General features: G+C 62.0%; 43 protein-coding genes and 3 pseudogenes (2 of these 46 cut by a window edge). 21 read left to right on the forward strand and 25 right to left on the reverse strand.

What is annotated here, in order from left to right; genetic code table 11:
- Positions 1-559, forward strand: partial view of a carboxy terminal-processing peptidase gene (locus CO667_RS25605; protein ID WP_097621089.1) — the final stretch only. 1,538 nt of this gene lie to the left of the window's left edge; the window shows 559 of its 2,097 coding nt (coding positions 1,539-2,097); its start codon lies off the left edge, out of view; its stop codon occupies positions 557-559.
- Positions 560-1,041: 482 nt separating this feature from the next.
- Here CO667_RS25605 and CO667_RS25610 read toward each other — a convergent pair whose 3' ends face one another.
- Positions 1,042-1,326, reverse strand: a complete 285-nt coding sequence (locus tag CO667_RS25610) for a GIY-YIG nuclease family protein (protein ID WP_097621090.1) — start codon at positions 1,324-1,326, stop codon at positions 1,042-1,044.
- A gap of 403 nt (positions 1,327-1,729) precedes the next feature.
- Between CO667_RS25610 and CO667_RS35980 the strand changes: the two genes are divergently transcribed.
- From CO667_RS35980 to CO667_RS25630, 4 genes and pseudogenes are all read left to right on the forward strand, one after another.
- On the forward strand, positions 1,730-2,803 hold the full coding sequence (locus CO667_RS35980) for a hypothetical protein (protein ID WP_245433279.1): 1,074 nt from the start codon (positions 1,730-1,732) through the stop codon (positions 2,801-2,803).
- A 14-nt stretch (positions 2,804-2,817) separates the two neighbouring features.
- Complete coding sequence (locus tag CO667_RS25620; protein WP_097621091.1) at positions 2,818-3,228, forward strand: hypothetical protein; 411 nt, start codon at positions 2,818-2,820, stop codon at positions 3,226-3,228.
- A 489-nt stretch (positions 3,229-3,717) separates the two neighbouring features.
- A pseudogene (locus CO667_RS25625) lies at positions 3,718-3,921 on the forward strand (hypothetical protein); the annotation flags it as partial.
- A 131-nt stretch (positions 3,922-4,052) separates the two neighbouring features.
- Positions 4,053-5,336 (forward strand): serine hydrolase, encoded by a 1,284-nt coding sequence (locus tag CO667_RS25630; RefSeq protein ID WP_097621092.1) that lies wholly within the window; start codon positions 4,053-4,055, stop codon positions 5,334-5,336.
- 89 nt (positions 5,337-5,425) lie between these two features.
- Here CO667_RS25630 and CO667_RS25635 read toward each other — a convergent pair whose 3' ends face one another.
- The 15 genes and pseudogenes from CO667_RS25635 to CO667_RS25705 form a co-directional block, all read right to left on the reverse strand.
- Positions 5,426-7,717 (reverse strand): transglycosylase domain-containing protein, encoded by a 2,292-nt coding sequence (locus tag CO667_RS25635; protein ID WP_097621093.1) that lies wholly within the window; start codon positions 7,715-7,717, stop codon positions 5,426-5,428.
- Between the two features lie 79 nt (positions 7,718-7,796).
- Positions 7,797-13,736: an MG2 domain-containing protein gene (locus CO667_RS25640; RefSeq protein ID WP_097621094.1), complete on the reverse strand. Its 5,940-nt coding sequence runs from the start codon at positions 13,734-13,736 to the stop codon at positions 7,797-7,799.
- Positions 13,737-13,743: 7 nt separating this feature from the next.
- Positions 13,744-19,296 carry a lysozyme inhibitor LprI family protein gene (locus CO667_RS25645; protein WP_097621095.1) on the reverse strand — a complete coding sequence of 1,851 codons (5,553 nt, stop codon included), beginning with the start codon at positions 19,294-19,296 and terminating at the stop codon, positions 13,744-13,746.
- 193 nt (positions 19,297-19,489) lie between these two features.
- Positions 19,490-20,896, reverse strand: a complete 1,407-nt coding sequence (locus CO667_RS25650) for an adenylate/guanylate cyclase domain-containing protein (RefSeq protein WP_097621096.1) — start codon at positions 20,894-20,896, stop codon at positions 19,490-19,492.
- 346 nt (positions 20,897-21,242) lie between these two features.
- On the reverse strand, positions 21,243-21,869 hold the full coding sequence (locus CO667_RS25655) for a class I SAM-dependent methyltransferase (protein ID WP_097621097.1): 627 nt from the start codon (positions 21,867-21,869) through the stop codon (positions 21,243-21,245).
- 188 nt (positions 21,870-22,057) lie between these two features.
- The gene (locus CO667_RS25660) at positions 22,058-23,167 is read right to left on the reverse strand and encodes a sulfite oxidase (protein ID WP_097621138.1); all 1,110 of its coding nucleotides are present in this window, start codon (positions 23,165-23,167) and stop codon (positions 22,058-22,060) included.
- A 208-nt stretch (positions 23,168-23,375) separates the two neighbouring features.
- Entirely contained in the window at positions 23,376-24,047 is a 672-nt protein-coding gene (locus CO667_RS25665; RefSeq protein ID WP_097621098.1) for a DUF938 domain-containing protein, read from the reverse strand.
- Positions 24,048-24,382: 335 nt separating this feature from the next.
- Positions 24,383-24,886: an SRPBCC family protein gene (locus CO667_RS25670; RefSeq protein WP_097621099.1), complete on the reverse strand. Its 504-nt coding sequence runs from the start codon at positions 24,884-24,886 to the stop codon at positions 24,383-24,385.
- Positions 24,870-24,974 (reverse strand): annotated as a pseudogene (locus tag CO667_RS36385) (ArsR family transcriptional regulator); the annotation flags it as partial. The gene CO667_RS25670 and the pseudogene CO667_RS36385, both read right to left, overlap by 17 nt.
- Before the next feature lie 20 nt (positions 24,975-24,994).
- Positions 24,995-25,795 (reverse strand): SMP-30/gluconolactonase/LRE family protein, encoded by an 801-nt coding sequence (locus CO667_RS25680; protein ID WP_097621100.1) that lies wholly within the window; start codon positions 25,793-25,795, stop codon positions 24,995-24,997.
- A 155-nt stretch (positions 25,796-25,950) separates the two neighbouring features.
- The gene (locus CO667_RS25685) at positions 25,951-26,472 is read right to left on the reverse strand and encodes a CDP-alcohol phosphatidyltransferase family protein (RefSeq protein WP_280953247.1); all 522 of its coding nucleotides are present in this window, start codon (positions 26,470-26,472) and stop codon (positions 25,951-25,953) included.
- 201 nt (positions 26,473-26,673) lie between these two features.
- Positions 26,674-27,675: an NADP-dependent oxidoreductase gene (locus CO667_RS25690; RefSeq protein WP_097621101.1), complete on the reverse strand. Its 1,002-nt coding sequence runs from the start codon at positions 27,673-27,675 to the stop codon at positions 26,674-26,676.
- A 147-nt stretch (positions 27,676-27,822) separates the two neighbouring features.
- The gene (locus CO667_RS25695; RefSeq protein ID WP_097621102.1) at positions 27,823-28,404 is read right to left on the reverse strand and encodes a TetR/AcrR family transcriptional regulator; all 582 of its coding nucleotides are present in this window, start codon (positions 28,402-28,404) and stop codon (positions 27,823-27,825) included.
- 202 nt (positions 28,405-28,606) lie between these two features.
- Positions 28,607-29,593: an MDR family oxidoreductase gene (locus tag CO667_RS25700; protein WP_097621103.1), complete on the reverse strand. Its 987-nt coding sequence runs from the start codon at positions 29,591-29,593 to the stop codon at positions 28,607-28,609.
- Between the two features lie 155 nt (positions 29,594-29,748).
- On the reverse strand, positions 29,749-30,564 hold the full coding sequence (locus tag CO667_RS25705; protein WP_097621104.1) for an oxidoreductase: 816 nt from the start codon (positions 30,562-30,564) through the stop codon (positions 29,749-29,751).
- Positions 30,565-30,871: 307 nt separating this feature from the next.
- On the opposite strand from CO667_RS25705, the gene CO667_RS25710 reads away from it, so the two are divergent.
- Both CO667_RS25710 and CO667_RS25715 read left to right on the forward strand, forming a co-directional pair.
- Positions 30,872-31,678, forward strand: a complete 807-nt coding sequence (locus tag CO667_RS25710; protein ID WP_097621105.1) for a class I SAM-dependent methyltransferase — start codon at positions 30,872-30,874, stop codon at positions 31,676-31,678.
- A gap of 245 nt (positions 31,679-31,923) precedes the next feature.
- The gene (locus tag CO667_RS25715) at positions 31,924-32,400 is read left to right on the forward strand and encodes an NUDIX domain-containing protein (RefSeq protein ID WP_097621106.1); all 477 of its coding nucleotides are present in this window, start codon (positions 31,924-31,926) and stop codon (positions 32,398-32,400) included.
- Positions 32,401-32,504: 104 nt separating this feature from the next.
- Here the strand turns inward: CO667_RS25715 and CO667_RS25720 are convergent, their stop codons facing one another.
- On the reverse strand, positions 32,505-32,990 hold the full coding sequence (locus CO667_RS25720) for a MarR family transcriptional regulator (protein ID WP_097621107.1): 486 nt from the start codon (positions 32,988-32,990) through the stop codon (positions 32,505-32,507).
- Between the two features lie 198 nt (positions 32,991-33,188).
- Between CO667_RS25720 and CO667_RS25725 the strand changes: the two genes are divergently transcribed.
- From CO667_RS25725 to CO667_RS25740, 4 genes are read left to right on the forward strand one after another with little or no spacing between them, the layout of a single operon-like run.
- Complete coding sequence (locus CO667_RS25725; protein ID WP_097621108.1) at positions 33,189-34,775, forward strand: AMP-binding protein; 1,587 nt, start codon at positions 33,189-33,191, stop codon at positions 34,773-34,775.
- Between the two features lie 42 nt (positions 34,776-34,817).
- Positions 34,818-35,639, forward strand: a complete 822-nt coding sequence (locus CO667_RS25730; protein WP_097621109.1) for a p-hydroxycinnamoyl CoA hydratase/lyase — start codon at positions 34,818-34,820, stop codon at positions 35,637-35,639.
- 30 nt (positions 35,640-35,669) lie between these two features.
- Complete coding sequence (locus tag CO667_RS25735; protein ID WP_097621110.1) at positions 35,670-36,794, forward strand: NAD(P)-dependent alcohol dehydrogenase; 1,125 nt, start codon at positions 35,670-35,672, stop codon at positions 36,792-36,794.
- A gap of 21 nt (positions 36,795-36,815) precedes the next feature.
- Entirely contained in the window at positions 36,816-38,258 is a 1,443-nt protein-coding gene (locus CO667_RS25740) for a coniferyl aldehyde dehydrogenase (protein ID WP_097621111.1), read from the forward strand.
- Positions 38,259-38,310: 52 nt separating this feature from the next.
- Here the strand turns inward: CO667_RS25740 and ugpC are convergent, their stop codons facing one another.
- A complete protein-coding gene (ugpC, locus tag CO667_RS25745; RefSeq protein WP_097621112.1) occupies positions 38,311-39,378 on the reverse strand; it encodes a sn-glycerol-3-phosphate ABC transporter ATP-binding protein UgpC in 1,068 nt (355 codons plus the stop codon).
- 337 nt (positions 39,379-39,715) lie between these two features.
- Between ugpC and CO667_RS25750 the strand changes: the two genes are divergently transcribed.
- The 10 genes from CO667_RS25750 (at position 39,716) to CO667_RS25795 (ending at position 50,954) form a co-directional block, all read left to right on the forward strand.
- Positions 39,716-41,356, forward strand: a complete 1,641-nt coding sequence (locus CO667_RS25750) for an extracellular solute-binding protein (protein ID WP_097621113.1) — start codon at positions 39,716-39,718, stop codon at positions 41,354-41,356.
- 71 nt (positions 41,357-41,427) lie between these two features.
- A complete protein-coding gene (locus tag CO667_RS25755) occupies positions 41,428-42,546 on the forward strand; it encodes a sugar ABC transporter permease (protein ID WP_097621114.1) in 1,119 nt (372 codons plus the stop codon).
- Positions 42,546-43,457 (forward strand): carbohydrate ABC transporter permease, encoded by a 912-nt coding sequence (locus tag CO667_RS25760; protein WP_097621115.1) that lies wholly within the window; start codon positions 42,546-42,548, stop codon positions 43,455-43,457. Before CO667_RS25755 ends, CO667_RS25760 begins: the two co-directional genes overlap by 1 nt.
- A gap of 17 nt (positions 43,458-43,474) precedes the next feature.
- The gene (locus CO667_RS25765; RefSeq protein WP_097621116.1) at positions 43,475-44,503 is read left to right on the forward strand and encodes a LacI family DNA-binding transcriptional regulator; all 1,029 of its coding nucleotides are present in this window, start codon (positions 43,475-43,477) and stop codon (positions 44,501-44,503) included.
- Positions 44,504-44,545: 42 nt separating this feature from the next.
- Positions 44,546-45,007: an RbsD/FucU domain-containing protein gene (locus CO667_RS25770; RefSeq protein WP_097621117.1), complete on the forward strand. Its 462-nt coding sequence runs from the start codon at positions 44,546-44,548 to the stop codon at positions 45,005-45,007.
- Positions 45,004-45,927 (forward strand): ribokinase, encoded by a 924-nt coding sequence (locus tag CO667_RS25775; protein WP_097621118.1) that lies wholly within the window; start codon positions 45,004-45,006, stop codon positions 45,925-45,927. Before CO667_RS25770 ends, CO667_RS25775 begins: the two co-directional genes overlap by 4 nt.
- A 64-nt stretch (positions 45,928-45,991) precedes the next feature.
- On the forward strand, positions 45,992-46,309 hold the full coding sequence (locus CO667_RS25780; protein ID WP_143540748.1) for a hypothetical protein: 318 nt from the start codon (positions 45,992-45,994) through the stop codon (positions 46,307-46,309).
- 29 nt (positions 46,310-46,338) lie between these two features.
- The gene (locus CO667_RS25785) at positions 46,339-48,267 is read left to right on the forward strand and encodes a diguanylate cyclase (RefSeq protein WP_097621120.1); all 1,929 of its coding nucleotides are present in this window, start codon (positions 46,339-46,341) and stop codon (positions 48,265-48,267) included.
- A 108-nt stretch (positions 48,268-48,375) separates the two neighbouring features.
- Complete coding sequence (locus CO667_RS25790) at positions 48,376-50,673, forward strand: FdhF/YdeP family oxidoreductase (protein ID WP_097621121.1); 2,298 nt, start codon at positions 48,376-48,378, stop codon at positions 50,671-50,673.
- Positions 50,670-50,954: a hypothetical protein gene (locus CO667_RS25795; RefSeq protein WP_097621122.1), complete on the forward strand. Its 285-nt coding sequence runs from the start codon at positions 50,670-50,672 to the stop codon at positions 50,952-50,954. Before CO667_RS25790 ends, CO667_RS25795 begins: the two co-directional genes overlap by 4 nt.
- A 36-nt stretch (positions 50,955-50,990) precedes the next feature.
- Here the strand turns inward: CO667_RS25795 and CO667_RS25800 are convergent, their stop codons facing one another.
- The 7 genes and pseudogenes from CO667_RS25800 to CO667_RS25830 all read right to left on the reverse strand — a co-directional run.
- Positions 50,991-51,989: an AraC family transcriptional regulator gene (locus CO667_RS25800; RefSeq protein WP_097621123.1), complete on the reverse strand. Its 999-nt coding sequence runs from the start codon at positions 51,987-51,989 to the stop codon at positions 50,991-50,993.
- 954 nt (positions 51,990-52,943) lie between these two features.
- Positions 52,944-53,105, reverse strand: a pseudogene (locus CO667_RS25805) (NADH oxidase); the annotation flags it as partial.
- 96 nt (positions 53,106-53,201) lie between these two features.
- Positions 53,202-54,281 carry a glycine betaine/L-proline ABC transporter ATP-binding protein gene (locus CO667_RS25810; protein WP_097621124.1) on the reverse strand — a complete coding sequence of 360 codons (1,080 nt, stop codon included), beginning with the start codon at positions 54,279-54,281 and terminating at the stop codon, positions 53,202-53,204.
- Complete coding sequence (locus tag CO667_RS25815; RefSeq protein WP_097621125.1) at positions 54,274-55,161, reverse strand: proline/glycine betaine ABC transporter permease; 888 nt, start codon at positions 55,159-55,161, stop codon at positions 54,274-54,276. Before CO667_RS25815 ends, CO667_RS25810 begins: the two co-directional genes overlap by 8 nt.
- Before the next feature lie 95 nt (positions 55,162-55,256).
- Positions 55,257-56,258 (reverse strand): ABC transporter substrate-binding protein, encoded by a 1,002-nt coding sequence (locus tag CO667_RS25820; RefSeq protein WP_097621126.1) that lies wholly within the window; start codon positions 56,256-56,258, stop codon positions 55,257-55,259.
- A gap of 67 nt (positions 56,259-56,325) precedes the next feature.
- Positions 56,326-57,120, reverse strand: a complete 795-nt coding sequence (locus CO667_RS25825; RefSeq protein ID WP_097621127.1) for a pyrroline-5-carboxylate reductase dimerization domain-containing protein — start codon at positions 57,118-57,120, stop codon at positions 56,326-56,328.
- A gap of 11 nt (positions 57,121-57,131) precedes the next feature.
- Positions 57,132-57,671 carry the 3' portion of a TetR/AcrR family transcriptional regulator gene (locus CO667_RS25830; protein ID WP_097621128.1) on the reverse strand. It continues 90 nt past the right edge of the window, so the window shows 540 of its 630 coding nt (coding positions 91-630); its start codon lies off the right edge, out of view — the gene reads right to left on this strand; the stop codon is at positions 57,132-57,134.

The following is a 57,671-nucleotide window of genomic DNA, read 5'->3' on the forward strand; positions in this document are numbered from 1 at the left end:
GAAAGTGACGATTTCCCAGTTTTTCCGGGTCAACGGCGGCACGACGCAGCTGCGCGGCGTGACGCCCGATCTGAGCCTGCCGGGACTGTCCGATCCGACTGCTTTCGGCGAGACCAGCTATGACAATGCCCTGCCATGGGCTGAGATCAAGCCGGCGCGCTATACCCCAGACGAGACGATCCAGACGCTGCTGCCGTCATTGCAAAGCCGCCATGATGCCCGCGTCAAGAGCGATCCGGACTTCCAGCGCCTGATCAAAGACATTGCCGACCTGAAGGCGCAGCGCGAAAAGGGCGTTGTGTCCCTCAATGAAGCCGAACGCCGCAAGGAAGCGGCGGCGCGGGAAAGCCGGTTCAAGTCTCGCGCGCAGGCCGGTGATGGCGAAGACCTCGGTGGCGATGATGGCCTGCAGGCGGACGAGCGCAGCCTGAGCGCCGATATTGCCATGGAAAATGCCCGCAAGAATGCAAAAGACGCCTTGCTGGATGAAGCCGCCGCCATTCTTGCCGACGAGGCGGATTTGCAGAAAGGCCCATCACAGGCAGTCACAAAACAATAGAGCAAGCGGCGCCTCGCAGGCTGCACCGGTGCGTTTGGCGAGAACGCCAAACGCACCGGCCCCACTTTTGCCGTCGCTCCATCGCCGCTGCGGAGCCGCAGCTTCATCGCGCCGGCGAGGCTTATGTGTCCAGCCACCACCTCTTCTCCGCCGCCCTTGCCGCCCCACACTCCGTCATCCCAGGGCTTGACCCTGGGATCCATGCGGCTGGCACCGCGTGGATAGAGATTGCGTCCCACTGCAGGCAAGTTATTGAAGCCGTGCGCTTGGTTGTGGATCCCAGGGTCAAGCCCTGGGATGACCGAGAGTGGGGTTGGCGTTCTCGCCAAGCGGAACGGCGTTGCAGTGTGTGAGGCGTCACTTTTGCCGTAGCTACATCGCGCCAGCGAGGCTTGTGTGTCCCGCGGCACTACCTCTCCTCCGTCATCCCAGGGCTTGACCCTGGGATCCACGCGGCTGGCACTGCGTGAGCAGCGATGGCATCACCACAGCGTCAGATAGAGATCGTTCCACCCGGGATTCATGGCTTCGATCAGGTCGATCTTCCATTGCCGGTACCATCGCTTCAATGACTTCTCGCGCTGGATCGCGCTGCCGATATCCCAATGCTCCTCGTACCAGACGAGGCGGGTGCAGCCATATTTCCAGGCAAAGCCCGGCGTCAGCCCTTCACGATGTTCGTAGATGCGACGCTCCAGATCGGATGTCACGCCGATATAGAGCGTGCCGTGTTTCTGGTTGGTGACGATGTAGACATATCCTGCCATTCCGGCAGAGTGCTTGGCTGTGGATCCCAGGGTCAAGCCCTGGGATGACGGAGTATGTGGTTGACGTTCTCGCCAAACGCACCGGCCGCACGGCCTGAGCGGCTCCGCTGCGGCTCCATGGCCGCTGCGGAGCCGCAACTTCATGGCGCCCACGAGGCTTGGGCATCTCGGCACCACCTCTCCTCCGTCAGTGCGAAGCAGACACCAACCGGATTGCACGGAAACGAAGCCCCCTTTCTTTTTCGCATGACAACCATATTTAGGCTGTGAGAAAACGCACGCATAGGGGGAAACTTTTGAGCATCATCGCGGTGACATCAGGCATCGTCCGTCGAGACAGGGCTGCCCTCCCAAACCATCCCTGTTCCCTAAGTCTTCCCCCGACCCAATGAGGATGAACGCCATGTCCCGTTTGCCGTTTGCCGGTGTGGCAGCGTTGTCGCTGATGATGTCTGTTTCGGCGCCCTCTTTGGGATGGACGCAATCCCCATCCGTCCCGGCGGCTATCGAAAACCCGTCTCCGGCGTCACCGCCGAAGATCGCTGCCGGCCGCGCCGGTTTTGACGTGAAGCTGCTCGAGCCGGTCAACGGCATCGACTACCGGACCTATGGCCACATCACCTACGCGATGTTTCTCGATCCGGACGGCGATCATCAGGCGATCTTCAAGACATTCGGAACGGATAAGGCCGCTTACGAGGCCGCCGGCGCCATCTTCGTCGAGCGCATGAAACAGGATCAGACCTTTGCGATGGTCGAGATGTTCGGCGCATATTTTGCCGAGAACGCGCAAGGCACCTACGCGGCGCTCGGCCGCGATGTCGCCCAGTCGGTGCTCAACCAGGCGCCGCTTCGGGAAGCCGAGCCGATGCCTGAGGAAAAATTCCGGGAGATACAGGTCTATTACAGCCGCAAGTCTTCGGTCGCCGGCACTGCCCTGGCGCAGCAGGATGAGGTTCTCAAGCCCTATCACATCACCTTCAACGACTTTAACATCATCGGAGCCTGGTTCTCGCGCCGGCTGGCGCTGCAGACCACCGATCTCCAGATGCCGCAGGGCCGGACGCAGGCGAGCGCCGAAGACATGCCGACGGAGCGGCCGGAATGGGGCGGTCTTTGGCGCTTCACCTGGAACACCCTTCAACGCAGCGATACGGAAATGAAGGTTGTCGAAGCCACGCGCGACATCTGCGTCAAGAGCGACATGACCGCAGACACGCTGCCGCTGATGCCGAAACCCGCCGGCGTCAAATGCGTGCTGGTCGACAAGATCCATTTTTACGACAGCGGTATTCAGATGAACGCCCAATGCGATCACGGCGGCATCGGAACCTCATGGGGGCTTTTTCTCCAACCGGAAAATGACGGCGAAAGCTTCAGCGGCCAGATCTCCTATAACGAGGTCTATGAGGGGGATTCCGATATGCCGCAGCCCACAACCGATGTTCGGGTCAAGCGGATTGGCGAGTGCAAATGAGGAGAGCAAAAACCATGCTGCGATCCGTTCTTGCCGCTGCATTCGCCCTGATTGCCGCCCCCTCCTTCTCTGAGGAGAGCGGCCTTCCCACCGGACTTTGGCAGGTGAGGATCTTCACGCCGGTCCCCACGCCGGAGTTGAAGAACGATGAGCAGGTGTTTCGGATCTGCTACGACCAGGCGGCGGTGAAGAGCCACATGAACCCGGTTCTGCCGAAGGCAGAGGCCGCCAAGTGCAGACTGGATTTCACCGATATGGGTGACGTGGCCTATGACGCGACGTGCAGGGACGGCGATCACCGTCTGCGCATATCCGAAGCTGCGGACGGCTTGTGGCGCGGGACCTACCGTTTCGTCGGAAACAAGGGCGGCGCCATTCTGGAGCCTGCAGTCGAACTGAAGAGGATCGCTGAAACCTGCGATTAGAGCAGGTCGCATCGTGATGCATTGTCCCAGCCGACATCGAGTTTGGCAGAAACAGGTCCCCACTCTCCGTCATCCCAGGGCTTGATGCCCTGGATAACGGAGGAGAGATGGTGCCGAGATGCCTAAGTCCCGCCGGCGCGATGAAGCTGCGGCAAGCGGCGTCTCGCAGGCTGCACCGCCGGTGCGTTTGGCGAGAACGCCAACTCCACACTCCGTCATCCCAGGGCTTGACCCTGGGATCCACAACCAGGCGCACGGCTTCAATAACTTCCCTGCAGTTGGACGCCATCTCTGTTCGCGCAGCGCCAGCCGCATGGATCCCAGGGGCAAGCCCTGGGATGACGGAGTGTGGGGCGGCTTCCGGAGCAAGGACAGCGACGAATATGATTGCGATTGACGTCGGCCTCGCTGGCGCTTTCATCTGGCTTAGAGCAATGCCAGGCAAAGCGCGAAGCGCTTTTGCCGCAGCCTAAAAACAAAAAGTTAGAGCTGATCGCCATCTTTATCCCGCTTGGATTGCCGGTTCTCGTCATGACCCTTGGCGAGCTCCTCAACCGCCGCGGCCACGGCAAAGGTGAGGGACCTCTGATCTCCATCGTCTGGCTCGCCATCTGGAGCTTCTTCGTTCCGCCGATCGCCATCGCATTGATCCAGAACGCGGCGAACAAGAGTTACGACGTGGCCTCGGCTTGAGAGGCGACAAGGCAATCTCAGAGCAGACAGCGATAAGCCTAGTCTTGACATCGGCATGACGGGCTCGCAGCATTGGTTGTTCACTCGAAAGCGCTGGGCCGTAGCTGCAGCGAAGCGAAGAATGAGAGCCCATGCTGGCGCACTCTACAGCACGACGGCGCGCTGCTCATAAGTCGACAGCGATTGCCATCGCGATTTTGTCTGTCGTCGGATCAGAGAAGATTGCATCCGCGCGGGATGCCAGTCCGGTGTTTTCTCCAACCGGCCCAAACGCGTCCGCATATGGAGAAACCCTCGGCTATCCGATTGGACCGCCGCTCAAATTGCAATCGAATATGGTGGGCAATTACAGCCATGCCGACAAGCTCGATCCGACGCACCGCGTGGCCGCCAGTAAGCCTTCGCTGCTGGCCCGTGCGCCGCAGGAGCTGGAGCTAAGCTATACGTTCCGAGGGCAGCCACACACCCTGCAAGATTATCTCGACCGTAATCCCACGACCAGCTTGCTCATCGCTCGGGACGACACCATTCTGTTCGAGCATTACCAATATGGCCGCACAGACCGCGACCGCTTTTATTCGCAGTCCATGGCGAAGACGATTACGGGCATGTTGATCGGCATCGCGATCAACGAAGGTGCCATCCATTCGATAGACGACCTCGCGCAAACCTATGTGCCGGCGCTGACCGGCAAGGTCCTGGGACAGACAACCATCCGGGCGTTGTTGCAGATGAGCTCCGGCATCCAGTTCGGCCAGGACTACGGCGGTTCCGATGACGATGCGAAGCTTAGCCGGCTGCTCTTCAGTCGATCCGATCTTTCGACAAGCCAGGCAGTATCGGAGTTCAACGTCCGAGCCGCTCCGCCTGGAACGCAGTGGCACTACGCCAACATCGATCCCGAAGTGTTGGGCCTCGTCCTGACACAGGCCACGCACATGACGGTGGCTGAGTACCTTCAGAGCCGCATCTGGCAACCGATGGGGGCGGAGGATGACGCAGACTGGGTTGTTGATCGGAGCGGTCAGGAGATCGCTTATTGCTGCTTCAGCGCAACCGCCAGGGACTATGCACGCTTCGCCCTGATGCTCGCACATAATGGCGCTTGGAATGGCAAGCAGATCGTCCCCAAGCAATGGATTCTGGACGCCACGCAGCCGGTGACGGCTGGCTCTCCCCTCGCCATCGACCAAGGGACGCACCCTTGGGGCTATGGTTACCTGGTCTGGCTGATGCCCGCACCGCGCCGGACGTTCGTTATGGAGGGTGTCGAAGGGCAGCGCATTTTTATTGATGCAGCGACCCATCTGGTTCTGGTGCATACGGCCGTTCGGCTGAAGCCGACGCACGATGTCGGAGACTCGGAATTGGTTGCGCTCTGGCGTGCTCTTCTCCAGCAAATGGATGCCAAATAAGCGCTGATGGCGGTGAGCGTGGCTGTCAGCGCCCGCCCTTTTCGACCGCTACCTCACGCGTGGCCGACGACTGCGGCAGCGCGGCGTTCTCATTGCACATACACCGGTACGACTGCAGAGGTTTCGTCGCGGTAGGGCAGGCGGATCTGGAAGCGGTGTTCACCGCTCTGGATGGGCCAGAAGACAGGCTGGTCGGGATCGGTGACGGCGAAGGGCTGGCCATCGACATACCAGACGATTTGCGGCACATGCGGTTGCACATCGGCCTTCAGCGGCAGCCGGTCGAATGCGGCCGGCTGTTCCGGATTGCGCCAGATCTGGCTGTTGCGGGCAGGTGCCGATATGGCGAGATGGATCTTCGTGTTGGAAGCATCGGCAGCGGCGAGCGAATAATTCTGACTGTTCCCCGTTGTTGCACTGATCGGCAAAGACCTGAGGCTGGCGTCCGGACGAAGCGATAGCGCAGCCGCCTTCGGCATCTCGTCGGACTTCAGCCATTCCACCAGCGTCCGGCTGCAGCTGCTGTCGTTCGCCTGCCCGTTGACGACGCAAACCTCGATCGGCTTGCGGTCCGGCGGCGTCGGAAAGCGCGCATCGGCGATGTCTCCCGGCTTGTTGCCATGGACCCGGTCCATGATCGCGTGCACGAGGCGGGCGGCGCTGCCGGCGCCGGTCATCCGGCTCATGGTGCCGTCATCGCCGCGCCCGATCCAGACGCCGACGATGGCCTTTTCCGAATAGGCAATGGCCCAGGCATCCCGGTAACCCTGCGAGGTGCCGGTCTTGATGGCGACGGGGAAGGGATATTCCAGCGTGCCATAGCGGTGGAAGCTCGGCAGCCGGGCCTGCGGATCGGACAGGAAGGAGGTAATCAGCCGGGCCGTATCGAGCGAAATCACCCGGACGGATTGCGGCTGCGGCTGCTCGCGCGCCCAGCGCAGATCCCGCAATTGGCCGTCATTGGCCAGCGCGCCATAGGCCCGCATCAGCCGGTCCAGGCGTGTCGGCAACGAGCCGATCGCCATCGACAGGCCGAAATAATCGGCCGGGGTTTCGAGGTCATGCAGGCCGAGATCACGCAAAAAGCGGAATGTCGTGTCGAGACCGATGCTGCGCAGCAGATTGGTGGCCGGCACATTGCGCGAATTGGCGAGCGCCTGGCGGGGCAGCATGGGGCCGAGGAATTCGCGGTCGGCATCGCCGATGCCCGATGCGCCTTCCGGCAGATCCAGCAGCATGTCCGTCGGCTTCAGCACGCCGCGCTCGAATCCCAGCGCGTAAATGAAAGGTTTGAGTGTCGAGCCGGGCGAGCGCTGTGTCCGCGTATGGTCGAAGGCGCCGGCATGCCGGCCGTAATAATTGCTCGACCCCACCTGGGCGAGGACCTCGCCGGTCTGACGCGACACCACCATGACGCCGACTTGCTGCGCGCCCGCGGAGCGCCAGCCGTCGAGATATTGCCGTGCGAGCGCGGTGACGTCGGCCTGCAGGCCAAGGTCGATCGTCGTGTGGATCAGCGGCATATCAGCGGAAGCGGGCGCGACCAGGCCGTTCTCGATGAGGTCGTGGTAACGCAAGATCAGGTGCAGGGCGTCCGGACGGCGGGGCCGGTCGGGCATCCTGATGTCGGCGAGCTGGCGGTGAGCGATCTCCGCCTCGTCAGCCGGAAGGACCTCCTGTTTCGCCAGTGCGTCGAGAATGTGATGACCGCGCTGAACGGCCCGGCGCAAGCCCTCGGGCCGCAGCGGGTTCATCCGGGTCGGCGACTGCGGGATGGCCGACAGCAGTGCGATCTCGGCCCAGGACAAGTCGGCTACCGGCTTGTCGAAATAGAGCCGCGCCGCATGGGCGATGCCGTGGCTGCCATTGCCGTAAGGCGCCAGCCGCAAATATTGCGCCAGCGTCGCGTCGCGGCCGTAACGCAGGGTCAGCAAGACGCCGGTACCGGCCTCGAGGATCTTGTGCATGAAGGTGCGCGTCTCCGGCTGCTGCATCCGCGCCACTTGCATCGCAATGGTCGAGGCGCCCGAGCGGCGCTTGACGGCGCCGAGATTCTGCCAGGCGGCCCGGCCGATCGCATAGGGATCGACGCCGATATGGTCGTAGAACCGCCGGTCTTCGAGGGCAAGCGTTGCCTTCACGACGCGGTCGGGCAATTGCTCCAGCGGCCAATAGCCATAATCGATGCGCCCGCTGGCACTGTCGGCATGGCCGATCTGCGCGAGGAACGCGCCGCCGCGATCATAGAGTATCGGCGTCGGCGAAGGCGCGATCAGCTGCGCACGCTGATCGATGAGATAGGCATAGACCAGGGCGCCCGCCGCGAGAACCAGCGAGGAGAAAAATGCGAGCTTCGATCGGCGGCTTCCCCAGCGTGTCATTTCCCGGCCGGCTGGCTCCCTTGCCTGTTGTCGTCTTGTCTGATGTCGTCCTGCCTGATGTCGTCCCGATTGCGGCGGCCTATTTCGCCACCACGATCTGCACGGCGGCGCTCATTCCCTGCACGCCCTTCTGGTACATGGTTTCGGCAAAGGCCTGCGGCTGCGTATACGAGCCGGGGATCAGGGCGCGCGTCCGATAGGCAAAGGTGTGGTTGCCTTTCGCAAGCCTGTCGGACGCGCAAAATACCTGATCGTCCCCATAGGAGACCCAATCGCTCGGCAGGCTCGGCGCGATATCAGGCGTGGCCTCGGCCGGGGCGGTGGCGATATTGGGGTTGAGAGGATCCAGCCCTGCGGCAAGCGGCAGGGTCAGTGCCACATGGGTCCGATCCTCGGACACCACCAGTTCGACCCTCTCCTCCAGCACGTCGCCGACCTTGAGCTGGATCGCCCCTTTGGCATCGGGGACCAGCTTCTCCAGCGGCGCATTGCCGGCGGGGACGCGGTAGAGCGTGCGGGTCAGGGCAAAGCCCTGACTTTCGGCTTGGGCGGTGTAGCCGGCTTCGGCGGCGAGGTAGGTGGTTTCCACCAGCGCCAGAGCACTCGTCGTTCCGGTATTCTGGATGGTGACGGCGCTCGGATCGAGAGTGACCTGCCGCAACACGGGCGCATTGGCGTCGAGCGTCAGGTTTTGAACATTGCCGCTCTGTTCAAGCGTTAACGGCAAAGGCGTCGTCGGCCTCTGCCAGGCGGCTGCAAGCGCGCGGATCGCAGCCGAGGTGGCATTGGTCGAGCCCCAGCCGTCGCCTTCACCGAGCTGCAGCAGGGCGTTTTTCAAGGCGGGATAGCGTGGATCCGTTTCCGAGGTCAAAGCCGCCGCGCGCACCATTTCGGCAAGGCTGCGGGTTTCCGAAGGCAGGATGATCGGGCTGCCGCCATCCTGGGCCTGGCCGTCATAAACCAGCTGGCCATTGCGCGAGAGGATGCGCACGCGCGACCACATCGTGTCGGCGAGACCGGCGACAAGGCGTTGGTCGGCATCGGGTGCCGCCGCTGCCGCCGCCGTCATTCTGGCAACGCTGACATTCGGCATCACCGCGGCCGAGCGGGCGAGTTCGGCCGTATAGGCAGGATCGAGCGCGCCGCCCTCGGCCAGCGCCGTCAGAGCCTCGACCCGTTCGCGAACCTCGTCGCCGGTGAGCAGATGCGGATAGTCCGAGCGCAGCGATAGTTTCAGCACGCTGGCAAGGCGATCCGTCAACGTCTTGTCGGTGGGTTCGCCGGCTTTGTCGGCCGCGACCAGGAAGGAATAGGCCCAGGCCGTCAGCGAAACATTGCCCTTGCTGTGCGGCCAGAAACCGACAAGGCCATCGGCATCGACCGCCTGGCCGATGGCCAGCACGGTGTTGTGCACGTCGCCGTCTATGCGTTTCTCAAGCTGCGCAGCCGCCAGGATGGGTGCGAAACTTTTGAAGGCGACGCCGGAGGCGGCGAGCGATATCCGTTGTTCGGTGGAGCCATAGGGCGATTCCACCAGAGTGTTGAGGCCGGCGACGAGCTTCACCAATGCCGGATCCGAGGTCAGCGTCATCACCCGTTGAAACGATCCGGGGCGCACATTTTCCTCGGTGGCCGGCAGCGTTTTCGCGCCGCCCGCCGGGATTTCGACGATCTCGTAATGCCTGGTGGGCATGCGGTCGGACTTCAACGGCAGCGTGATCTCGACGGCGTCGCTGGCGTGGTCGGCGAGGCGCTCGACCCCGAAACGCAGCCGCACGTCCTCCTGGCCGGGCCTTGGCTCGGGCACCTCGGCGAGAACGCCGATGTGAGCCGGCTTGTTCTGTTCCCAGGTGAAGGAGAGATCCTGGCTGCCCTCCAGCGTCAAGCCGTCGGAAGCAATGGACGCAGCGCCGGCGCCGTCGCCGCCCTCGACGACGCGGGCAATGATGCCGGCCTCGAATTGGTCGCCATAACGCAGGAAACGGGGCAGGGCGGGTTGCGCCACGATCTCCTGCCGGATCAGCATTTCGCCGGTGCCGTAGCCGAAGCGGTCGGGACCGCTGACGGCCTTGGCGCGCAGCTTGAAGACGGTCAGCGAGTCCGGCAGTTTCATCTTGATCCTGGCGGTGCCGTCCGCGCCGACCTTCACGTCGGGAAGATAGATCGGCACCGGCGTGAAATTCTTGCGGACGGATATATTGTTGTCCGTGCCCCATTCCTCCCGCTCGTCGCCGCCCGGCACCTCGTCCAGAGGAATGATGCCGAAGGCCATGTTGCGGGTGTCGCGCAGCGCCATGGTCGATGGGCGCTTGACGATGAAATTCGGCAGCGGATCCAGCGGCTGCTCGGTCGCGAGCGACAGCACCGCCTGGTCGATCATCCAGAAGGTGGCATCGCCGGCGATCGGCTGACCGGTATCGTCGGCCAGATGCAGCGTCACCTCGACTTCGTCGCCGGGGCGAGCCTTCTTCGGATAATCCAGGGTCACGGTGATGCTGTTCTTCACCGGCTTGACCGTCACCGTCTTGGTCGCGGCGATCGTGACGGGCTTGCCCTGGTCGAAGGGCGCGTTCGGCGAGGGAATGCTGGTCTCCAGCCGGCCGCGCATAATGAGGAAGTGCACTGATATGTCAGGCGTATATTCCTTGCGGACCGGCACTGCGTAATGGCCGTATCCATCGGTGATGTCGACCCAGTCATAGCGGAACGTCCCCTCGGGCTCTTCGACGACGGCGAGCGCCCGGGCTGTCTGGAAGGGGGACTGGATCAGCAGATTGGCGGTGTCGCCGGGGATATAGCTGTCCTTATCGGTGGACACGACCGCGGTGCGGGCGGGCGGCTGTGCCCAGGTGACCGGCGTGGTGCCGCCGACGAAAAAGTCGACGCTGACCTGCTGCCGGCGGCCGATCCGGTCGCTGGCCTCGAGTTGAAGGACATAGACACCGGCGTCCTTTGCCTCGAGCGCCAGGGTCTGGATCTCGCTCGTGCTGGTAACCCTACGCTCCAGAACGGTCTCGTCCATCTGCTGGGTGATGTATTTCGCCGAACCCTGGCTGAAGTCGCTCGCCTGCAGCGTCGACGTCCAGTTGCGATGGATCAGGCGCGCCGTCATCTCCAGCCCGGCGACGGGATCGCCATTGCCGTCGACGGCCAGGATCTCGGGCTCGATGGCGCCCGGCTGCGGCACATAGCGCGGCAGCTTGAGACCGAGCACGAAGGGCGGGACGGCATAGACGTTGGTGATGCTGCGCACCTGCAGATCGTCGTCGCCGGTCACGGTCGCCTCGACCATGTAGCGGCGGGGCTGCGCCGTCGGCTCGATCGTCGTGTCGAAGCTGATACGCGAGGCGCCGCCGGCATCGGTGCTGCCGTCGCGTTCGAGCGCCGGCGAGGATTTGAATTCATCGCCGCCGGAGTAACGGGAATCCGTCGAAAACAGGAAGCCTTCGTGGCCGGGCGGCGTCCAATTGTAGGGATATTGCACCGCGCGCCAGCGGATGGGACGATCCGCCAGCAGGCCGCCGGCGAAATAGCGGGCGATCAGATCGACGTTGAAGGAGGAATCGAGCGGTACGGTTTGCGGATTGTTGAGCACGACTTCGAACGTCGGCAGGCGATAGGCCTCCTTCTTGAAGGAGATGCTGCCGCATTGGACCGTCTTGTCGGCCGTGCCGTCGCTATCGGCGGTCTCGGCCTGCCTGTCGTCTGCCGCCGCGTCATCGCTATTGCCAACGCTCGGCTGGCCGCCGGCATTCTCGTCATCACCGGATGTCTGCGCCGGTTGCGTTTGGTCGGGAGTCCCCGCCGTGTCGCCCGGTTCGAAGTGAACGTCGTAATCGCCGGTCGCCGGCGTCTCGGCGTCGAATTTGTGGTAAAAGCCGCCGAACGCGTCCAGCCGCACCGGGACGCGCCATTCCTGCTGGTCGGGGCCGGTAATCACGATCTGGCCGCCCCGCGCCGGCAGCGTCAGGTGACCGCCGAGATAGCTGCGGACATAACCCTTGATATGCACCGGCTCCTCCGGGCGATAGATCGGCCGCTCGGTAAAGACGTGGCAAAGGGTGCGGCTCTGCTCGGCACGCTCGTCTTCGGGATTGGTGGTCCAATCCAGCCAGGCGGCCGAGGGCTTGGTCCAGTTATCCCCGGCATATTGGGCCGGGGCATGATCGGGGTCGACGACCAGAGTATCCAGCCCCTTGGTCACGATGACGCGCCGGATCTGCGCGTCGGCGCGCTGCTGCAGCTCCCAGGAAAAGAAGCCCTGGGCGTCGGTCGTCCCGGTCGCGAGCGTAACGAATTTGCCGTCTCGCAAACCGTCGAGGCGTATTTGCGCCCCGCTGATCGGATTGCCGCCGGCAAGCGAGGTGACGGCAAAGCGCACCCGGTCCGGTTCCTCCACCGCGCTCAAGGTCAGGTCGGTGACCTGCACACGAAGCCAGTGGCGGGTTTGATCGTCCACGGCGCGCAGGCCGACGAGATAGGTGCCGGGCTGGTCGGCACCGGCAATCCTGGCAAAAAGCAATTTCAGATCCAGGCCGAATTTGGTGTCGACGCCGCCCTTGTGAATCGGCAGGTCCACGAATTGGGATATGGCGGGCGAGCCCAGGGCCTTGACGCGGGCCTGGATCGCATCGGCCGAAATCTCATCGCTGTCGGCCCATTTCTGCGGCTCCTTGCCGGGCAGGGGCGGTGCCTCGTCGTCGTCCGTATCGAGGCCGGATTGCGGGAAAGGCCAAAAGTCGCGGGACAGCGGATCGATCGCGTGGATGCGCACATCGGCCTGCTCATAGCCGCGCCCGCGCAATGGCACGAGTTGCGGGCCAAAGCGCTCGACCACGCCCTGCGACGCATCCCAGACGAGCGAGGACTGTTCCGGCGCGAAGGCGAATTTCCGGCTGAAACCGTCGGCCAGCGGTCTGCCGCGCTCATCCGTCAAGGCGCCGGCGGCCACATCGAGCGTATAGACCTTGTCGGTGAGAAAGCGGCCATCGATATAAAGACGCCCGTTGCTGGCTTCCGCCGTCAGATCGTCCACCGGCGGAGAAATGCGCAAGGCGTCCCGGACCGAGAACTGCTCTCCGGCCACTGGATTGCTCGAAAACCGGAAGATCAACTCGCGTGCCTGGCTTGATCGATCGGCGGTTTCGACGGGATTGCCGTCATCGTCGACCGCGGCGCTGTAGTCGCTGACGCTGGCGTTCGACGTGCAGCGCATGATGTCGTCGCTTGATGTGGCGTCGAAGCCCCGGCCGCAATCGGACTTGGTCATGGTGAAGGGCACCGCGGTGCGCACGCGCAATTCAAAGGTCTGATCGCTGAAGTCAGGCGTGTCGGCAAGCTTCAGCCGCAGAATGGCGACGCGGCCATCGGGCACGCTGGCATGCAGTTTTACCACATAGGATTGCTGGTCGCTGCGGCTGTTGCGTTCGAGCGGCTGGATATCGAAATCCTGCGCCCCCAACATCAGACCGCCTTCGTCGCCGATGCCCGGCGCCGGACGCAGCTCGATCGACAGAAGGCGGGCAAGTGCTGCGACATCGACGGGCTCGGCAAAGGTCAAGGTGATCTGGTCGAGCTCGTTGACCGGATCATCGCCCGCAGCCGGGAGCGTGGAGACCGGTACCGGCAGCAGCGGTATCAATTCCGTCTCGCCGCCGGCGTTCGTGCCCTGATCCAGCATCTTGACCGTGACGCGGGCAAGCGGCTGCCACTTGTCGGCGGGCCGGAATTGCAGGGCCCGCGGGCCGAGCCATTGCCAGGCACCGGCAGCCGCCGGTTCCATCGTCACAAAACGTTCGGGCGAGTCTTCCGGGCCGCCGGTGGCCGGGCCGGTATCCCCGGCGAAGAAAATCGTCACGGGATCATAGGCGCGCAGGAACCTCTCCGGCACGATTTTGACGCCGTCGGCGCGTTGCAGAACATCCAGAGCCGGTGCGGCAGCACCTTGCTGGGCGTGACCGCTTGAGATCAGCGTTGAAGACGCAAGAGCGAGGGCAATGAGAAATACGATCTTTTTCATTGGTGTTTCACTTCGATCCCGTGGGCTTCAAACCGGCACGCTGCAGATAATCGCTGATGATTTCGGGCGGCGGACCGGCGGGCGGCGGCGACAATCCAACCACCGAAGGCCGGACGATGAGCGTCGGTGCGTCGGCCGGGGCGCGCGCTTCCAGCAGGTAATAGCCTGCCGCAAGCTGCTTGAGCTGATTGACGCCCTCGCCGAGCACCTGGCCCTTGGCGTCCAGCAGCCGGCCGATCGCAAGGTCCGGATCGGAACGCAGGCCGACACCGATATTGCCGCTATTCCTGACCTCGAAGCCGAACAGCGCCGTCGCTCCCGGTGCAAGCACGACCGGGGCTCCGATGCCGTCATTGACCGGCACAACAGGCGTCGCAGTCATATCCAGGCTGCCCGACAAGGGGCCCTCATGCGTGGAATAGAGCGTCAGGATCGCCTCGCCCGCCGAGAGATAGCGGTGGAATTCCGCTCCTGTGGGAAAGAGCTGCATGTCGCGGTGACCATCCTGCTCCAGGGCTGCGATGACGGGGGCATCGGTGCTGACGTCGAGCACCATCGGCTGGGCCGGACCGAGACGGAAGGCCATGGCCTCACCCTCGAGCGTCACGCTCTGCGGCAGGGTCATCGATTGCGGCTCGGGCTTCGGCCAAGGCGACTTGCCGCCGCGTTCCAGCCACAGCGCCACGAGGCCGGCGCCGTGATCGACGATCAACTGGCCGGGGCCGGAGACGGACATGCTCTCCCCGCGGAAGACCCGACCGTCGGCGCCGATAAAGGTCGCCGCGCCGCCGGAGACATTCAGGACATCTCCTTTGATGGCATCGACCGCGATTTCTTCCGATCCGACCGTGCCGAAGAACCGGCGCCTGATCTGATCATTGCTAAGGCTGACGGCTTGTCCCGGCGACAGGCCGACGCGCGCCGAGCCCGCATCACCCGTCAGGTTGACGAGCCAGATCTCTTCAGCCGACGTCGCGATGCTGCGCGACAGGGGAGAGCCACCCGACCAGACGTTCAACAATTGCGAGGCTGCAGGGGCGGAGACGACGGCGATCCCCGGCGCCAGGTCGAGTGTCAGCCGTTTCACCCCGCCTGCCAGCTTCACCGGCTGCGCGCTGAAGGCCGGAACGGTCGCCGTCAAAGTGCCGTTCAGCTGCACCGCCTCGAGTTTTGCCGCATCGATCGGCCTCAGCCGCATCTGCAGGCCTTCATCGCTGGCGGCGTTCCAGATATGCAAATCCTGATGATCGGCCAGAGCGACCGCAGAGTTGAGGCTGACGCCCATGCCGCGTCCGGCCGCGAGGCCCGGCTGGCCGAAGGCCGAATCCGCGCGCCACACCCTCACCTTATCAGGCAAAGGCGGGGTCGCCGGAATAACCGCCCGATCTCCCGGCGAAAGCGTCAGCGCGATCTCTGCATCGGGCTGCGCAGGGTTCACCTCCACATGGCCGGCTGCACGGGAGACCAGCCATAAACGATCCGATTGCGGCGCAAAAAGTCCTGATGTGGCCGCCGTGAGCGGGCGATCGGCGCTTGCGCTTGCAAACAGATCTGCGCCGGCGCCGAGGTCGACGAGGCCGGCCGATGGTGCATGCACAAGAGCAACGTTCAGAGAGAGATCAAGACCGTCGATCGCCACGGGTTCCAAGGCGATGTCGCCGGGCTCGCGCATCTCGCGGGCGATGCGGCGCGCGGCGATCTTGATGGGCGCTGCCCCGCCGTCAAGAGTCCAGACCGATGCGCGCCATTCTGCTTCTCCCTCCGAAGCAGGCCAGGCGATAAAGGGCGTGCGGCCACGGGCAAAGGCTTGCGGCTTCCAACTGCCATCGGCGTCTCGTTTTTCGACGGAGAGAACCAGGTCGCTGGTGGACTGCGCCGCCACCAGCGCGAGCTGATCCTTTCCATTGGCCGGCAAGGGACCCGGCAGAGGGAAAGTAAAGACCGAGGCGCCATCGACGGAGGCGCTGCCGGTCTCGGCGAGCGCCGGCTGCGGCTGCTCCTGCGGCAGGGCGAACTGGACCTCGATATCCCCGACATTGGCCTCGTCGCCGCCTGCCTCCTGGTCATCGCCGTCGGTTTCCTGATCGTCGGAATTATCATCCGATTGGCTGGCCGTGCCTGAGGCCGCCGCCTGATCGAGGGAGAGCCTATAGGATCCGGCCGGCAGGCGGGTGGACAGCGCGATGTTCCAATCATCGCTGCGCCCCGTCAGCCGTTCGAGGACGGCGCCTTGCGCGTCCTTCAGCACGCCCTTGATTTCGCTGCGGCCGAAAGTGCCGAGGCTGACGACACGGTCCTTCTCGACATTGAAGGAAAGCTCGGCCGGCAGGTTGACGAAGCGCGCCTCGCCGGGCTGCAAATCCTCAGTGTTCAGGGTGATCTGATAGTCCAGCCGGTCATCACGAGCGAGGCTTGTGAGGTCGATCCGATAATGCCCGGCCTTCAATGTGCCGGTAAACCGGGGAGCGGCGACAAATCGGGCGATCTGCTCCTTGTCGTCGCGAAACAGTGTGCCGATCATGCCTTCGGTGAGATCGATACCGACATCCGCATCGGCAAGAAGATCGAACGTCCAGCTATCGGGAATGCGTGCGTCGCCCTTGCTCTGAGGCTCGCGCCACTGAAATGCCTGGGTCTGATTGAAGGCCAGCGGATGCGGTCCATGGCCCTGCAGCTGCGGCGGGTCGATGACCGGCCTTAGCCGCGCGACAAATCGTGTGTCGACATCACGCGGCAGGATCACCAGGCGATAATGCCCCGGCGTGAAATCCTGACTAAGGCCGGAAAGCGGCCCCGGCGCGGTGAGCGGCCATCCCTCGGCATCCTCGAGACGAGCGGTCAGGTCTTCCCCCAGGGAGTAGAGATCAAGCTGGTAAGACCCTGCACTCGTGATCTCGATCGGCACGACAGCGCCGCGCCCGCCGGAGAGAATTCCTCGGCTGGTGCCATCAGTGACCAGGCTTGCCGCCGTCAGAAGCGAGGCCGGTGTCACGGCGACGCCGAGATGGCCGGAGGAATTCTGTACGGAGATGTCGATCTGATAGGTTCCCGCGCGCAGATAGGTTTGCAGCAGCGCATTGTGGCCATCGCCATTGTCCGCCGCTTCTCCGAGTTTCGGCAGGAAGGATGTGCCAAGGCTCAGCGAAGTCTGCAAACGGCCAAGGGTTTCGATGCGATAAAGCCCGCCTTCCGCCACCTCGAGCCGGTAGGCTTTCCGAGCGTCCTCGGCGAGATCGAGAAACTGGGGTTGGCCTGTTATCAACGGGGATGCGGGGGGCGGCGGTTCGATCTTGCCCGCCCCAGCCGCATCAGGCTGCCAGCTGACGACGATCGAGCGGGCAGCGCCGGAAGCCGGGAAGCGCAGGCTCAAGGTCCGGCCTTTTGCATCGACGCGCTCGTTGCCGGCCGCAAAAGCGACTGGGCTATTGTGCATATCGACGGCGGCGATCGTCCCGCCGGCGGGCACACGGACGTCGATCTGCAAATCCGCTGCCGAGGCCGGCTGCCAGAGCGCCAGTGGCCGCGCCTGCAGATCCGCGGGCAAGGCCACGGCACGCGGCCCCGTCAGCAGACCGGGCGCTGCATTGGCGATGATCTCGTAGCGCGTGGCCTTTTCGGCGTCCCGGATGCCGAAGGAAATATGGGTGCGCGCCGGAGCGGCGGGCTCAACCGGTGGGACGAGGCCCGGCGTGCCGAAGGTGAGATCGACGATGCCGGCGGCATCGTTGTCGGGCAGCAGCCGCAGCAGATAATAGCCGGCGTCCAGATCGAAATGATCGGGATTGCGGCCATCGGCGCGCGGGGCATTGCCAACCAGAACCGGGCTGATGTCGGTGTGCAGGGCAACGCCGGAGGTGCGGACCGCGATCTGGCCCGCCTGCGTCATTTCGAACAGCAGCGATGTCGGCCCGCGTAAATTGAAGCGCTGCCGCCAAGCCTGGCCTGGGCCGAGATGCGGCAGGTCCGACGCGACGATGGTGGCTTTGCCACCGCCATCCTGGCGCACCAGCAGCGCCGTGGCCGGAATTTCATCGCCGCCTTCGCCGGCAACGTCGAGACTGATGAGATTGGGCACCGAGCCTTTAAATCGGGTTTCGGTGCCGAACCGAACCCCGCGAACCTGGAAATGCTGGCCTTCATAACCCGAGACTTCGACGATGCTCGGCTGGCTGTCTGTCGAAAGTGAAAGCGTGGCTGTCGGTTCACGGCTGGCCTTGTCGATTGCTGCGCTTTGGAACGCGGTCTCAGCGCCGGAAACCCGACCGGCCCGGAGCACGGCCGGCGCCGATTGCGGCAGCTCCAGACGGAAGGTATCGAGATCTGCCGGCGCCTCGAAACGGATCGAGCCGAAAGGTCCGATGACATTTTCGGCAATCCCGCCAGCCAGCGATAGCTGCGTGCCGGTGCGAATATGGAATGGCTCTGCGGCGTCCGCGTTGGTCCAGACAAGCTTCTGGCCGCCATAGGCGGTCACGAGGTAGCGGCCCGGCTCGACCGTTCCCGTAAGCGTGGCCCGGGTTATCGGCAGGCCCGGCTTCAATTCGAAGATCGACATATCAGGCGAGAGATCGGCAATATCGGTGCCGTTTCGCCACAAGCGCAGATCCTGAAGCGAGCGTCCAACCGCCTCGATATCGACGCGCCCGGATTGGGGCCCGGATTCGGGAATGTCGATCCAATAGGATCTTTGTTGCAGATCGCTGAGATCGGCATGGACGGGGCTGAGCGCGGCCAAAGCGGCGTCGGGCTGTTCGAGCTCCTGATAGGCTTGCGCGGTGAGCTTGACGTCGCCGGCGGCACCCTTGGCGCCGAACACACGGATCTTGTAGGTGCCTTTGTCGAGCAGCGCGTCGATCCGGCCGTCGCTGACGCCGGCGGCACCCATGCGGCCGCCTGGGCCTGCGATCATATCGACGAGCTGCAGCGCCGCACCGGAAGGGCTCTGCGTGCGGATGGTGATATGGCCCGGCGTCTCGACGGTCAGCAAGGTGCTGCCATCCTGATCGCCAGGCAGGCGATCCAATGCCAGATGCGGCTGCGACACCAGCGGGGGCGGGGCTTTTACCGGCGCGGATGGAGCCGCTGCGGCAGCCGAGGGCGCCGAGATATCCGGTGCCGCCGCTGACTGTGTCACCGGCGCGGTCGCCTGCGCAGTCATTGGCGTGGGTTGGACGACCGGGGCAGTTTCGGGAGACTTCTGGCTTGGAGAAGGGCTCGCTGCGTTCAACGCCGTAAGACGCTTGTGATAACTTGCTGTCAGGCAGCTCGACAGCCGGACCGGGTCGGTATCCACGCAGGATTTATTCCGCTCCGCCAGCCAGCGGCGCTGTTGCTGGCGCAGATCGTTCAGCTTGACCGGGTCGCCGCCGAGATCCGTCAATGCTTGCCGATAGGAGGCCGCCAAGGCGGTATCCTCAGCAATCAGCGCCGGAGAGGCGCAAATCGCCTTCTCAATAACGCTCTGCGCCTTGCTGCAATCAAAGGATTGCGCGTGGCAGACTGTCGAATAAAGACCAAAACCGAGGGCAACAAGCGCAGGCAGGCGGAAGACGAAAGCCATGAACAACTCGTTTTTTAGGTGGCCGGCACACTAGTCAATATGAACTATCGTTGATCAAGACAATATGCTTCACCCGCACAAGGTGTGGCGATGACAAAAACAGCAATCCGCGGGCAAAAATCCGATTGGGATTTCGAGGAAATACAGCCAGCACCGATGTTGATGTCGGGCTGCAATGCGCGCGAAGGGCAGCTCAGGACAGGGCGAAAATTCTGACCTCCCGCCCGATGCCCTGAAGTTCCGCCATCCGCGAGGCCGATGTGATGCCGCCGTCACGCAGGATCTCCGAAACCTGGGCGTCGCCGACGATCGCCTCCGTCGTCATGATCACATTGGGATCGGCAAGGCCCTGGACGCGGGAGGCGATATTGACGGTCTGGCCGAAATAGTCCTGCCGGTCGTTCAGGTTGACGGCGAGGCATGGTCCCTCATGAATGCCGATCTTCAGGAGAAGATCGTCGCTGCCGTGTTCGGTATTCAACCGAAGCATCGCCTCCCGCATCCTGAGCGCGGCCGCCACCGCGCGGTCCGGGCTCGGGAAGGTCGCCATCACGGCATCGCCGATGGTCTTGACCACGGCTCCGGCTTCTGTGGCGACGATCTCGTGCAGAACCCTGAAATGGGCGCGCACCAGATCGAAAGCGGCAAGATCGCCGACGCGCTCATAGAGCGCGGTCGAGCCCCTCAAATCGGTGAAGAGGAAAGTCAGGCTGGTGATCTTGAGGCGCTGGTCGACGTCAAGCGTATCGGTCCGGTAAATGTCGCGGAAGCTCTGGTTGGTCAGCAGGCGCTTGGCTGTCAGAAAAGGCCGCCTGCGGCCCAACAGGTCGTGCAGCTCATCGCCTGCAATGCAGACGTTCGGCACCACCCTGCGATCGGTGTGGTTTTCGAGGGTGAGCCGCAGCAGGCCGGGACGAAGGGTCAGCGTTTCGTTCAGCGCATGCGTCCGGCTGATGACCATCGACAGGGTTTGGCGTTCGTCGGTGGGCTCGCCCTGCACGTCGATAAACTGCGCCGAATGGGTGACCGCATCGAAGATGATGACGAATTGCGCCGGCAGTTGCAGGGAGACGAAAGCCTTCTCGCCCGGAGCCAGCTCGATCATCTCCAGCTGGATGCGTGAAAACTTCGCTTCCAGATCCTCCGGCAAATCGACACCGGAGCTGAAGAAGATCTGCCGGTAGTATTCAAGCGGAGGAAGCCGATCAGGGTCATGGGCGGCAATCCTGCGCACGCGCGGGCTGACGGTAAATGTTACCTCGACCATCTCGTCGAGCGTCGGCTCGTAGCCGGCCGCGCAGAGCGCGCAATGGTAGGTCTCCTGGGAGACCCCTTTAAGGGTCGCGCCGCTGTCAAGCACGCCGCCGCATCCCGGGCAAAGCACGTTCCAGGTCATTTCGAAGGCGCCGATGCGGGCGGCGTGCAGAAGCGCTGCGATGGTTTTCTCTTCATCGAGATGGTGCTTGTCGGCGAAGGCAAGCGCATTGATGCGATTGAGATCGCGATCCGAGCCATGCCTGACGACGTTTTCGATGCACTCGACCGTCTGCGGGTCAGCGGCCTGTCGCAGGGCGGCAAAAAGGACGTCCACTTCACTCATGAGACAGGTCTCCGTGCGCAGAACCCACGGCGGACGACGCCAGGGCCGCGATCATAACACGGGACTTTCTTAATAGAAATCGATAGGCTCGGAGCTGCCTGCTGCCCAAGCGACTTGGACTGTTCATTTGTCGAGCGCCGCAGCCGACGATCCCCGACCGCTTCGTCGCAACATGGTCAATGACAAATCCGTCAATGCTTTCGAGCCAATGACGGCATCAGTGCTTCCGGTTTGCGCCCCATCGGCCATAGAGGCGATCTTGCCTTCGCCCGCAAGCAGACATTGCGGCGACCACCTAAAGTTCATAGTCGCGCCACAACCGGCCATTCCCGCCGGTCTGTGTGCGTCACGCCCGACTCGCCCGAACGCTCAGCCACCGATCATGGGGCTTTCCGACGCACCGACGTACCTCGCTGACGATCCAGCCGGCGTCTGTGAGTGCGGACCGCAGGGGAGACTCGCGCCAGTACGTCTCGACGTAGCGCCGCGGCGCCGCAGGACTGCCGTGTGTGGACACATCTTCGCCGTCGCCCTCTCTAACCGAGGCGTGCAGTTGGCCGCCGGTCCGGGTCGCCTCGGCAAGCTTTCCAAGCACCGTGCCGAAATCCTCGCGCGCGACGTGAATCAGGCAGGCACAGGCCCAGATCCCGTCGTACGGCGTGCCGGGACGCTGCGGGTCGGCCAAGTCTTCGGTCAGCGGGTCCAATAGGTCGGCCTCGAAGCCACTCTCGCGAAGCAGTTCGACGAAACCCTTCGAAATGTCGGTGCGCCGGACGCTCATGCCCCGCTTCTCAAGCTCAAGTGCATCGCGCCCGCCGCCGCTTCCGATCTCCAGCACCCTGCCGGAGCCACCCAGCTCGGTCACGAACACATCGATCTCTGTCGCGACCCATTCGGGCATCGCCGCGGCCTCTGCAGCATAGTCAGCCGCGACCGCATCATAAGACCGCACGGTATCCCGGTCGGTGCCCATCCTAGCGCTCCTCCTTCACGACAAGAGGCTCGATGAGCGAGATGCCCATCAGCCCGTTGCGCCCTTCATACTCGGGCAGTTGGTGACATCGCGGGCGATTTGCTTCCTGCTTTAGCAGAAATGCGATCAGAGACACCGCCGACCGATTGCCAATGCTGCCGGGCGGCAATGCGGCCCGGTGCGGGTGATTAGATCACGAATTCCTCCGCGTATGTCTGTGGCTCGGGAACGACCGTAACCTCCACCGGAACGATCCAATTGGCCGCGTAGCTCTCGCAGTCGGAACGCTGGAGGTCGGGCTGCACGCACCCCGCCCCATCGGTCGCGCGGCATCGCAGTGTATATGGCCCCACGTCTTCAGGGGTCCACATGTACTCCCACAGGCGCCATGCAAAGGGACGTTCTGTTTCGAGGAGCCTCGCCTCGCGCCAGCCCCTGCCATCTCCGGTGCAGACCTGCACCTGCCGGATAGCAGCCTCTCCGCCCCAGGCGGCTCCGAAAATCCGGTACGGCTGGCCGGCGACGAGACGCGCCCCCTGGACGGGACGCGCGATCTGCGCTTTGACCTCCATCTCCGCAAGGGGGACCAGCCTGGGTTCCCCGAGGTTGCGCTCCCAACGGAAATAGTCGCGCGCCTGCCAGTAGCCAAGGAACGGTTGCTCCACAACCGTGATATCCGTGATCCACTTGACCCAAGCCATGCCGAACCAGCCACCCACGACCGCACGCAGCGGGTAGCCGTGATCGCGCGTCAACGGCTCCTCGTTCATCGAATAGGCAAGGATCGTGCTGTCAGCGATGGCCTTCTCAAGCGGTAAGCTGCGCGCAAAGGCTATGGGGCCGGGAGAAGCCGTTTTCTTGTTCGCGTCGACGACGCCGCTGTCGGCGCCTGCGAGCAGAACCTCACAGGCGGTTCGCTTAACGCCCGCCATTTCCAAAATCTCGCGCAGAAGAACACCTGTCCACGCGGCATTGCCGACGGCTCCGTTCTGCCACTGCAACCCCTCCCTCGGCGGCACATAGTAGACGCGCCCGTTGCCTGCGCACTCGACGACGGCTGATAAAGTCGTGCTCCGCATCGCCTTGATGCTGTCGAGGTCAAGTTCGATCGGCCGCTCCACCGCCCCGCCAACGCGCAATCTCCAGTCTCGCGCATCGAGGTCCGGCGACGGGAAATGGTTTCGCACGAAGAACTGCTCGGTTGGGATCAGCCAATCGGAGAGCGACGAAAACGGAAACTCGATATTCGGTGGGGATTTTTGTCGCACTATCAGACTGAGTTGCTGCGGTGTCGGCATCGTCCTCGTCTCCCCTTTCAAGAACACAACGTCGGCTTTCACGTGCGAATTCCGGTTCGATCACACGGCTCCCCGCAGTGCGTCTATCGCATTTCGCCTTCGGGCCGCATTCTAGCACATACCGCACGTTCCTCGAATCGACCTCGAACGGCAGCAAGGGGGCCGAATGCTGCTATGGGTCCACGTCTCTTTCGCGCCCGCTTGTCGTTCAGGCACTACCGCTGGAGAAGACCAACAACATATTGTTGGTAGGCATCTCGATCGTCTCGCGGAGATTAAGTCCAGCGGTCTCACCCACCTGTTCAAGTTCAGCGATATCACGCACACCCCAGGATGGGTTGCGCTCCTTTAGAGCCGCGTCGAAAGCAGCGTTCGAGGGGGCGTTGTGTGCCCCGTCGCGCATGAACGGGCCGTAGAGAACAAGAAGCCCACCAGCGTGAAGCAAACGGCCAGCTCCTGCGAACAATCCTAAGCTTGCCGCCCATGGCGCGATATGGATCATATTGATCGACACGATGGCGTCAAAATGCCCCGTTTGTTCGACGCCCCATTGTCCTGAGCACACATCAATATCCCGCGGTACCAGCACATTCTTCAGCCCTGCGAATTTGATCCAGCTAGACGTGCTGGTGCGGGCGTCGGCATCCGGATCGCTCGGCTGCCAGGTGAGGTTGGGCATTGCTCCCGCAAAGCACACGGCGTGCTCGCCGGTCCCGCATCCAATCTCCAGCACGGCGCCACGTGTTGGAAGTACACGTTTTAGGACCGCGACGATCGGCGCCGAATTTCGCGCAACGGAAGGTGAGAACATGCGCTGGTCGGCGCTTATGTCGCGCTGTTCCAGCGCAACAGGCGAACGGTCCTTCTTCTCTGGGGGCATTGGCCTTGAATCCCCTTGGGGCGATGTCTCCCACCTTATAGCTGAAATGATGGGACTGAAACCTAGGATTTCGGACTTACGAAAGGGGTCGCCGGCGCGTGCGTTCGGCCGAGGGCGACCGGACGTCCACTTCGCGTCAGATCACGCGCCCGCCAGGCTCAAGGTCTGCTTTCGAAAATCGGAGCCCGGAAGCCGACCGACGGCTTTCGGCCCCTAAGCGGACTTTTTTCGTTGTCGAAGGATAAGCCCGCTTTGCGCCCCGCTCCGGCCAGAAAGGCCGGTGGAGTCACCCCCGAAGAGCAGACGTTCCCCCGAGGCGAGTTTCTCGACCCGCGCTACTCGCCTATGCTGGAAAGCAATTCGTCGAGCTGTTCCAACTGCTCCGGCAATGCGGCCGCCGAGCCCTGTAGTGCTTCCTCAAGCGCCTCCTTGGACGGATAGACCTCGTGGAAATTCACGAGTGTCCTCCCGCCTTGGTCCTCGAAGGTCACGGTCGTGATCGCGCCCTCTTCGCCCTCGTCGTTGGTCCAGACGATGCGCTCGTTCGGCACCACCTCGAGATACTTGCCATAGAAGGCCATGGTGTCCGAACCGCCGGCGCCGAATTCCAGCCGATATTTGCAGCCGGTACGGACGTCCATATCGCACGATACGAGCGAAACGCCGGATGCCGATTTTGGCACCCACCAGCGCTGGAACAGCTCGGGCTGGCTCCACGCCCTGTAAACCGTGCTCGGCGGCGCATTGAATGTCCGCGTTACGACGAGTTCGCGATCCCCTCTGCGCTCGACTGACGTGCGATTCTCAGCACCACCTGCACTGTCAACTTGCTGATTCATCACTTCCCTCCCGTTTCATTTCGCTGATGATTTCATCCAATGCTTCGAAGCGGGCCTCGAAGAGCTTGCGATGCGCCTCGATTGTGTCCCGATGCGGCTAGATGCCGACTAGCCGTGAGGCCATCCCGCCCCGGCTGTCTCGACCTCGACGGACAAGAGCTGGCCAGTTCCGCCCATCTGGTCCATCTTGTCCATCCCGAACCATTTGGCGGCAGTTATGTAGAGGGTGGTTCGATCAGGTCCGCCCAGCATGCAGGCGAATGCGCCGCGATCGACCTTCACTTCATCGAGCAGCTCGCCGCCTTCACGAACCCTGCGGCAGTAAGCATTGGGTACGTCGGCGTACCAGATCGCGCCTTCAGCGTCGAAGCATATGCCATCGGGCGGCCCGGGAAGATCGGCCCAAACCCTTCGATTGGAAAGTTGCCCGTTGGCGGCGACGTCAAACGATGTCAGCCGTTTCGCCCAGCTTTCGGCGCAAACCAGTGTGCGCCCGTCCGGAGAGAGAGCCATTCCGTTCGGAAACTGAAAGCCTTCCGCTTGTGTTTCGACCGTCCCGTCTGGATGTATCAGCAGGATCGCGGGTCCGTTGACGTAGATACAGCCTTGCGGATCGATCACGATCTCGTTCCAGCCATCCGCTCCCAATTCGGCGAACTCTTCAAGTCCGGAGCCGTTGAACCGCAGCAAATGCGATGCCCCGGACGCGATGACGTACATGTCGCCCTGTGGTCCGAAGTCGAATGACAGGGGCGGGGCTTTCGCGGTTGTCGCGACCCTGACAGTTCCGTGCTCGCTCAAGGTGAGGATTTCGCCGCTTGTCCAATCCGCGAACCACAGCTCGCCGTCATGCCATCGTGGGCATTCGACCAGCCCCCGGTCTTCCAACCGAACCTTTGTCCTGTTCATTTCGGCCTCCCATCGTTCTGCGCCTTGGCCCGTCGAATGGAGCCACGTTGTAAAGACGATTAAGCGAAGTCAATGCCGACACTTGTCCGGCGAAAAAGGGCAATCACGGCCGCATCGCGCGTACCAGCGGCGTTGACGTCCGGACAACGTTTGGATCAGCCGCGAAAGTGGGGCCGTTCCACCGCGGCGAACATGTGTGGCGCATCCTGATCGACACCCCCGCGCAGAATGAAAATCACCTGTTCGAGTCTGCTGAGCCCGACGACGGTCGCAGCCAGTGGAATCAAGGCTTCCCATTCCGTGAGACAAAGCAACGGCCAGAACGCGAATAGCAAAAGTGCGCCGGCCTTCGCCGACCAAAAATGGAACATCAGCAGGCGTCGAGTCAGCAGCCACGAAACGAGCAGATAGATCACCGGGCCGCCGAACAGGACTGCCAACGCAACGCCGTGGCGGGATGCGAGGCCGGGGTATGACGAGAGTAGAAAAAGCAGAATGGCGACGGAGAAGATGTTGTCGACGATGGCGTCAAGGCGGGCACGGTATTCGGACGCTCGCTTTGTCGGTCGGGCGAGCCATCCATCGACGAGGTCGGTCATGGACGCAATCAAGTAGAGGACAGGCGCCGGCCCAGCATACCCGTAGCCCAGGAGCAGCAATCGAGATGGAAATGGCACCCGTCGTCACCAGCCCCGATTCCAAAATCGCCTGAAGCATGATTCAAGACTTCCTTTTAGGAGGATGCTTTGGCTCGTGGAGACCTGACCGATTCAGAGTGGCGCACAATTGAGACGCTGTTACCTGCGGAGCATGGAAGGAAATCCCGACCCGCGTACCCGCGGAAGGATTGCTGCCTCTGCACTACCGTCAAAGCGACACTACTGGACCTTGATCACAACCTTGCCCTTCACACGACCCGTCTCGACATAGGCCAAAGCCTCGGGCGTTTGGTTGAAGGGGAAAATCTTGTCCACGACGGGGCGCAAGGCCCCACTGTCGATCAACTCGGCGATCTGTTCGAGTTGCCGACCATTGGCCCGCATGAACAGGAAAGAATACTGAACACTACGGCTCTTCGCCTTCTTGCGCACGCTGCGGCTCAACAGCCGGACGACAAGCTTCAAGAGCGCGTTCAGACCAAGATTTTTGGCGAACGCCGGGTCCGGCGGGCCTGAAATGGAGACGAAATGGCCGCCCGGCTTCAGGACGTTGAGTGACTTCGCAAGCGTCTTCGGATCCTGGCTGTTCAGGACCACGTCATAGCCGGAGAGAACTTTCTCGAAGTCCTGGCTCTTGTAGTCGATCACCACATCGGCGCCGAGGCTTTTGACAAGAGCGGCATTTTTCGCACTCGTCGTCGTCGCGACCGTTGCGCCCAAATGCTTGGCGAGCTGGATCGCGATCGTACCGACGCCGCCCGAACCCGCCTGAATGAAGACTTTCTGGCTCGGCTTCACCTTCGCGATATCGACGAGGGCCTGCCACGCCGTCAGCGCGACTAGTGGGATGGACGACGCTTCTTCCATATCGAGCGTACGGGGTTTCAGTGCTGCATCATCTTGGTGGATGGCGATCAATTCCGCAAATGTGCCGACGCGGTGGTCCCTCGGCCGTGCATAGATCTCGTCGCCGACCTTGAAGCGGTTGACACCGGAGCCGACCTTGACGACAGTCCCGGCGACATCATGGCCAAGCACGAAGGGCGGACGGTAAGGCAGGAAGATCTTGAAAGCGCCGTCCCTGACCTTGGAATCGAGCGGGTTGACGGATGTGGCATGGACGCGCACGAGGACGTCGGCGTTCTGAACCTGCGGATCCGGCAGTTCGGCAAGGCGCAGCGCGCCCTTCTTCTTGTACTTGTTGACGACATAGGCTTTCACTGGAAATCTCCGGTCTGTTGGTTCGTTGCTGGCAAGGTTTTGATTCGCCGCGCAGCGGCAAAGTTCAGGTATTGTCGGAGTCAATGACGCCAAGTGGGACTCCGTCCGAACACTTATAGAGAGCGCGCTCTTGTATGGATTTCAGGCTCAAGAGGCCGGTGAGTGCGTAAGACCCGCCAAGGCGCGTAAGGCGTTCTTTCCAGCCTGCAGAATGCGGCCCGATACTTCATTATTGACCGCCCGTGCCAGTTGGAGCGTCCCGATCAGTGTCGCAAAAAATGCGTATGCCACGTCCTCCCTCGCTTCGACATCTGCTGGAAGCGCTTCGGCAAGCAGAAGCACAAGGATGCGGGACTGTTCGGCATACATGCCGCGCGTCTCCTCCGGCTGCCGCGCAAGCTCCGGCAGCAGAGCTGCGGAGGCGCAGCCCAGTCCCGGATTGTCCCGGTGTTCTGGCGAGAGGTAGAAGTCGATCACGCCGTCGAGCCCCCCTTCGTCCAACACCGCGCGCAGCCATACTGCTTGCTTGCTCAGGGCATCAGACAACGTTTCCCGGACGAGATCGGCTTTCGAGGGAAAGTGGGGATAGAAGGCGCCATTGGTCAGACCGGCATCCTTCATGATCGTCGCAAGACCCGAGCCCGCAATTCCATCCGTGCGAAACCGCTCGATAGCGACATCGATGATCCTCCGGCGTGACGTGTCTTTTCGGCCTTTTTCGTATCGCATGAGGCGCTCTTCAAATCTTCATTGAATTACGATCATAATATCACGGGGTGAGCACAATACAACTGCCCAATTGGCACCGCTGCGGCCGCACACGTCGTGCGCGGAGCGGCTGCGAAACCGCTTGGAGTCTCCCTGGTTCCGGCTAGACCGGGAAGACTCCTGCTTCTTGAGTGATCGCGTGCTCCGCTTTTCCCTGACAACCCTATAGATTGACGTCGACGACCGTGCGGCCCTGAACGTGCCCGCCCAAAATGCTCTCGGCGACGTCAGGGACCTGCGCCAGACCGATGACTGTTGTGGTGCGCGCGAGCTTTGCGAGATCCAGATCGCGGGCGAGACGCGCCCAGGCTTCCAAACGCACCACCTGAGGCGCATTGACCGAGTCGATGCCGGCAAGTGTGATGTTGCGCAGAATGAACGGGAGCACCGTGGCAGGAAGGTCGCGGCCCTGGGCAAGGCCGCAGGTGGTCACGACGCCACGATACTTCGTCTGTGCCAGGACGTTTGCTAGCGTGTGACTGCCGACGCTGTCGATTGCGCCGGCCCAGCGTTCGGCCGCAACGGGGGCTCCTGGTTCCGACAGTGTGTTCCGATCTATGATCTCTGCCGCTCCGAGCTCCCGCAGATAGGCTGTTTCCTCAAGTCGGCCCGTGGAGGCGATGACGCGGTATCCGAGCCCCGAGAGCAGTGCAACGGCGATCGATCCGACGCCGCCATTGGCTCCCGTAACGAGGATATCACCTTTATCAGGCGTGATCCCGCCATGTTCGAGTGCCAGCACAGACAGCATGGCTGTGTAGCCAGCAGTGCCGATGGCCATCGCATCCTTCGTGGAGAGCGATTCGGACAGCTTCACAAGCCAGTTGCCACTCAACCGGGCCTTCTGAGCATAGCCGCCATGATGGGTCTGGCTCAGCCCCCAGCCGTTGGCAACCACCCGGTCGCCAACCTTGAAATCAGGATGTGAGGACGCTTCCACCGTTCCGGCGAGATCGATGCCGGGAACGAGTGGAAAGGTCTGGATCACCGGCAGCCGTCCGGTCACGGCCATCCCGTCCTTGTAGTTCACGGTCGAGTAATCGACGGCGACCGTTACGTCGCCGTCCATCAGATCGGCCTCGGTCAGGTCTACGATTTTTGTGGAGAGCGTATCGCCATCCTTGGAGGCGAGCAAAGCTTTGAACGTCATTGTCTTCTTCCTGTCGAGTTTTAGGGTGTGGCGATGCAGATTATCCGGCGACGCGATAGCGTTCGGCGGGATGCTGCTGGCGGGTGTTGGGAAGCATGGCCAGGGCGAGCCGCCTGATACGCATCCCACTGCGTTGCGTCGGGAAGCGGGGATAGTTAGGCCGGCAGGCGGAACTGCTGGCGCAAGGCCTTGTCGAACAAACTCGCAGGCATGAGACGCCGCAGGAGGCTGATCTGCCACGCGACCTTGCCGACGGTGTAACGTTGCCGATGGCGCTTGGCGGTGGCCGCCAAAAGCACTGCGCCCGCCACGTCCTCGGGCGTATCAGCCGTTAGCTTCGACTTCTCGTAAAAGTTATGCACCCAGGCACGCCCCGCGTCATACTCCTTCATCTTGGAATCCGGTTCCAGCGAGCTGTGGTCGAAACTGCCTTGGACGGTCCCCGGCTCGATCAGCGAGACGCGGATGTTGAAGCCGCGGATTTCGTGGTCGAGCGACTCCGAATAGCCTTCGAGTGCGTACTTGCTCGCTGCGTAATGCGCCGAGTACGGTGCCGGCACGAACCCCAGCGCCGAACTGAGGTTGACGATGCGCCCCTCTCCCCGACGCCGCATCGAAGGCAGCACGGCGCTCGTCATCCGCATGACACCGAACAGGTTGACGTCGAACAGGCTCTGAACCTGAGCAACGGAGGACTCTTCGGCCCCACCAAACATACCCAAGCCAGCGTTGTTGACGAGAACGTCGATACGTCCGGTGCGTGAGAGCACTGTCGAAACGAGTGATGCCACAGAGGCTTCATCCGTCACGTCACAAGCCAGCATAGAGACCTGGCCCGAGCTCTCGTTACTCGGCTTGCGGCTCGTGCCGAAGACTGTGAAGCCGGCTCGTGCCAAGGCCTCGGCACTCGCGCGACCGATACCGGACGATGCTCCCGTTACGAGGGCGGTCTTTTTGGAATTTAAGGTCATTACTGTCTCCAAACCGCTGAGTTTTCACCAGTGGCGCACTATTGCATTACGATCACTTATACATATTACGGTCGTAATGCAATGACGAAAATAGCAAACAGTGAGGATGCATTACGAAAAGGGCCGAAAGGACAGCTACAGATGCGGCATGGTTGCCAAAGCCAGTGTGATTTCAGGCGGCCCGCTGTGTCATATTTTCTTGAGAAGCATTAACAAGGTTCCGCTGGATTGCCCGGTGTGACGGCGATACGCGCGACCCGAATGGCCGTGTTACGGTCCATTCTTGATCGAGAGAGGATGGCAAGCCATGGAAGCCGCAGAACTACGATATAATTGGGCCGATCCCGACGTCTACGAGACATTCATAGGGCGCTGGAGCGAACATCTGGCAAGCCCATTTCTCACGCGTGCCAATATTGCTCCGGGCAGTCGCGTGCTCGATGTAGCATGTGGGACAGGTGTGTTGTCGAAAGCACTGGCCGAGGCGGGAGCGCATGTGATCGGTGTTGACGCATCGGAGGGATACCTGGAAGGAGCCCGCCGTCGACGATCCCACCCCAATATCGCATATGAACACGGCGATGTCCGGCACATGCGGTTCGACACTAACTTTTTCGATGCGGCCGTTTCCACGCTGGCCCTGGACGTTATCCCGGAAATTGAACAGGTAGTTGCCGAGATGAAGCGCGTGACCCGTCCAGGCGGCGTGGTCGCGTCCGCCGTTACTCAGTTCTTGGGCGGCATGCCCGCCTTCGATCTCGTCATTAACACCGGCGCCGTGCTTGAGACCGACTTCGCTAGGCTCAGATCTATGCGGGCGGGGCGCCAGCTCTTCTGGCCTAATGGTCAGGCGACGTTGTGGCGGAAGATCGGCCTCGTCGACGTGACGGAGATTCCCTTTGTCGTGGATTGTGAGTATGCGTCCTTCGCGGATTATTGGGCTACGTTCACCGACGGCCCAGGCAGCACCACAAGCATATTGATGGCACTTTCGGACGACGCCCGTGGTTCGATCGAACAGCATGTTCGTGCCGGGTATCTGGTTGGCTTGCCCGATGGACCCCGATCATTTCCCATGATGTTCCGTATGGTGCATGGCTTGGTCCCAGCCTGATCCTGGCGAGCATGCAATGGGCGAGAGCTCGGTGTGGGCCGTTCTCAGACCTTAGCCCCGCGGGTTGATCATCAGTTGTCGTTCCTCGGCAGCCAAGAGCTGCCAGGCCGCTTTCGGCCCCGGAGCAGACTTTCATTGGGCAATCAGTGCTTCCGGTTGGCGCCGGAAGCGGACGTTGTGCGCGTTGCGGAATTTCCTGTTAAGCCAACCGACAACGCAAAGGATCATTTTGGAGGAGAGGGCGAATGGCCGAAATTCCAATCCGTTGTTTTGCTGTATCGGTCGTCGTCATCCGCGAGAGAATGGCTGGATATGAGGTGCTGCTTTTACGCCGAAATCACACGCTGGTAGGTGAGTGGTGCCAAGTGGCCGGCGGGATCGAGGACGGCGAGAAGGCCTGGGAAGCTGCGTTGCGAGAGGTCCGTGAAGAGACAGGCCTGATCTGCGACTTTCTCTATTCCGCAGATATCTGCGAGCAATTTTATGAGGCTGATCGCAATGCCATCAGCATGCTGCCCGTGTTCGTCGGTGTTGTGGATGCCGAGCAGACAGTTTTTATCAACGATGAACACAGCGAATTTCAGTGGGTATCGTTCGCAGAGGCCATGGAGATGGTGCCGTTCGCTGGGCAGCGCCATGTTCTCAAACACGTCGAGGCGGAATTCGTGAATCGGCAGCCCATTGGGCATCTTCTCATCCATGAGATGTCGCGGAAAATTTAAGTTTCTTCGAAGCCTATGACCGGGTTGAGCCGGGAGCGCTCATGATGCTTCTCTGCTGCAAGTGGGTCTGAACCCGGGCCCGCCGGGAAACGCGAAAACGGGTTTCAGTTCCCCTTATATATCCGCTTCAGCGCCGCCAGCAGCGCATCCATCTCATCGCGCGAAAACAGCTCGATGAAACGCTGCTCGTGCGTGTCGATCAGCTTGCGCGCCTGTGCGAGCATAACGCGTCCCGCCTCGGTCAGATAAAGTTCTTGGCGGCGACGGTCTGCCTGGGAAGGCCGGCGCTCGATCAGGTCGCGGGCTGCCAGGCGGTTGACGAGGGCCATCATGGTCGCGCGGTCGGTGCCGAGCGTATTGGCCAGGTCGATCTGCGATGCGCCGGTATTGACCGCAAGCAGCTCCATCACCGCGAGCTGTTTCTGCGTCAGCGCCAGCGCCTCCATGGTGTCGGCGAAGTCGCGATAGATCGCGACATGCGCCATGCGCAGATGAAAGCCCAGGAGATCGCCGAGCCGGCCGACGTCGAGCGGCGTCGTTGCCGGCGCCTCTTCGCCCTCGACATCGTCCTGCGGTGCTTTCTTGGTCATTGTTCGTCTCGCCTGGTTCAGGCGCCATAACCATCAAAATCAGCGGGTTAGTCAATATCGCCGGCCTCGATTTCTCCCGCGCCCGTGCGAATGAGCGGATTGCCGCAAACGGCTCTTGCATCTCCGAAAAAAGATATTAGTATGTGTTGCATACAAATTTGGTGCCTGTTGTGGGAGCGACGGGCATGGGAGGAAATAATGGCGCGTTCCTTTTCCGGGGTGGCTTCGTCGGCAGATTGCGGACTGGTGAAGGATGATCCGATCCTCTACCGCGCCGGCGTCGCACCGGATCGTCAGGCTCTGTTCGAGATCGCGACCGGCCGGCAGCTCACCTATGCCGAGCTCGATGCGCGGATCGCCCGCTGCGCCGGCCTCCTGACCGGTGTGCTCGGCGCGCGGCGGGATGGGGCGCGGGTCGCCATGCTGGCGCGCAACGCCATGGATTCGATCGTGCTTGCCTTTGCCTGCCAGCGCGCCGGCGCCATCTACGTGCCGCTCAACTGGCGCCTCAACGCCGCCGAGCTTCGGCCGATCCTTGCCGATTGCACGCCGGCGCTCCTGGTCCACGACGAGGAGTTCTCGGCTGATGTGGCGCGCCTTGCGGGCGCCGATTCCGAAATGCTGGTGATCTCGACATCGGGCGGTCCGGCCGGGCTCGCTGCCCGGATCGAGGCGAGCCTTCCGGCCGGGCCGGTGGCCGCCGATGCCGATGGAGCCTGCGTCCTTCTCTACACGTCGGGCACGACGGGACAGCCGAAGGGCGTCGTCATCACCCGCCGCAATGCCTTCTTTGCCGCCGTCAATTTTTCCGTGGTCGGCGAGATCGGGCCGAGATCCGTCGCCCTGTGCGACCTGCCGTTCTTCCACACGATCGGGCTGATTGCGGTAGCGCGAACCACATTGATGCTGGGCGGCACGCTTGTCGTCTCCGATCGCTTCACGCCGGCGCGCACGCTTGCGGCCCTTGCCGACCGGCAGCGCGCCATCACCCATTATTTCGCCGTACCGCAGATCGCGCTCGCCTTGCGTGGCGATGCCGCCTATAGCGCCGCGGCTCTTTCCGGCCTGCATGCGCTCTTCGTCGGCGGCGCGCCGCTGACGCAGGCGCTGATCGAAAGCTATCTCGACGACGGTGTTGCGCTGGTCAACGGCTATGGCATGAGCGAGGCAGGAACGGTGCTGCATGTGCCGATCGATCGGCGCGCCGTGCAGGACAATCCCGGCAGCGTCGGTCTTCCCGCGCCACTGCTCGACATTTGCATCGTCGATGAGGACGGCCGCGAGGTTGATGAAGGTGAGATCGGCGAACTCTGGCTGCGCGGTCCGGCGGTGACGCCGGGCTACTGGAACAAACCTCAGGAAACCGCTGCCGCCTTCACCGATGGTTGGTACCGCACCGGCGATCTCGGCCGACGCGAAGCCAACGGCTTCTATCGCATCGTCGACCGGCTGAAGGACATGTATATCAGCGGCGGCGAGAATGTTTACCCCGCCGAGGTTGAAGCAGCACTCGCAAGCCATCCCGATATTCTCGATGCCGCGGTCGTCGGCATTCCCGACATCCGATGGGGCGAATGCGGCATCGCCTATGTCGTGCTGCGGCCGGGTGCTGTGGCGACGGGCGATGAGATCGCCGGCCATTGCGCGGCAAGGCTCGCCGCCTTCAAACGTCCGGCCCGCATCCTCTTCGTCGAGACCATTCCTCGCACCGCCTCCGGCAAGGTGCAGAAACATGTTCTGCGCCAGCTGCATTCCGACGAAACCCTTCAACGACAGACTTTGTGAAGCGGCCCCCGCCTTTCACCACGAAACCAATGGAGTACTCCTATGACTGACATCCAATCCCCCGTTCTGGTCGACTTCGACAACGGCATCGCCTTCGTGACCCTCAACCGTCCGGAAAAGCGCAACGCGATGAACCCGGCGCTGAATGCCCGAATGCTCGAAGTGCTCGACGAACTCGAGGGCGACGAGCGCTGCCGCGTGCTCGTTCTGCGCGGCGCCGGGCAATCCTGGTCGGCCGGCATGGATCTCAAGGAATATTTCCGCGACAATGACGACAAGCCGCGTGATGCCACGCTGAAGGCACGGCGGCAGTCCGGCAACTGGTGGGGCCGGCTGATGTATTTCGAAAAGCCGACGATCGCCATGGTCAACGGCTGGTGCTTCGGCGGCGCCTTCACGCCGCTGGTTTCCTGCGATCTCGCCATCGCTGCCGAGGAGGCGAATTTCGGGCTCTCCGAGATCAATTGGGGCATTCTGCCTGGTGGTAACGTCACCCGCGCGGTCGCCGAGGTGATGCGCCACCGCGACGCCCTCTATTACATCATGACCGGCGAATTGTTCGGCGGGCGCAAGGCCGCCGAAATGGGTCTGGTCAACGAGGCCGTGCCGCTCGCCGAGCTTGAAGGCCGGGTCCGCAAGATCTGCGCCAGCCTGCTCGAAAAGAACCCGGTGACGCTGAAGGCGGCCAAGGACACCTACAAGCGGGTGCGCAACCTGCCATGGGATCTCGCCGACGATTACATCTACGCCAAGCTGGAGCAGATGCTGTTTCTCGACAAGACCAAGGGGCGCGACGAGGGGCTGAAGCAGTTCCTCGACGACAAGACCTATCAGCCGGGGCTCGGCGCCTACAAACGCGGCTGAGACGCGATTGATCATCGGGAGGAGGAAGCAATGAAAATCCATGCCGCGGTGGCGCGTGCGCCGCATATGCCGTTTTCGCTGGAAAGGCTCGATCTGGAGGAGCCGCGCGAGGGGGAAGTCCTGGTTCGCGTCGTCGCAACCGGGGTTTGCCACACCGATATCGTCATGCGCGACCAGCATCTGCCGGTGCCGCAGCCGGTCGTGCTTGGCCACGAAGGCGCCGGCATCGTCGAGCGTGTCGGGCCGGGTGTCGCCAAGGTGGCGCCCGGCGATCACGTGGTCATGACCTTCAATTCCTGCGGACATTGCCCGAGCTGCAACGATCACGAGGAGACCTATTGCCACGAATTCTTCCCGCGCAACTTCTTCGGTGCGCGCGCCGATGGTTCGAGCGGGATCTCCTGCGAGGGAGAGCGGGTTCACGGCAATATTTTCGGGCAATCCTCTTTCGCCAGCCATGCGCTGTGCCATGAACGCAATATCGTGAAAGTGCCCAGGGATGCCGATCTGGCGCTGCTCGGACCGCTTGCCTGCGGCATCCAGACCGGTGCCGGCGCGGTCATGAATGCGCTCAAGGTCGAACCGGGAAAGGTGCTCGCGGTCTTCGGCATGGGCTCCGTCGGTCTTGCCGCCGTGATGGCGGCACGGGTCGTCGGCGCTTCCAGGATCATCGCCGTCGACGTCAACGAGACGCGGCTGGCGCTTGCGGCGGAACTCGGCGCGACCGACATCGTCAATGGCACGGCGGGAAAGGGGGGCAAGACGAGCGACGCCGTCGCCGCGATCATGGCGCTGACCGGCGCCGGCGTCGATTATGCGATCGATGCCTCCGGCGTGCCCGCCGTCATCGATCAATGCGTGCGTGTACTGGCGCCGCGCGGCACTTGCGGCATCGTCGGGGCCTCGCCCCATGGCGCGACGCTGACGCTCGACCTCACCCATATCCTGTCCGGCGGGCGCCGGGTGCGCGGCATCGTCGAGGGCGATTCCAATCCCGACGTGCTGATCCCGCTGCTGATCGACCTGCATCGGCAGGGTCGCTTCCCCTTCGACCGGCTCATCACCTTCTATGATTTCGCCGACATCAACCAGGCGGTGGAGGATTCGGAAAAGGGCATCGTGCTGAAACCGGTCGTGCGCCAGCCGGCCGTCTGACACCGTTCAAGGGAGGAAACAATGAACACCGTCACCCCCATCGCCACCGATACCAGTGCCGATGTCATGAAGGCGCTGCTCGACCGGCAAAGGGCGTCTTTCCTGAGGGAAGGGCCGCCGAGCATCGACACCCGTACCGATCGCATCGACCGCGTCATCGCCCTTCTCGTCGACCATAAGGATGCGATCGCCGCTGCCCTGTCGGACGATTTCGGCAGCCGCAGCGTCGAGGCGAGCCTGCTTCTCGACGTCTTCACCTGCGTCGGTTCGCTCAAATATGCCAGGGCCCATCTTGCCGAATGGCTGAAGCCGGAAGAGCACGAGGCGTTGTTTCCGGATGCGGTCGCCAAAGTGGTCTATCAGCCGAAAGGCGTTGTGGGAATCCTGAGCCCGTGGAACTTCCCCTATCAGCTCGCCCTTGCGCCGCTTGCCGGCATTCTCGCCGCCGGCAACCGCGCCATGATCAAGCCGTCGGAGGTGACGCCGGCATCGGCCGCCTTGATGGCGCAACTCATCGCCGGCGCCTTCGACGAAACCGAAATTGCCGTCATCCAGGGCGGACCGGCGACAGGCACGGCCTTTACATCGCTGGCCTTCGATCATCTGATCTTCACCGGCGGAACCGCGATCGCCCATCATGTCATGCGCGCGGCGGCGGAAAACCTGACGCCGCTGACGCTGGAACTCGGCGGCAAGTCGCCCGTCATCGTCGGCCGCTCGGCAGATCTCGCGGACGCGGCGCGCCGCGTAATGACGGTCAAGACGCTGAATGCCGGCCAGATCTGCCTGGCGCCGGATCATGTCTATGTGCCCGAGGAAAGCGTCGAAGCCTTTGCCGGACATGCGGTCGCGGCGGTCGGCGCGATGTATCCGGCGCTGAAGGAAAATCCCGATTACACCTCGATCGTCAATGCCCGCCATCACGCCCGCGTCCAGGGCCTGATCGACGATGCCAGGGCCAAGGGCGCTCGTGTCGTCGAGATCAACCCGGCGGCGGAGAATTTCTCGCAGCAATCGGCCCACCGCATTCCTCCGACCCTGATCCTCGACCCCACCGAAGACATGCGTGTACTGCAGGAGGAAATTTTCGGGCCGGTGCTGCCGGTCATTGCCTATCGCGATATCGCCGACGTCATCGACCGGATCAATGCGAGGCCGCGCCCGCTTGCTCTCTATTACTTCAGCCAGGATGGTGACGAGGAGCGCCGTGTCCTCGACAATACGACCTCCGGCGGGGTGACGGTCAACGACTGCATGAGCCATGTCACGGCCGAAGGCCTGCCCTTCGGCGGCGTCGGCCATTCGGGCATGGGGGCCTATCACGGCAAATTCGGCTTCCTCGCCTTCTCGCATCCGCGCGCCGTCTATCACCAGAGCAAGATGGTGGAAGCGGAGTATATGATGCGGCCGCCCTATGGCGAGGCGATGCGCGGCTTTCTGGCCGCGGCGATCTGCAAGTCGTGACAGAGCAGAGAAGCGCCGGCATCGCAGAGTTGCGGTGCCGAGGCGCCGCGGCTCAATCGAGCCGCAGCGTCTTGCCCGACCCGGCATCAAATAGGTGGAGCTTGTCGGTACGAGGAGCGACCGTTACGACTTGTCCCGGCTCAAACTCGTGGCGTTCCGAGAACACCGCGACAAGCTCGCCGGCCCCGTAGCGCAGGAACACCATGGTTTCATGGCCGGTGGGTTCGGTGACGCTGACCGTCGCCTTCAAGCCACTTGCGGCCAGCGACAGATGTTCGGGTCGAACGCCGAGCAGGACGGCCTGGCCGTCTGCTGCATCAGGTGTGAAACCAAGGGCGATCTCCTCGCCGGTCTCCGTGACGAAGATCGCGCCATCGGCCCTGTACCGGCCTTTCAGCAGGTTCATCGACGGCGAGCCGATGAACGTTGCCACAAATGTGTTGTTGGGACGGTCGTAAAGTTTCAGCGGTGTGCCGATCTGTTCGACCTTGCCTCCTTGCATCACCACAATCTTGTCGGCCATGGTCATGGCCTCGACCTGGTCATGGGTAACATAGATGGTCGTGGTTCTCAGCCGCTGGTGGAGTTCCTTGATCTCCTTGCGCATCTGAACGCGCAGCTTGGCATCGAGGTTCGACAAAGGCTCGTCGAACAGGAACACTTGCGGCGATCTGACGATGGCTCGGCCCATCGCCACGCGCTGCCGCTGGCCGCCCGACAGCTGGCGCGGATAACGGTCCAGATAGGGCACGAGGTCGAGGGTTTCGGCCGCCGCCTGCAGGCGCTGTTTGATGACCTCGGCCGGCTGTTTCTGCAGGCGCAGCGCAAAGACCATGTTTTCGGCAACGGTCTTGTGCGGATAGAGCGCATAGCTCTGGAAGACCATGGCGATATCGCGGTCCTTCGGCGGCAGATTGTTGACGACCTTGTCGCCGATCGAAATGGTGCCGCCGGTGATGCTTTCCAGCCCCGCCACCATGCGCAGCAGGGTGGATTTGCCGCAACCGGACGGGCCGACAAGCACCACAAACTCGCCGTCGCGAATTTCTATATCCACGCCATGCAGGACATTGACGGCGCCGTAAGCCTTCCGCGCCCCTGAAATATTGACCTCAGCCATGTGCCTCCCACTTGCATCAGGCGCCCCCGAGCTGCCTCAAGGGTCATGCATGTCTTGCCGTGTGTTTAAGAGATTGCCGCCGGGCAAACCGGCCGCTGCGCCTCCTCAAAAGCACCCGTCGAACCTCCTCCATGAAACGTTTCATTTCTTGTTGACTTTTCCCGCCTGCCGCCTGATGCTCGCCGGCGAGACCGGGAGGAGCGGTTTCAAGCAGGATATGAAACGTTTCATTTCTTGCTTACCAGATAGTTCTGCATCGAGCCAGTCTTAAAATCGGACGGGAGCAGGCCCGGCAAAGCCGGCTGCAAGAGCGCCAGGAAACGTGGAGGAGGAAGATATGAAAGTTGAAATATACGATGCATTGATGCGCCGTCAGGCAAGCCGCCGTGACGTTTTGCGCGGAACGGCCAGTGCCGCGGCTCTGCTCGGCGTCTCGGGCGCGATCAGCGGGATTCCCGGCATGGCGTTTGGCGCTGACGATGTTCGCGCCCAGATCCTGCAGATTCCGGGCGTCGGCAAAGGCTCGCCGACGGATGCGGACTGGCAGAAGGTCGGCGAGCTCTGCCTCGGTCCGACCAAGGGCAATGTCAAGCAGGGCGAGTTCGCCGGCGTCGAGCTGACCTTCATGGGGCTCAACAACCAGAATCTGCACAACTTCCTGTTCCGTGGTTTCCTGAAGCCGTGGGAAGCCTATACAGGCGCCAAGATCAACTGGATCGACCTGGCCCAGGCCGATTACAACGCCCGCCTTCAGCAATCGATCGCGACCGGCACGGTTGATTTCGACATCCTGGAAATGGGCGCTCCCTTCGAAGGCGATACCGCCGGCCGCGGGCTGCTGGACGAGATGCCCGACTGGGTTGGAAAGCAGATCGAGGCCGACGATCTGGTGAGCTACCTGAAGCCGCCTGTGGGCACCTGGGGCGGCAAGACTTACCGCGTGACGATCGACGGTGATTGCCACACCTTCGCCTATCGCAAGGATTACTTCGGCGAAGGCTCGATCAGCGGCATGGCCGAGCCGCCGAAGACCTGGCAGGAAGTCAACGCGGCCTCCAAAGCGCTGATCGGCAAGACCGATCCGCTGACCAGTCAGCCGGCCTACGGCTATCTCGACCCGCTCAAGGGCTGGGGCGGTTTCGGCTTTTATTTCATCGAGAACCGTGCGACCGCCTATGCCAAATATCCGGGCGACCCGGCCTGGCTGTTCGATCCCGATAACATGAAGCCGCTGGTCAACAACCCCGCCTGGGTTCAGGCGATCCAGGACGTCCTGGATCTGATCGCTGCCAAGGCCTATCCTGCCGACCAGATCAATGCCGATCCCGGCACCACAGCCTTCTCGCAGTTCCTGGCAGGCACCGGTGCAATGCTGATGTGGTGGGGCGATGTCGGCTCCAGCGCCCGCACCTCGGACACCTCTGTTGTCGGCGATGTCGTCGGCTTCGGCATCAACCGCGGCTCCAACCGGGTCTACAACCGCAAGACCGGGCAATGGGAAGACAAGTATAACGAAGCGCCCAACATGGCCTATCTCGGCTGGGGCATCTATGTCACCAAGCAGGTCTCGGGCGACGAGAAGAAGCGCAAGGCGGCCTGGTCTGCCGCCGCCCATCTCGGCGGCAAGGATCTGTCGCTGTGGACGTCGGCCTATCCCTCCGGCTTCCAGCCCTACCGCCAGTCCAACTTCAACTACGACGAATGGCAGAAGGCAGGTTACGACCGCGCCTATATCGAGGACTATCTCGGTTCGAACGCCGACAGCTACAACCACCCGAACGCCGCCATCGAACCGCGCATCCCCGGTATCTTCCAATATTACTCCGTTGCCGAGGACGAGCTAGCGAAGGGTTTTGCCGGGCAGTATAAATCGGCACAGGAAACTGCGGATGCGATCGCCGCCGCCTGGGAAAAGATCACCGACCAGATCGGCCGCGACAGCCAGCTGAAACTCTATCGGGCGAGCCTCGGGCTCTGACCGGTTGACATAAACGCGCTGGCGGATCGGAAACGACTTCGCCAGCGCCCATTGTCCGGGCGAGGAATATCATGTCGACAGTCGAAGGCGACCTGCTCCACACGGTCGAAGCCGGCTCCATTTCGGCGAGCCGTCGTTTCTGGGGCCGCACGGCTCTATGGCTGAGCGCCATATGGTTCATAACATCGTTCGTCTTACAAGGTGTCCATGAACTGGGCTGGACCGATTGGGGCTTTTCGAACTGGCGCCCGGTGCTCTATGCCTATTTCCTCTGGGCCGCGGTTCTTTGCGTCACGCGCGTCGTCATTCATGGTGAGGCGGGCAAGAAGGCGCTTTTTGTTCTGCCGGCAGCGCTTTTCGTCGTGTCGATGGTGGTGTTCCCGCTGCTCTTTGCGCTGTGGATCGGCTTTTCCGATTGGAACCTCGCCTCTTCGGCCGGCCGGCGCTTCAACGGGCTCGACAATGTGCGGCGGATGATCACGGATCCATTCTACGCCAATGCCCTCATCAACATGATCCTTTATTGCCTGGCGATTGCCGTCGAATACGCCATCGCGTTCGGCCTGGCGCTGCTCCTCAACCAGGACATCGTCGCCCGCAAATTCTGGCGCGTCACCTTCCTGGTGCCGTTGATGCTGTCACCGGTCGCCGTGAGCTGGATGGTCGGCAAGTCGATGCTGGAGACCCGTTTCGGCCCGGTCGCGCGTTTTGCCCGCTGGCTCGGCTGGGAAAATCCCTCCTTCTTCGGCGATCCGCTGACGGCACGGCTTTCGATCATGATCATGGATGCCTGGACTTTCATTCCCTTCATGATGATCATGCTGCTCGCCGGGCTGCAGGCTTTGTCGAGGGAGGTGCTGGAGGCGGCCGAAGTCGACGGCGCCACCAAATGGCAACGCTTCTGGAAGGTCATTTTCCCGCTGATGCTGCCGGTGTCGGTCACGGCGGTGATGATCCGCATCATCTTCAAGCTCAAGCTCGCCGATATCATCATCACCGTGACATCGGGAGGCCCCGGCGGGGCGACCGATTCCGTCACCAGTTTCATCTATCGAGAATACCGCGACCGTTCGAATGTCGGATACGGCACCCTTCTCGCGCTCGTCTATCTGGTCATCATCGTTTTTGGCATGACCGGACTGATGAAAATTTCCGACCGTATCGTGAAGCGCATGACAGGAAGGCTCTGATGGTTCGGATCGATTTCGAAAAATACGCCCGCGGCCAGCGCATGCGCTGGTGGGCCATGCGTTTCGCCGTCTATGGCCTGCTCGTCACCTGGGCATTTGTCTGCGTGTTTCCGCTGTTCTGGACGGTTTCGACCTCGTTCAAGACTGCCGCCGATGTGATGCGCGGCAATCTGATCCCCTGGTACAACTTTACACCCAGCTGGCTCGGCTGGCGCTCGCTCGGCCTCTCCCCGGATACGATTTTTGAGATCTCGACGGTGCGCGAGGAGTTTATGCGTAGGCTCTGGAACAGCGTCATCATCTCGGTTACGGCATCCGCGCTGGCGGTCGTGCTCGGATCGCTCGCCGCCTATGGCCTCAGCCGCTTTTCCTACAAGTTCGGCCATATGCGCAACTCCGACATTTCGTTCTTCTTCTTGTCGCAGCTCATCATGCCGCCCGTCGTTCTCGCCCTGCCGTTCCTGGTCCTCTATAAGGAACTGGCGCTGCTGGACAGTTACGTCGGGATGATCGCCGTCTATACGCTGATGGTCCTACCGATCGTCGTCTGGATCATGCGCGACCAGTTCGCGACGGTCCCGGTCGAACTCGAGGAGGCTGCTCTTGTCGACGGGCTGTCGGTCTGGGGGGCGTTTGCCCGTATCATCGTGCCGCTCGTTCTGCCGGGCATGGTGGCCGCCTTCCTGCTGGCGCTGATCCTGTGCTGGAACGAATATTTCTTCGCGGCATTGCTGACCTCGACCAACACCAACACCTTACCTGTGATGATTGCCAGCCAGACGGGCAGCCAGGGCATCAACTGGTGGTCGATGGCGGCGCTTTCCACCGCCGGCATCCTGCCGCTGGTTGCCGTCGGCGTCATGTTGGAAAGGCACATCATTGCCGGCATGACCGCGGGAGCGGTAAAGTAGCTGCGGGACGCTTAAAAATGTCGAGGATGCCTACAGTCAAGGATGTCGCAGAGTATGCCGGCGTATCCGTGGGCACGGTTTCGCGTGTGCTGTCGGGCGAGCAGGCGGTCAAGACCATGCTGCGCGAAAAGGTCAACGACGCTATTTCTGCGCTCGGTTACCGGCCGAACGTGACTGCGAGAGCGCTGCGCACCAGCAGAACCGATGTCATCGGCCTTATCGTTCCCGACATCACCAATCCCTTCTTCGCGCAGCTTGCCGCCAGCGTCGAGCGTGCGGCGCTCGAATGCGGGCATAGCCTCATGCTGGCAAGTTCGCATGACGATCGCGGGGCGGAACAGAGCCACGTCCTGGCGTTTCTCGACCGCTCGGTGCGCGGTATCATCGTGGTGGCTTCGAGCGATGGTCCTGGGCTCCACCTGGAAACAGCGGTTCCGGTGATCTCGCTGGACCGGCGCTTCGGCGCCTTTCCGCTGGTCTCGACCAACCACGCGCAGGCGGCCGCGCTGATGGCGGATCATCTCTATGAGCTGGGCCACCGCCACATCGCCTATATCGCCGGGCCGCCCGACACGGAGGCGGGGCGCATGCGCAAGGAGGGCTTCGTCGGCCGCATCGACCGGTGCGGCAAGACCGGCGAGCCGGTCGAACTGGAAATCGCCTATGGCAGGTTCGATTACGAGTCCGGTGAAAGAATTGCCCGCGACCTGCTTTCGCGCCCGCCGCAGGACCGGCCGACAGCCATTGCGGCCGCCAGCGACCAGCAGGCCATCGGCGCTTTACGTGCGGCGCGCGACCTCAAGATCGACGTGCCGCGCAAGCTGTCGGTGACGGGCTTCGACGACATTTCGCTCGCCAACCTCGTCGTTCCCAGACTGACGACCATACGTCAGCCCGCCGACATGCTGGCGCGGCGCGCGGTCGGCCTTCTTCTTGAGGAACTCTCAGGCAGACGAGACGAGATGGTCGACGGGTCGCTGATCGTGCGGGGCTCGAGCGGCCAGTGCCCGAAGCCCAAGCCGGATATCACCAAACATACGAATTGAAGCACCGCCGGCGCTCCGGCCAAGAGAGGGATGGAAAGATCAATGCTCAAGGGAATCAGGGCCGAACTCAACGGCGATATTCTTCAAGCACTTTGCAACATGGGACATGGCGATTATCTCGTCATCTCCGACACCAACTTTCCGTCGGATTCGATTGCTCGCCAGACGCGTCTGGGGAGGCTTCTGACGATGGAAAACATTTCCGCGCCGCGGGCGATAGATGCGGTCCTTTCCGTCTTCCCGCTGGACACCCCCATCCAGCCGTCCGCGGGTCGGATGGAAGTGATCGGCAAGCCTGACGAAATTCCGCCGATTCAACAAGAAGTCCAGGCCATTGTCGACCGCGCCGAAGGCAAGCCATCGCCGATGTATCCGGTCGAACGCATGGCGTTCTACGACATCGCCAAAAAGGCCTATTGCGTGATCGCAACGGGGGAACTGCGCTTTTACGGATGCTTCCTTTTGACCAAGGGCGTCATCGCGGCGGAGGAGGCTCTGAGATGAGCGGGAAAAACGGAATCGTCATCCTGGGTATCTTTGCCGCCGACACCGCCTACAAGGCCAAGCGCCTGCCGCATATTGCCGAGACGCTGATCGGGTCCGGCTTCACGCTTGGGCCGGGAGGCAAGGGCTCCAACCAGGCGATCGCTGCGGCAAAGGCCGGTGGAAAGGTGACCTTTATCTCCCGGGTCGGCAACGATCCGTTCGGCGAGATGGCCCTTGCGGCCTATGCAGCCGCCGGGGTCAAAGCCAATGTGATGAAGATGGACGGCGTTTCCAGCGGCGCTGCCTTCATCTTCGTCGACGAAATGAGCGGCGACAATGCCATCATCGTCGTGCCGGGGGCTGCGGGTCTTATCGGCATCGAAGATGTCGACGCGAACCGAGCGGAGATCGAAAGCGCCGCTATTTTTATGACCCAGCTCGAGCAGCCGCTCGAGGCGGCCATACATGGCCTGACGATGGCGAAAAGGGCAGGGGTCACGACGATTTTCAATCCCGCGCCTGTCCGCGCCATACCGGACAGCGTCTATGGCCTGTGTGATTTCATCGTCCCCAACGAGGTGGAGGCTGCCGAATTGGTGGGACATGCGATCGAAACGGATGAGCAGGCACGTGCGGCGGCGCTGACGTTGCTGGATCGCGGAGCGAGAGCGGTGATCCTCACGCTCGGTGCACGCGGCGCCTATTACCACACGGCCGATCAGAGCGAATTCGTCCCTGCATTTTCTGCGGGCAACGTCATCGACACCACGGGTGCCGGCGATGCCTTTCTGGGCGGCTTCGCTACGGCGATCTCCGAAGGATGTGCTCCGGTCGAGGCCGTGCGCTTCGGTTGCGCCACGGCGGCGATTGCGGTGACGCGGCCGGGCACGGCCCCGGCCATGCCTTCGCGCGCCGAGATCGACGCCTTGCTGCCCTGAAGGTGACGGCAAGTTCGGTTTCCTCGTCTTCTCCCATCCGCGCATCGTCGATCAGCAGAGCAGGATGGCGGAAATGGCCCGATTGCGCATGACTATCCGGATCGCGCAACTAATGCGCTATTCGGATAGCTGTCCCGAGGCACAGGATGCGGTTGTTAAGCATGCCTTATCGCATCGGATGCTATCCGCTGAACTGCAGCGCATTGCGGACATGATGTCTCCTGCCGTCTTCGGGCATGACCTTTCAATCCGGTTCCACGTATTGCTCATATCTTCAATTTGGCAGCAAGGCTGCTATCCAAACCTCATCGTCGCGGCCGTCGCCCGCTCGCTGTCGGCCGGAGATGTATTTGCGAATAAATATAGCCTGATGGGTCTTTGATTTAACCAAGCTCAAACCAGTGTTGCCCTATGATGGGTTCGGTACATGTATTGGAAGGTGGATCCAACGCAGTGAATGGCATCTGGACGCAATTCGGTGGCAACCTTTCATTCGTGTGCCTGGCAATTTCGCTCTGGGCGCATTTTTCGATTCAATTTCAGCGCGGCTCGGCCAGGCAGGAAAAAATCGCCTTCGGAATCGTAGCCGGCGCTGCCTCCATCGGATCGATATTGCTGGCCGTCGAATTCAATCCCGGCCTCTATATCGACTTGCGCTTCTCGCCGCTGGCTTTGGCGGGCATGTTCGGCGGACCGATCGCGGCGGCTTTTGCGGCGTCGCTGGCGATGGCCTTCCGCTTCTATGTCGGCGGCACGGCAATGATCGATGGTCTCATAGTGATTGCTTTCGCCACCGGCATCGGCCTGGTTGCCAATGTCTGGATCCGTAAAAGATCTCCCGGGCTCATGGACGTTGCCCTGTTGAGCCTCGCGCTCGGCGCCGCACTTGTTCTATCGATGGCGACGCTCCCGACCCTGGTGCACGCCCGCGTGCTGGCCCTCATCGGTCTGCCCATGACCCTGTTGAATTGCCTGGCGACCGTGCTGTGTGGTTTCGTTCTCTTGAAGACCCAGCAATGGGCGCTGGAACGAAGCATATTGGTGACCGCATTTTCGCAGTCGCCCGACTATCTCTACGTGAAGGACCGAAACAGCCGGTTCATCACCGTCAATGAAAATATGATCCGCCTCTATCGTTTCAGGACAACGGCAGAGATGACCGGATTGTCGGATTTTAATCTCTTGTCGCGGCCGCTTGCCGAAGAATTATATTATCTCGAGCAGCAGGTCATCGATAGCGGAGTGCCGCTGATCGACTCCGTCGAGCACATCGAGGGCCGATCCTTGCTCGCCTCCAAGGTGCCGCTGCGGGACAGGCAGGGGCGGGTGATCGGCCTTGCCGGCGTGACACGGGATGTCACCGAGCGTGTCGCCCTGGAGCGGGAATTGCGCGAAAGCAAGAACCTGCTGTCGCATGCGATGGCGGGCATGTCCGATGGTATCGCCATGTACGACAGCAAGGGTTTTCTGGTCTTTTGCAATGACCAGTATCGCGATGCGTTCCCGCTCTCCAGAGATGCTCGCGTGGTCGGCGCCCATATCGGCGACATCCTGCGCCGCGTCGCAGAAACCGGCGAGCGGACTGGTATCCCCGATGACGTGGATGGGTGGATCAAGGCCGCCATTGCCTCACTGCACAGCAACAAGGACGAAGAGGTTCAGCTTCACAACGGCGACTGGCGCAGCATCCGGACAAGGCTTGCGGAAGACGGCATGGCGATGGCCGTCGTCTCTGACATCACGGCGACGAAGCAGGCGGAAATCGCGCTCAGGCTGTCGGCGGAGCAGCTGAAGAGCCTTGCCGAGACCGACGGGCTCACCGGCATGGTCAACCGCCGCGCCTTCGACGAAGCTTTTGCACGCGAGACCGCAGGCAGCGCCAGGAGAAATACGCCGTTCAGCCTGCTGATGGTCGATATCGACCGGTTCAAGGCCTATAACGATACCTATGGCCATCCCGCCGGAGACCAATGCCTGCGGGTTGTCAGCAAGTGTCTGCGCCAATCGGTCAGCCGGCCGGCCGACATCGTCGCGCGTTATGGCGGCGAGGAATTCGTGGTGTTCCTCCCTGACACCAGCGCCAAGGGGGCAATGATCGTCGCCGAGCAATTCGCACGGCGCCTCGCCCAAAAAAATATCGCGCATACCGGCAGCGAATTCGCACGGGTGACGGCGAGCATCGGCATAGCCTGCGCGACCGGGGCTGTCCTACGAACCAACCCGAACCGTCTCCTGACCGAGGCCGATGCCGCGCTCTACGACGCCAAGACCCGAGGCCGCAACCGCATTCTGGCCCATTCGCCGAGTGGTGAACGACATGCCATGAAGGAAGCCGGTTAGATCGAAACCCCGGTCACGTGGGACCCGGTCCTTCTTCAATAGATTTTTTCTATCGAACCATCGTTCCTGTGGCCTTGATGTTTTCCCTGCTTCGACAATACAGGGCGCATGGACACAAAATTCATTGGCAAGAAATCGGCGGCAGCCGGCGGCTGGGGCGCTTTGAAGAGCTGCGGCAAGCAATTGCTGCAAAGCGGCATGCCCCTCTCGGGGGCGCGCACCATGCTGAGGGCAAACCAGCCAGACGGGTTCGATTGCCCGGGCTGCGCCTGGGGCGATCCGGAACACGGATCGTCATTCGAGTTCTGTGAGAACGGCGTCAAGGCGGTCGCCTGGGAGGCGACGGAGAAGCGGGCAACGCCCGCCTTCTTCGCGGACAATACGGTATCGCAGTTGCGCCGGCTGACGGACTATGAGCTGGAACTCAACGGTCGCCTGACGCATCCGATGCGCTATGACGGGGCGAGCGACCGTTATCTGCCGGTTTCGTGGGAAGATGCCTTTGCCGAGATCGGCGGTATCCTCAAGGGCCTCCACAACCCCAACCGGGCAGAATTCTACACCTCGGGCCGGGCCACCAACGAAGCCGCCTTCCTGTACCAGCTGTTCGTGCGCGTCTACGGCACCAACAATTTTCCCGATTGCTCCAATATGTGCCACGAGGCAAGCGGCATCGCCATGCGCCAGGCCGTCGGCGTGGGCAAGGGCACCGTGCTGCTGGAGGATTTCGAAGAGGCCGATGCGATCTTCGTGATCGGTCAGAACCCGGGCACCAATCATCCGAGAATGCTCGGCGACCTGCGCCGGGCGGCGATCCGCGGTGCGCGTATCGTCGTCTTCAATCCGATCCGCGAGCGCGGCCTGGAGCGCTTCTCCGATCCGCAGGACAAGATCGAAATGCTGCGCGGCGGTTCGACCGAGATCGCCAGCCAATATCTGCAGCCGCAGCTCGGCGGCGACATGGCCGCGGTGCGGGGCATGGCGAAGGCCGTGCTGGCCGAGGAAGACAAAGCGGTCGCCGCCGGTCTGCCCTCCGTTCTCGATCATGCATTTCTCACCGAACACTGCGCGGATTTTCAGGCATATCGGGCCGCGGTCGAGGCGACAAGCTGGGCTGAGATCGAGGACCAGTCGGGACTGGGCCGGGAGGAGATCGAACGGGCCGCCGATGTCTATATCAACGCCGAACGCGTCATCTGCACCTGGGCGATGGGGGTCACCCAGCATCTGCATTCGGTCGCGACGATCCGCGAGATCGCCAACTTCATGTTCCTGCGCGGCAATATCGGCAAATCAGGCGCCGGCCTTTGCCCGGTGCGCGGCCATTCCAACGTGCAGGGCGACCGCACCGTCGGCATCAACGAAAAGCCGGCGGACGATTTTCTCGATGCGCTGGAGAAACACTTCCGCTTCGCCGTTCCCCGCGAACACGGCCATAATGTCCTTGCGGCGATCGGCGCGATGCTCGACGGTTCGGCCGAGGCCTTCATCGGGCTTGGCGGCAATTTCGCGCGTGCCACGCCCGACAGCGCCCTCGTTGAAAAGGCGCTGCGGCAGCTGAAGCTGACGGTGCACATCGCAACCAAACCCAATCATTCGCATCTCATGCCCGGCGAGGCCGCCTTCATCCTGCCCTGCCTCGGACGCACCGAGATGGACCTCAACGACGCCGGCAACTCCCAGCTCGTCAGCGTCGAGGATTCGATGAGCATGGTGCATGGCTCTGCGGGCATCAATCGTCCGGCCTCGCCGCACCTGCTCTCGGAGGTCGCCATCATTGCCGGTATGGCGGAAGCGACGGTCGGCTCCGCCGTGGTCGATTGGTCGGGGCTCGCCAACGACTACGACCTTATCCGCGATCATATCGAGGCGACCATTCCGGGCTTCGAAAACTACAATGCGCGCCTGCGCAAGCCGCGCGGCTTCCACCTGCGCAATGCAGCGGCCCTTCGGGAGTGGGATACGCCGGCAGGCAAGGCATCATTCTCGTCCGAAGCGCTTCCTTACGAGACGGTGCATCAGCGGGCGCGAAAGGGCGAGGGACGTCGTTTCGCCCTGCAGACGTTCCGGTCGCACGATCAATACAATACGACGGTCTACGGTCTCGATGACCGTTATCGCGGCGTCTACGGAGAGCGGCAGGTGATTTTCATTCATCCCGGCGATCTGAAGGCGATGAACGCCGAGGCCGGTGACCGGGTCGACGTGATGGGCGAATATGATGACGGCATCGAGCGCATCGCGCAGGATTTCCGTCTCGTGCCCTATGACATTCCGAGGGGCAGTATCGCCGGTTATTATCCCGAGCTGAACGTGCTTGTCCCGCTTGGCAGCGCGGGCAGGCAAAGCGATACGCCCACCTCGAAGTCGATCATGGTATCCTTCCGCCGGCGAGAAGCCGCGTGAATGAAGAAACGTCCGATGTCGATCGGTTTCTTGCCCTCGTCGCGGCAGCGCAAGCCGGGGATGCCAGGCTGACGACGATACAGGCGGGTCTTCTCGTCGCAGCCGAGCTCGGGATTGCGCATGACAGCCGCGCCTTTGCGCGCAGGCTGGGGATCGCGCATTCTTTCGTGCTGCGGGAGCTCAATGCCCTGGCAGAGCGCGAAGGCGTGCTTGAGATCGTCAAGCGCGATCCGCGGACGATGAGAGGGCATTACCGGTTGCCGCCCTCTTCGTCGCCGTAAGCCGGGAGACGCGGCGCACCTCCCGATGATATGCTTTTATCGACGGTAGACGCGCTTCCTGGTGTCGGAAGGATATTCTCCGTAGGTCGATTTATAGACTGCGGAAAACCGGCCGAAATGAAAGAAGCCCCATTTGAGACAGATCGCCTTCATCGTCTCCGTGCTCTCGGGGTCGAGCAAGTCCTGCCTGGCCGCGCGCAGGCGAAGCGTCAGCAAATAGGCGGCGGGAGAGGTTCCCCTGAAGGCACGAAAGCCGGTTTCGAGCGCCCGGCTGGAGACGCCGGCCGCTTCGGCGACCTTCGGCATGGTGATCGGCTGATCGATATTGGCCTGCATGAATTCGATCGCCTTGCGGACATGCCGGGGAGCGATGAGGGCAGGCCCATTGTCGAGGAAATGCGACAGCCGGTGCGGCACCAAGCGCACGACCAGATCGGCCAGCGCCTGCGTCATATGCGCCATGGCGATCGGCGACTGCAGCAAGGGGCCGTCGTCGCGCATGCCGATGGCGATCGTTTCCGTCAGATTGCCGATCGTCCGGCCGACCGGCGTCGACAGATCCAGTTCGGGCAGGAGGTCGAGCGAGCCGCTGAATGGAATTTCGAACGTCTGGCCGATCGTCTGGAGGATCACGGACCAGTTGATCAGCAGTTCGTCGATGACGTTCGACTGCCCGTGCATGATGACGCTGTCCGGTTCGAAATTGTTATAGAGAAGCAATTTTCCTTGCCCCGCCTCCGCGACGCGGGATCCATAAGCCACCCCCATGCCGCCGCTGCGCGGCACGACGATCGACAAATACTCCGCCGTATCGACGGTCGGCTCGATATTGAACTGAAACTCCGCCTCGTGATACCCGGTTAGCAAGACGGCGCTGTCAGCCGCAGAAAAATCCAATCCCCAATGGAACTCCTGCGCCCGGCCGACGGGCTCGGCATCGAATGCGCCAAAGGCGCCCCCAAGCGTTTCGACCATGTTGTCGAAGGACGAGCCGCGAAATCGAAATGAGAATTGCGGAGTGCTATTTTCCGTCATGCTGCTCCCGTTGTCCAATTCGGTGGCTTCGCCTTGCCCTTTTCGATTGCCCGCAGACCGGGACGAAGGGCGAGCTTCGCGGATGCGGGATTGATGCACGTACCTCGGCCAATCATCCCGATCATTCTCCTCCACTGTGTGCGCATCAGGGTCCGGTTGACGGAATGATGAGCAAGGCTGGCCTGTATATTAGACGATCCGAGGGCCGCGCGCAGCAACGCGCACGAGTGGATTTCCGCCTGATGTCGCATCGAAATCCGCGCCTTGCGCAAGCCGATGCGGGCCGAGTTCGGGCGCGGCAAATGTCAAAAAACCAACCCGTTAAATAGATTGTCGACAGTTCCCATCGCGCCCGTTTTCGCAGCCTGACGAAAGGAACTGGCAGAACACGGGACAATTGGCAAGATGATGAAACGATTACGCTAAAGGGCAAATTTATCGCATGTGTCCGTGATGCCACCAACCGCTCAATGGGACGGTCTCGCCGAGATGCACATTGCCTGGAGCTAATGAAGATGTGCCCGCATGGGCGAGCCGCGCAGTCGCCTGCCGAAGGTTCTATAGTGGACCGCTAAGATTGCCTTCGGCAGGCAGACATGCATGCAGGCATACGCACGGGATGGTGTGCGTATGTATGATCCCTTCCATCCTTTTTGGGGGTGATGGATGAATGGGCTTGGCTTTGGAACCGCAAACCATCATGGTCCCGGTCGCGATTCATCTTATTGTTCCGCAGCCATGGAGCAATTGTCGGGTTACGATATTATCCGCCAATCGGCTTTTCGCGACGCAGTCTGGACTGGCTTTGCGCAAAATGTATACGCAAGTGCGGGCTGGAGGCATGTTCGCGCAGCACCCCGCGCAAAGTGGATAGAGATCTTGAATTTCTCATTTGGCATACAGGAAGCGCTCTGCCGTCACAGCTCCAGTGCGGCTCGCCTACCCTCATAGAAGGGCACTGCCAATCGCACGCTCGGCATAATAGGCGATATGCCGGTCGCCGGGCACGCCGTCGCTCGCCATGTTCGCGGTATGCGCTTCGAAGACGATCCTGTTGCCCAAAGTGTGTCCGCGCAGACGGACGGGCGAAAACAGGCGAGGGAAGAGTTTCGACATCGTGATCCCCAAGCGTCACGCGGCCGTCTTCCCCGTTCCTGATATGGCGACCTACCTGATCGCCATCGAACTGGAAAAGACGGCCTCAGCGAAGCTTCAAAGTGCGACCGAAAGCGTAGTGTCGCGTTGGGGTGCTACCTCCTGCGAGTTCACCATGGCGCCGGCAAGCTGGCGGAAGGTGACGAGACCCAGCGCTTCTCCTGACGGTGAAACCACCCTGGCATCGGCCTCCGGCGACGATGCCAGAATCCGGACGGCCTCTTCGACTGTCGTGCCTGATGCAATCGTCAATCCGCCCGATGCCGTGCCGGAGTGCAGGGGGGTCATGACGGCTTCGACCTGGATGACCCGGCCGCGATTGACCTCCTTGACGAAGTTGGCGATGTAGGCGTCGGCCGGCCGCAGGACGATGTCCTGGCTGGTACCCTGCTGGATGACTTCGCCATCGCGCAGGATGGCAATCTGGTCGCCCAGGCGAAGGGCTTCATCGAGATCGTGGGTGATGAAGACGATGGTTTTCTTGATTTCCTTCTGAATGTCGAGAAGGACCGTCTGCATATCCATGCGGATCAAAGGGTCGAGCGCCGAATAGGCTTCGTCCATCAAAAGGACCGGCGCATCGTTGGAAAGGGCGCGCGCCAGGCCGACGCGCTGCTGCATGCCGCCGGAGAGCTGGTTGGGATATTTCTGCTCGAAGCCCTTCAGGCCGACCCGTTCCAGCCAGCGCATCGCGACGTCGATGGCTTTCGGGCGCTCCATACCCTGTACTTCAAGGCCGAAGATGGTGTTGTCGAGAACGTTTCGATGTGGCAGGAGCGCGAACTTCTGAAACACCATTGCCGTCTGGTGCCGGCGAAACGTTCGCAATTCCGTGTCGTTCATCTTCACGACATCGACGCCGTCGACCAGCACCTCGCCTGATGTCGGGTCGATCAGACGGTTGATGTGGCGGATAAGCGTCGACTTGCCCGAACCCGAAAGACCCATGATGACCTGGATGCGGCCGGAGGGGATCTCGATATTGATATCCTTCAGGCCCAGCACGTGGCCGTGCTTTTCGTTGAGCTCGGTCTTCGACAATCCCTTCTGGACAGCGTCGATGTGCGCGGTCGGGTTGGGGCCGAAGATCTTGTAGAGATGGCGGATCTTGATGCCGCCGAAACGTTGATCAGCCATGGACGATCTCCCGATGCTTCTGGAGCCTCTTGCCATATGCCTGGCTGACCCGGTCGAAGATGATGGCGATACCGACGATGGCAAGGCCGTTGAAAATACCCAGGGTGAAGTACTGGTTGGCGATTGCCTTCAGAACCGGCTGGCCAAGTCCCTGGACGCCGATCATCGAGGCGACGACGACCATGGCGAGCGCCATCATGATGGTCTGGTTGATGCCGGCCATGATGGTGGGAAGGGCCAGCGGCAGCTGGACCTTGAACAGCTTCTGCGAACTCGACGTTCCGAAGGCGTCGGCTGCCTCGAGCACGTCTTTGTCGACCAGCCTGATGCCGAGGTCGGTCAGCCTGATCATCGGCGGGATGGCGTAGATGACCACCGCGATCAGGCCCGGCACCTTGCCGATGCCGAGCAGCATGACGACGGGGATGAGATAGACGAAGCTCGGCATGGTCTGCATGACGTCGAGGATCGGATTGACAACGCGCTGCAGCCGGTCGGAGCGGGCCATCAAGATTCCCATCGGGATGCCGATGGCGATGGAGAGCACGGTACAGACGAAGATCATCGAGACCGTCCGCATCGTATCGTCCCACATGTCGAAATAGCCGATCAGCAGCAGTGTCACGAGACAGCCGAAGACGACCTTCAGGCTGCGGCTCGCAAACCATGCGATGACGAGGATGATTGCCGTAATGATCGGCCACGGCGTCTGCGTCATGAAGCGGTCGGCGGCGATCAGAAAATGCTGCAGCGGAGAGAAGAGGCTTTCGATCGCGTCGCCATAGCTGCGGGTAAATGTGCGAAAACCGTCATCGATCGCCTTCTTCAGATTGCGAAGGGCGTCGTCATCCATATGCGGGAATTTATAAAACCATTCCATTCGGTTCCCCTTTTCTTCAACGAGCCGTGGCAGTCTTTTTGATTTTATCGGCGAGCGAGAAGCGGTGCGCTTTCGCGCACCGCAATAGTCAGTGTTTAAAGAGCAGCTTCGATCTTCGCGGCTGCCTCCGGCGAGACCCACTTGGTCCAGAGGTCCTTGTTTTCCTCCAGGAAGTGCTTGGCGCCGTCTTCGCCGGTCGCCTGGTTGTCGGTCATCCAGGCCATCACCTTGTTGACCGTGTCGTTGCTCCAGGAGCGCTTCGTCAGGTAGTCCATGACCTCCGGCCCGACCTTTTCCGAGAAAGGCTTGGCGACGAGGGTGACGACGTGGTCGACCGGCCACGCTGCGGCCTTAGGATCGGGGCAATCGGCGACGGTGATGCAACGCTTCCACTCGGTGGCATCTTCCGGCACGCCGGCTTCGAGCTTGACCATCTGATACTTGCCGAGCAGTGCGGTCGGCGCCCAGTAATAGCCGACCCAGCCCTCCTTGCGTTCGTAAGCCTTGGCGATCGAACCGTCGAGACCGGCAGCCGAGCCGGTGTCGACGAGGGTGAAGCCGGCCTTGTCGGCGGCGAAAGCCTTGTAGAGCTGCGTGGTCACCACGGTGCCGCCCCAGCCCTGCGGGCCGTTGAAGATGGCGCCCTTCTTCGAATCTTCAGGATCGGGGAAGAGTTCCGGATGCTTCAGCACATCGCCGATGGTCTTGATGTCGGGATGGGCATCGGCAAGATATTTGGGAATCCACCAGCCCTGTACGCCGCCATCGGGCAGCGGCGAGCCGACTTGGACGATGCGGCCTTCATCCGTGCCCTTCTTGACGACATCCGGCAGCAGGTCGATCCAGGCTTCCGGCGCGATATCCGGCTGGCCTTTTTCGGACATGGACGTGATCGTCGGGACGGTGTCGCCGACGGTGATTTCGGCCTGGCAGCCATAACCTTCGTTCAGGATGAACTTGTCGAGGTTAGAGAGAACCTCCGCGCTCTGCCAGTTCATGCTGGCGATGGTCACACTGCCGCATTCGGCGGCGCTGGCGAAAGACGCCCCGCCGATCAGGCCGAATGTCAGGCAGGTCGATGCAAGTAGTTTCTTCATTCTCGTTCCCTCTATTTAGCGGCTGGTCTTGCCGAGCGGGGTGCCGCAGTGCCCGCCCCAACGGTTGTCAGGAAGTCTTTCCCATACTCACCGATTTCTCAAATGCCGCCGACAATCCCTTGGCGACCGACGCGTCAAACCCCGCAGCGCGCATGCCTTCAATGGCTGCCGCGGTGGTGCCGCGATAGTCGAGAAAGGTTTGAACGACGTCGTCAGGACAGTCGTCGCGACGCTCCAAAAGGCGGCCGGCGCCTGATATCACCGTGTTGACGGCGCGGCGCGCAATCTCGGCCTGAAGGCCGCGGGCGACGGCATCGCTCATCATGGCGGCCGCAAGCAGGGCCGGAAAGGCCGGTCCCGAGCCGGAAAGACCCGTGAGGTAATCTATATCGCTTTCCCTTGCGACCTCGTCCTCAGATCCGCAGGCCTCGAAAATGGCGCGGACCACGGCGCGGTCGCCCTCCGTGATATCGCTCGCGCCGATCCAGGGCGTATAGGACTTTGCCACCTCGGCTGCGGCGTTCGGCAGGGCACGGACGACGCGGCCGGTTTTGTGGCGTTGCGAAAGGGCGGCGAGACCGATGCCCGCCATGACCGAAATGACGAGCTTGCCGGAGGCTTCGACATCAAGGGAGCGCCAGTCATCGGGGCGGACGGAGAGAAGGATCACGTCCGAACGGTCGGCAAGCGCCTGATTGTCGGCGGTCCAGAAAGAATTCAGGAAACGATCCGGCTGCTGACTGCGATAGGAGAGGGAGAGATTTCGAGAATCGACCAGGCCGGCACCGAGGATCGAGCCGGCGATTGCTCCACCCAGCCAGCCACCGCCGCCAATGATGCCGATCCTCAAGGAAGCGCTCATCCTGGCCTCCTCTAACCGGGCCTGTGGCCATGCCTGGAGAAGAAGCGATCAAGCTCCCTCTGCTGCGGCACAACGCCCGTGTAGATCGCAATATATTCCGGAATCCGTTTCATGCGGACGGCGAGTTCCTCCTTCGATTGCATGGAAATGTATCCGATCTGAACTAGGTATGTCGTACGCGCTCTGACATCCGATGTCGTTTCTGGTAACCCGAACCGCATGAACATGCGTTTCAGCGCCTCCAGGCGGATCTGATCGGCCTGCTGGACCTCGGCGAGAAGCTCATCGGACTGCAGCGCCCAGCTGCGCACGGCGAATTCAAACCTGGCGTCGAACAGATCGTTGTTGAGCCAGCAATCAAAGACGTTGAGCATCGCCTCGGCCAGCGATTCCGCATAGGCTTCTGACTGCTTGACGATGTTGCCGGTATTTTTTTCGCGCCACCGCGCCACGAGCGCAGCCAACAACTCCTCCCGATCCTTGAAGAACCAGTAAAAGCTCGTGCGCGAGAGGTTGAGCTTTTTCGCGAGCGGCAGAATTTTCACCGAATC

The sequence above is a fragment of the Rhizobium sp. L43 genome (assembly GCF_002531725.1).
GTDB lineage: Bacteria > Pseudomonadota > Alphaproteobacteria > Rhizobiales > Rhizobiaceae > Rhizobium.

Excerpts from the sequence above, each read along its gene's own strand:
- CO667_RS25610 (WP_097621090.1), bottom strand. The coding sequence starts at position 1,326 with ATGGCAGGATATGTCTACATCGTCACCAACCAGAAACACGGCACGCTC.
- CO667_RS35980 (WP_245433279.1), top strand. The coding sequence starts at position 1,730 with ATGTCCCGTTTGCCGTTTGCCGGTGTGGCAGCGTTGTCGCTGATGATG.
- CO667_RS25620 (WP_097621091.1), top strand. The coding sequence starts at position 2,818 with ATGCTGCGATCCGTTCTTGCCGCTGCATTCGCCCTGATTGCCGCCCCC.
- CO667_RS25630 (WP_097621092.1), top strand. The coding sequence starts at position 4,053 with ATGCTGGCGCACTCTACAGCACGACGGCGCGCTGCTCATAAGTCGACA.
- CO667_RS25635 (WP_097621093.1), bottom strand. The coding sequence starts at position 7,717 with ATGACACGCTGGGGAAGCCGCCGATCGAAGCTCGCATTTTTCTCCTCG.
- CO667_RS25640 (WP_097621094.1), bottom strand. The coding sequence starts at position 13,736 with ATGAAAAAGATCGTATTTCTCATTGCCCTCGCTCTTGCGTCTTCAACG.
- CO667_RS25645 (WP_097621095.1), bottom strand. The coding sequence starts at position 19,296 with ATGGCTTTCGTCTTCCGCCTGCCTGCGCTTGTTGCCCTCGGTTTTGGT.
- CO667_RS25650 (WP_097621096.1), bottom strand. The coding sequence starts at position 20,896 with ATGAGTGAAGTGGACGTCCTTTTTGCCGCCCTGCGACAGGCCGCTGAC.
- CO667_RS25655 (WP_097621097.1), bottom strand. The coding sequence starts at position 21,869 with ATGGGCACCGACCGGGATACCGTGCGGTCTTATGATGCGGTCGCGGCT.
- CO667_RS25660 (WP_097621138.1), bottom strand. The coding sequence starts at position 23,167 with ATGCCGACACCGCAGCAACTCAGTCTGATAGTGCGACAAAAATCCCCA.
- CO667_RS25665 (WP_097621098.1), bottom strand. The coding sequence starts at position 24,047 with ATGCCCCCAGAGAAGAAGGACCGTTCGCCTGTTGCGCTGGAACAGCGC.
- CO667_RS25670 (WP_097621099.1), bottom strand. The coding sequence starts at position 24,886 with ATGAATCAGCAAGTTGACAGTGCAGGTGGTGCTGAGAATCGCACGTCA.
- CO667_RS25680 (WP_097621100.1), bottom strand. The coding sequence starts at position 25,795 with ATGAACAGGACAAAGGTTCGGTTGGAAGACCGGGGGCTGGTCGAATGC.
- CO667_RS25695 (WP_097621102.1), bottom strand. The coding sequence starts at position 28,404 with ATGCGATACGAAAAAGGCCGAAAAGACACGTCACGCCGGAGGATCATC.
- CO667_RS25700 (WP_097621103.1), bottom strand. The coding sequence starts at position 29,593 with ATGACGTTCAAAGCTTTGCTCGCCTCCAAGGATGGCGATACGCTCTCC.
- CO667_RS25705 (WP_097621104.1), bottom strand. The coding sequence starts at position 30,564 with ATGACCTTAAATTCCAAAAAGACCGCCCTCGTAACGGGAGCATCGTCC.
- CO667_RS25710 (WP_097621105.1), top strand. The coding sequence starts at position 30,872 with ATGGAAGCCGCAGAACTACGATATAATTGGGCCGATCCCGACGTCTAC.
- CO667_RS25715 (WP_097621106.1), top strand. The coding sequence starts at position 31,924 with ATGGCCGAAATTCCAATCCGTTGTTTTGCTGTATCGGTCGTCGTCATC.
- CO667_RS25720 (WP_097621107.1), bottom strand. The coding sequence starts at position 32,990 with ATGACCAAGAAAGCACCGCAGGACGATGTCGAGGGCGAAGAGGCGCCG.
- CO667_RS25725 (WP_097621108.1), top strand. The coding sequence starts at position 33,189 with ATGGCGCGTTCCTTTTCCGGGGTGGCTTCGTCGGCAGATTGCGGACTG.
- CO667_RS25730 (WP_097621109.1), top strand. The coding sequence starts at position 34,818 with ATGACTGACATCCAATCCCCCGTTCTGGTCGACTTCGACAACGGCATC.
- CO667_RS25735 (WP_097621110.1), top strand. The coding sequence starts at position 35,670 with ATGAAAATCCATGCCGCGGTGGCGCGTGCGCCGCATATGCCGTTTTCG.
- CO667_RS25740 (WP_097621111.1), top strand. The coding sequence starts at position 36,816 with ATGAACACCGTCACCCCCATCGCCACCGATACCAGTGCCGATGTCATG.
- ugpC (WP_097621112.1), bottom strand. The coding sequence starts at position 39,378 with ATGGCTGAGGTCAATATTTCAGGGGCGCGGAAGGCTTACGGCGCCGTC.
- CO667_RS25750 (WP_097621113.1), top strand. The coding sequence starts at position 39,716 with ATGAAAGTTGAAATATACGATGCATTGATGCGCCGTCAGGCAAGCCGC.
- CO667_RS25755 (WP_097621114.1), top strand. The coding sequence starts at position 41,428 with ATGTCGACAGTCGAAGGCGACCTGCTCCACACGGTCGAAGCCGGCTCC.
- CO667_RS25760 (WP_097621115.1), top strand. The coding sequence starts at position 42,546 with ATGGTTCGGATCGATTTCGAAAAATACGCCCGCGGCCAGCGCATGCGC.
- CO667_RS25765 (WP_097621116.1), top strand. The coding sequence starts at position 43,475 with ATGTCGAGGATGCCTACAGTCAAGGATGTCGCAGAGTATGCCGGCGTA.
- CO667_RS25770 (WP_097621117.1), top strand. The coding sequence starts at position 44,546 with ATGCTCAAGGGAATCAGGGCCGAACTCAACGGCGATATTCTTCAAGCA.
- CO667_RS25775 (WP_097621118.1), top strand. The coding sequence starts at position 45,004 with ATGAGCGGGAAAAACGGAATCGTCATCCTGGGTATCTTTGCCGCCGAC.
- CO667_RS25780 (WP_143540748.1), top strand. The coding sequence starts at position 45,992 with ATGGCGGAAATGGCCCGATTGCGCATGACTATCCGGATCGCGCAACTA.
- CO667_RS25785 (WP_097621120.1), top strand. The coding sequence starts at position 46,339 with ATGATGGGTTCGGTACATGTATTGGAAGGTGGATCCAACGCAGTGAAT.
- CO667_RS25790 (WP_097621121.1), top strand. The coding sequence starts at position 48,376 with ATGGACACAAAATTCATTGGCAAGAAATCGGCGGCAGCCGGCGGCTGG.
- CO667_RS25800 (WP_097621123.1), bottom strand. The coding sequence starts at position 51,989 with ATGACGGAAAATAGCACTCCGCAATTCTCATTTCGATTTCGCGGCTCG.
- CO667_RS25810 (WP_097621124.1), bottom strand. The coding sequence starts at position 54,281 with ATGGCTGATCAACGTTTCGGCGGCATCAAGATCCGCCATCTCTACAAG.
- CO667_RS25815 (WP_097621125.1), bottom strand. The coding sequence starts at position 55,161 with ATGGAATGGTTTTATAAATTCCCGCATATGGATGACGACGCCCTTCGC.
- CO667_RS25820 (WP_097621126.1), bottom strand. The coding sequence starts at position 56,258 with ATGAAGAAACTACTTGCATCGACCTGCCTGACATTCGGCCTGATCGGC.
- CO667_RS25825 (WP_097621127.1), bottom strand. The coding sequence starts at position 57,120 with ATGAGCGCTTCCTTGAGGATCGGCATCATTGGCGGCGGTGGCTGGCTG.